The sequence below is a fragment of the Bifidobacterium rousetti genome (assembly GCF_008698235.1).
GTDB lineage: Bacteria > Actinomycetota > Actinomycetes > Actinomycetales > Bifidobacteriaceae > Bifidobacterium > Bifidobacterium rousetti.
Map to the genome: position 1 here is coordinate 111,952 of NZ_PEBH01000003.1, position 47,652 is coordinate 159,603.

Here is a 47,652-nt window from a genome sequence, read left to right on the forward strand (position 1 = left end):
TCAGGCGTACGTTCCATGAGGCGAACCGATTCATGGCCACCGGGAACGTACGCCGGCCAGACCAGTCAGGTCGACCAAACCGGCCAGACCGGTGGTACAGGGCCGAATCACAGGGATTCGTTGTACTTGCGGACCTTGAGGGTGCGCTTGGAGGAGTACACGTTCTCGAGGATGATGCGGCGCAGGGCGGCGTCGGCGTCCTCGTGGCCGGACAGCCAGGACTCGCCGAGGGAAACCAGCTCGGCCGGATCGGCATAGCCCGGGTAGAGGCCCTCGAGCAGCGCCTCGGCCATGTGGAAGGTCTTGTTCGACCAGATCCAGTCGACGGTCTCGAAGTACTTGGCGGCGTACGGCGCGGCCAGATCCGGGCGCGGGGTCGCGGCGAACCCGCGGGCCACGGCCTCGAGTTGGCTGTTGGTGAGGTCGGCGTTGTTGAGCGCCTGATCCCACGCCCATGCCTTCGCCTCGACGGTGCCCTTGACGGCACGCGCGCCGTAGGCGAACTCGCGGTTCTCCGTGGTCTCCTTCTTCTTGAGCTGCGCGTCGATGTCGGCGTCGTCGTACTCGTTGACCGAGGCGAGCGCGTTGACGATCGTCCACGTGAAGTTGTTGTCGATCTCGAGTCCGTCGAGCGCCACGGAGCCGTCGAGCAGGCCGCGCGCGTTGGCGACGAACGCGGCGTCGCCCTCCTCGCCGTAGCCGAGGTAGGCGGTGGCGAGCTGGAACTGGCTGTCGGAGCCGGCCTCGGCCGCCCCCGCGAGCTTCCACAGTTCGGCGGCGACGTGCTTCAGGACCTCGTCGCGCCGATCGGCGGCCACGTAGTGGTGCGCGGTGGTGGACATGCAGGCCAGCGCGTAGCGGAACGTGGTGGACTCGGTCTCGGTAGCGAGCAGGCGCAGGGTCAGGTCGACGAAGCGCTCGGCCGGAAACTCGCCGTCGCGGGTCATGTCCCAGAAGGCGAGCCAGATGACGGCGCGGGCGAGCGCGTCGTCGAAGTCGAGCAGACGCTGCTCGGCGAACGCCAGCGAGTTGGCGTCGAAGCGGATCTTCGTGTAGGTCAGGTCCTCGTCGTTGATGAGCAGGAGGGCCGGGCGCGGCTTGCCGGCGGCCGCCGTGACGGCGGTGCTCTCGCCGTCGACGTCGAGTTCGAGACGGTCGGTGCGCACGATGCGGCCGGTCGCGGCGTCCTCGTTGTAGAAGCCGAGGGCGAGGCGGTGCGGGCGCAGCACCGGGTGCTCGGCCGGCGCGTCCTGGACGAGCGTGAGGGAGGCGATGGTGCCGTCGCCGTTCTCCTCGAGTTCGGGCGTGATCGTGTTGATGCCGGACTCCTCGAGCCACTTGGCGCTCCACGCCTTCAGGTCGCGGCCGGAGGTGAGCTCGAGCTCGGCGAGCAGGTCGCCCAGCGTCGCGTTGGAGTACGCGTGCTTGTTGAGGTAGTTGTGGATGCCCTGGAAGAACTTCGCGCGGCCCACGTAGAACACGAGCTGCTTCAGCACGGAGGCGCCCTTGGCATAGGTGATGCCGTCGAAGTTGACGTACGTGTCGTTGAGGTCGTTGATCGGGGCGACGATCGGGTGCGTGGTGGGCAGCTGGTCCTGCCTCAGCGCCCAGCTCTTCTCGCCGGAGCAGAACGTGGCCCACGCGTCGTGCCATTCGGTGGCCTCGGCGGTGGCGAGCGTGGAGGTGAACTCGGCGAAGGACTCGTTGAGCCACAGGTCGTTCCACCACTTCATCGTCACGTAGTCGCCGAACCACATGTGGGCGAGCTCGTGCAGGACGGTGACGACGCGGCGTTCGGCCAGGGCGTCGGTCACCTTGGACTCGAAGACGTAGGAGTCGCGGATCGTGACCATGCCGATGTTCTCCATCGCGCCCGCGTTGTACTCGGGCACGTAGATCTGGTCGAACTTGGCGTACGGGTAGGGCACGCCCCACGTCTTGGCGTAGAACGCAAAGCCCTTCTTGGTGATGTCGAACAGGTAGTCGACGTCCTTGGCGAAGGCGTCGGCGACGGCCTGACGGCAGTACTGGGCCATCGGGATCGTACGGCCGTCCTCGTTGTGGTATTCGGTGTGCCATTCGGCGTACGGGCCGGCGCAGATGGCGGTCAGGTAGGAGCTCATCACCGGGGTCGCCTCGAAGGACCACAGGCGCGTGGTCTCGGCCGGCTTGGCCTCGAGCGTGCCCTCGGCGGTCAGACGGTCGTCGTCCTCGACGGACGCGGCCGGCATGTTGGAGGTGACGATCCAGCTCTTCGGGGCGAGCACCTTGAAGTCGAAGGTGGCCTTGAGGTCGGGCTGGTCGAACACGGCGTACACGCGGCGGGCGTCCGGCACCTCGAACTGGGAGTAGAGGTACACGTTGCCGTCGGACGGGTCGACGGAGCGGTGCAGGCCCTCGCCGGTGTTGGAGTAGCGGCACAGCGCCTTGACGACGACCTCGTTCTTCGTCTTGAGGCCGGTCAGTTCGATGCGGTCGTCGACGAACACCTCGGACGGGTCGAGGCTCTGGCCGTTGAGGACGACCTCGCTCACCTCGTCGGCGATCAGGTCGAGGAAGGTGGACGATCCCGGCTGCGCGTTGAAGCAGATCAGGGTGTCCGAGCCGAAGGTCCTCGCGCCGACGGTCAGATCAAGGTTCACATGGTAGTGGATGGGCGCCTCGACGACGGCCTTGCGGGCCTCCGCCTCGACTCGGGTCAGGTTCGATCCGGGCATGTACTCTCCTTAGCGATGTACGTGGGTTGACATGATGACATACGTGTGGACATAAGTAAGGCTCCCTCCGGGCGGGAGGGAGCTTGCTGCGTTGTGATCGATGGGGTCAGTCGTGCTCGACGTCGGTGGCGATGTCGGCGACGACCGGCACGATCATCGGCTTGCGCTTGAGCTGGCGGGCGATCCATCCGCCGAGCGTGCGGCGCATGATCTGCTGGAGCTTGTACGTGTCGGTGGTGCCCGTCATCATCGCGTCGTTCAGCTGCTCGACGATCTGGTGGCGGACCTTGTCGAACTCGCTCTCGTCCTCGGCCACGGCGTTCAGGTAGATCTTCGGGCCGGAGACCACGTCGCGGGCCTCGGTGTCGACCACGACGAACGCGGAGACGAAGCCCTCGGTGCCGAGGATGCGGCGCTTCTCGAGCTCCTCGTCGGTCAGCTCGCCGACCGAGTCGCCGTCGACGTACACGTAGCCGCACGGCACGGAGCCGACGACCGCGGCCTTGCCGTGGTAGAGGTCGACGACGTCGCCGTCCTCGGCGAGGACCACGTTCTGCGGGTCGACGCCGGTCTTGACGGCGATCAGGCCGTTGGCCACGAGGTGGCGGTTCTCGCCGTGGATCGGCATCGCGCACTTGGGCTTGACGATGTTGTACATGTACAGCAGCTCGCCCTCGTTGCAGTGGCCGGACACGTGCACGGCCGCGTTGTCGCGGTTGACGACCTTCGCGCCGAGCTGCACGAGCTTGTTGATGACCTTGTACACGCCGTGCTCGTTGCCCGGGATCAGGGAGCTGGCGAGGATGACGGTGTCGAACTCGTTGACGTGGATGTCGCGGTGGTTGCCGTCGGCGATGCGTCCCAAAGCGGCCATCGGCTCGCCCTGCGAACCGGTGCACATGTAGACGAGCTTGTCGTCCTGGATGTCGTTGGCCTGCTTCAGGTCCACGACGGTGCCCTCGGGGATGTGCAGGTAGCCGAGGTCGGCGGCGATGGACATGTTGCGCACCATCGAACGGCCGACGAAGACGACCTTGCGCCCGTACTTGTGGGCGGTGTCGACGACCTGCTGCACGCGGTGGACGTGGCTGGAGAAGCTCGCGACGATGATCTTGCGGGTGGCCTGCGCGAACGCCTGGTCGAGCGCCGGGCCGATGGAGGTCTCCGGCTTGACGAAACCCGGCACCTCGGCGTTCGTGGAGTCCATCATCAGCAGGTCGACGCCCTTCTCGCCGATCTTGCCGAACTCGACCAGATCGGTGATCTTGTGGTCGAGCGGCAGCTGGTCGAGCTTAATGTCGCCGGTGTCGATGAGGGAGCCGGCCGGGGTCTTCACATGCACGGCGAGCGCGTCCGGGATGGAGTGGGTCACGGTGATGAACTCGAGCTCGAAGGGGCCGACCTTGAGCTTGTCGCGGCCCTGGACCTCCACCTTGGTGGGGCTCTGGTGGTGTTCCTTGCACTTCGCGTCGACGAAGGCGAGGGTTAGCTTGGAGCCGATCAGCGGAATGTCCGGACGGAGCTTCAGCAGATACGGCACGCCGCCGATGTGGTCCTCGTGGCCGTGGGTGAGCACCAGCGCCTCGACCTGGTCGAGACGGTCCTTGATGTAGCTGAAGTCGGGCAGGATGAGGTCGACGCCCGGCTGCTCCTCCTCCGGGAAGAGCACGCCGCAGTCGATGAGCAGCAGGTGGCCGTTGTATTCAATGACGTTCATGTTGCGGCCGATTTCGCCGAGGCCGCCGAGCGGCGTGATGCGCATCGAGCCCTTGCGGTACTTCGGTGGGGCGATGAGCACGGCGTCCTGCTGGGGCGCGGTGGCCTGCGTGCCGACGTTCTGGCGGCGGGAGCGGGAGGCGCCCGAGGCGCCGCGCGAACGACCGGCGGAGGAACGGCCCCTGCCACGGGCGTTGGAGGCGGAACGGCCGGAGGCGCGGCCGGTGGAGGTACGGCCCGAGGCCGCGCGGTTGGCGGAGCCGCGACGGCGGCCGCCGGAGGTTTTCTTGGCGCCGTTGGCGGCGCCGGCGTTGGTGTTGCTGGTTTGTTCTTGTGCCATGACTTTCTTGTGTTTCCTGATTATCTTCGGTGCCTCCGCGCTCTCGCGGGGGCGACGTGTGAGAGCGCCCTTGCGGCCTTTCCGCGGCGTCTTACAGCAGTCCGGCGGCCTGCATGCCGGCGCGGGCCTTCTCGACCTGCGCCTCGTCCGGTCCGATGTTCGGCAGGCGCATGGCGGTGGAGTCGAGGATGCCGCGCACCTTGAGCGCGGCCTTGGCCATGACGGCCTGATAGCCGTCGCCGTTCAGGGCGTGGACCAGCGGGGCGAGCTGGTTGGCGAGGCGCTGGGCCTCGTGGATGTCGCCGCGGTCGAACGCCTCGACGAGCTGGCGCATCGGATGCGCGGCCGCGTGCGCGATGACGGAGATGATGCCCACCGCGCCGATGGACAGGAACGGCAGGAACAGGCCGTCGTCGCCCGAATACCAGGCGAGTCCGGTGCGCTGCTGCTTCTCGACGGCCGCGGCGAGGTCGCCGGTGGCGTCCTTGACGGCCACGACGTGGTCGAGCGCGGCGAGACGGTCATAGGTCTCGACCTTGACCTTGAGTCCGGTGCGGCCGGGCACGTCGTAGACGATGATCGGCTTGTCGGTGTTCTCGTCGACGGCCTTGTAGTGGCCGACGACGCCGTCCTGGGACGGGCGGGAGTAGTACGGCATAACGACGAGGACCGCGTCGGCGCCCGCATCCTGGGTCTGCTCGACCATGCGCACGGTGTGCGCGGTGTCGTTGGAGCCTGCGCCGGAGATCACCGGGACGCTCACGACCTCCTTGACCGCGCGGACGAGTTCAACCTTCTCCTCCATGTGGGTGACGGGCGATTCGCCGGTGGTGCCGTTGACGACCAGACCGTCGGCGCCGTCAGCGACCAGCTGTTTGGCGAGCCTCTGCGCCGCCTCGTAGTCGACCTCGCCGTTGGATTTCATGGGGGTGATCATGGCGGGAAGGATGCGCCCGAACGGGGCGGGATTCAGCAGATGCATATCGCTCTCAGTCATATCGCTTACCGTACTTCGCGTTGTGGACGCCTATTGTTAACGGCCATCGACGCCCCGGTGACGGTCCGGGGCCGGACGCCACCCCTTGCAGGTTACAGGTCGAGGAACCGGTCAAGGCCGACGGTCAGGCCGGCGGGCGCGTCGGAGGCGAGCTTGCGCACGGCGAGCAGGACGCCGGGCATGAACGAGCCGCGGTCGAAGCTGTCGGCGCGGATCACGAGCTGTTCGCCGGCGTTGCCGAAGAGCACCTCCTCGTGCGCGTTGAGGCCGCGCAGGCGCACGGCATGGACGTGGACGCCGTCGACGACCTGTCCGCGAGAGCCGCCGTCGGTCTGGGTGTTGTCCGGCACGGGGCCGAGCCCGGCGGCCCTGCGCGCGGCTGCGATGCCCTGCGCGGTGTGGATCGCGGTGCCGGAGGGGGCGTCGACCTTGTTCGGGTGGTGCATCTCGATGATCTCGACCGATTCGAAGTACTTCGCGGCCTGCGTGGCGAAGTGGTCGGCGAGCACGGCGGAGATCGCGAAGTTCGGGGCGATGAACACCTTCTGCTCTTCCGGACGGGGGCCGGCGGCGATGGCCTCGCGCACCTGGGCGAGCTTGTCGTCGGTCCAGCCGGTGGTGCCGACGACCACGTCGACGCCCTGCGCGACGAGGGCGAGCACGTTGTTGAGGCTCACGGCCGGCACGGTGAACTCGACGACCACGTCGGTGTTCTGCGGGGTGATAGCCTTGAGGTCGTCGCCCGCGTCGAGCGTCAGTGCCAGCTGCATGTCCTCGGCGCCGTTCACCGCCTCGACGACGTGCGATCCCATGCGTCCCTTGGCTCCGACCACGGAAACCCTGATCATATGTTCCTCCTCGATGGTTGCCTGTCGGCTGTTTCCGACTGTTCCCGGCCCCAGACTATCATCCGACGCCCGCCGCGCGCCGACCTCATCCGAGCAGCGACAGCAGGTCGTCGCGGGTGAGCGTGGCGATCGACGCCGGTGCCGCGTCGGCGAGCGCTGCGGCGTCGGTGAACCGGCGGGCCAGTTCGCTCTTGCCGTGCTGCAGTTCGAGTATCCGCTCCTCGATGGTGTCCTTGGCGACGATCCGGTACACGTCCACGTCATGGGTCTGTCCGATGCGGTGGGCGCGGTCGGTGGCCTGGTCCTGCGCGGCGGCGTTCCACCACGGGTCGGCGTGGATGACGACGCTCGCGCCCACGAGGTTCAGCCCGGTGTTGCCGGCCTTGAGGGAGATGAGGAAGACCGGGGTGTCATCGGCGTTGAACCGGTCGACCAGTTCGAGGCGTTTGTGTTTCGGCGTGGAGCCGGTGATCGTGTAGTATGCGACGCCGCGCTGGTCGAGTCTGGCGGCGATGAGCTCGAGGAAGCTCGTGAACTGGGAGAAGACGAGCGCCTTCTTGCCTTCGGACATGCAGCTGGAGACGAGTTCCTCGATGGCGGCGAGCTTGGCGGAGCGGTCCTTCGCGTTCGCGTACAGCAGCCTAGGATCGCAGCACAGCTGTCTCAGTTTCATGAGTTCGGCGAGGATCCGGATCTTCGAGGTGTTGAAGTCGTCGTCCCGGCTGTGTTCGAGCTGCTGGCGCAGGCGCTGCTCGTGCGCGGCGTACAGTTTGCGCTGCTCGCCCTCCAGCTGCACGGTGACGGTGGTCTCGATCTTGTCGGGCAGGTCGGTGAGGACCTGCTTCTTGAGGCGGCGTTTGATGAACACGCCGACGAGCGCCTGCAGCCTGCGCGCGACCCGCTCCCCCTCCGGGTTGACCTCGGCGGCGGCCCGGCCCGCGGCGGTGGACCGGTCGGCGGCGCGCGCATTGGAGATCGGCAGCTCGTAGCGTTCGTGGAAGCGCCGGTAGGAGCCGAGGAGCCCGGGCATGAGGAAGTCGAAGATGCTCCACAGTTCGCTCAGCCGGTTCTCGATGGGCGTGCCGGTCAGCGCGAACCGGTGTTCGGCGTCGATCGCCTTGACAGCTTTCGCGATCTTCGTCGTGTGGTTTTTGATGACCTGCGCCTCGTCGAGCGCCATCACGTCGAAGCGGGTGTCGCGGTAATCGTCGGCGTCGCGGCGCAACAGGTCGTACGAGGTGATGAGCACGACGGGTTTGTCGGATGCGGGGCCGGCCGCGGTCTCGGATGCGGCGCCGGCCGCGGCTCCGGCCCCGGCTCCGGTGTAGCGCGCGATGGCGGCGCGGCGTTCGGCCTTCGTGCCGGCGACGGCCACGGCGTCGACGTCGGGCGCGAACTTGGCGAACTCCGCCACCCAGTTGTACACGAGCGACGCCGGGCAGACGATGAGCGAGGGCGAAGGCGCACGACCGCCGAGCGAGAGCAGCAGCGCGATCAGCTGCACCGACTTGCCCAAACCCATCTCGTCGGCGAGGATGCCGCCGAAGCCTTTGTCGCACAGGGTACGCAGCCACCTGAATCCCTCCACCTGATAGGGGCGCAGCACATGGGCCAGCTCGTCCGGCACCGCATAGCGCGTGGGGTCGATGGTCTTGAGTTCGTCCACGTAGCGCATGAACGAGGGCTCCTTGCGAACGCCCTCGCCGGCGAGCTCCCCGTCGAGCAGGAACGCCTGCATGCCGGGCAGCGTCACCGGCCCGCCGTCGAGTTCGGACTCGCTCAGGTCGAGGTCGGAGGCGACCCGGTCGAGCGCGTCCAGCTTCGCGCCCCGCAGGTCGAGGAAGGTCCCGTCCTTCAGCCGGTGGAAGCGCTGCCGGCGGCGGTAGGAGGCGAGGAGGGCCCCCACCTCGTCGGGCGGCACCTCGTCGGCGATCGGCGAGATCTCCACGAGGTTCGACCGGATCGCGAGCCCGACGGTCACGCTCGGCGGCTTCGGCGCGAGCAGCCGGTCGAATGCGGGCGTGGTGAACACCTTGCCCATCGCGCGCAGGGCGGGCAGCCCCTCGTCGAACAGGGCGATGATGCGCGTGGTCTCGTCGCGTCCGATGAACGCCGGGGCCGCGGGCGAGGGGATCGCGAAATACGTGCGCACGAGGTCGAGCATCGCGCGTTCGGCGGCGAAATCATGCCCGGCGCCGACCATCGGGATCGCGCCCGAAGCGAAATCGCTCCCCCGCTGGGGCACGATCGTCGCCTCGCGCTCGCCGTAGCGGGCCTTCGCCACGCAGGTGACGCCCCTCTCGTCGCGGTCGAGGTAGAACTCGGGTTCGCATTCGACCGGACGCATGAGCTCGATCTCGCGCGGCACGTCGCCGGCGGCCATGAGACCGGCGTCGACGAGCCGCGGCAGGAGCGTGCGCGCGAACAGCGGCGCGTCGTCGAACGCGACGATCTCGCCGTCCGGGTTCTCGCCGCACACCACGGGCAGCAGGGCGGCGAACGGCTCGAGCGGTTTCGGGCACCGGACGAAGCGGTATCCGGCGGCACTGACGTGCATGGCGTCGCGCATGGGCATACGGCTTGCGATCACGGTGCCACGTCGCGCGGGGCGGCCATGCGCGTCGGCGGGCGGCATGAGCAGCCACACGCCCCGTTCGCCGGTGATCGTCGTCTCGATCGGCGGGCGGCCGTGCAGCGCGTAGCCGTCGACGCCGCCGTCGCCGTTGACGCGGGTCATCGAGACGACCGGCATCAGACCGGGGTCGTCGCGCAGCACGTCGACGTAGGACGGGGAGCGGTCGTACCAGCTGTCGAGCACCAGTCCGACGCGGCCGTCATCCTTGTTCCCGTTCCCGGCGTTCCGGTCGCCGTTCCCGGAACCGCCGCCGAAATCCCCCGACATGATGTCGAGCAATCGTGCGGTCTCCGATTCGGCGAGCGGCAGATGCCGGTCGATATGCACGGAGCCCAACGCGCCGTAACGCACATCCTGCAGGTCCGCGGCCTGACGGACGTCCTCGATCCGTTTCAGGAAGTCAAGCAGCGCGCGCGAACGCGGATCGAGCATCACGGGCGTGTGCGTGAACGCGAGCTTCTGCCCGTAGGCGCGATAGCTCGCCAGACGCATGTCGTCGATCAGCGTGGAGATCGATTTGAGCACGTACATGGCGCCTTCCGTGCCGATGCGGAACTGCACGCTCCACTGGGTGTCGAGATGGCTCAGGATGGGCACGAGCGCGACCGAACCGGGGGCGGCCTTCGGCTGCGGCGTTCGGCCTCGCCCGTACACGCCGACGCGCCCATCGGATGTTCCGGCGTTGATCATCGATTCACGCCGTCTGGCGCGGCGGGCCTGATCATCCTGTTCGTCGAGGCGGCGCATCGCCGCGAGCAGCCGACTCGAGGAGGACACGGCCGGCGAGGCGGACGAAACGGCGCCGAACACGGAACGACCGGGAACATACAGATCGGCCGGATCGTCAGAATCGCCGGGATCGCCCATGGTGAACCAGTCGCCGTCGAACCCATCGTCGTCGTATCCTCCCGGCACACGGCCGAACACGCTGAAGTTCATCGCGTCTCCCTCCCCGCCGCGACCTGACGCCCCGCCACGGCCCATCGTCGCCATTGTAGTGGCGACTCCCGCCCCGGGCGCGGCTATACTTGGGCATCGGCGTCGACGGAAGGTCCGCGGCGACCGGCCATGCACGGAGGCATCGGCATGCGCGCACCCGGCGGAAACCGGGGCGGGAGGCGGTTATGGCACATATTCTTCTTGGGGTCACCGGCAGCATCGCCGCGTTCAAATCCTGCCATCTGGCGTCCGACTGGACGAAGGCCGGGCACACGGTCCGCGTGGTCGAGACGGCCGCGGCCGAGCGGTTCGTCACCCCGCTGACGTTCACGTCGCTGACCGGCGAACGCACGCGCACGGCGATGTTCCCCTCCCCCGCCGCCTCCGACGCGCTCGGCGACGTGGTCGCCAACCCGGACTCGCGCGAGACGATCAACCATGTGCGCGACGCCGAATGGGCGGACGCGCTGGTCGTGGCGCCGGCGAGCGCCGACGTGATCGCGCGCATCGCCGCCGGGATGGCCGACGACACGCTCACCTCCACGATCCTCGCCTACGAGGGTCCGAAGGCGCTGTGCCCGGCGATGAACGTGCACATGTACGACAATCCGGCCACGCAGCGCAATCTGGATGTCTGCCGTTCACTCGGCTGGCTCGTCGTCGAACCGGGCGAGGGAAGGCTCGCGTGCGGCGACGCGGGACGCGGGCGCATGGCCGAACCGGACGTGATCGAACGCGCGGTCGAGGGGATGCTCGCGGGGAGGAGCGTGGCGGAAGCGGAGACGTCAGCCGGCGGCGAGGCGACGGCCGACACAGCGCACGCGTCCGGCACAACCGACGCGACGCAAGCGGCCGGCTCCCCCGCCGCCACCGCCTCTCAGCCGCTCACGGGACTGACCGTGCTGGTCACGGCCGGCCCCACGCAGGAACCGCTCGACCCGGTGCGCTACCTCACGAACCATTCGACCGGCAAGATGGGCTATGCGCTCGCCGGGGCGGCGGCCGCGCTGGGCGCGCGGGTCACGCTCGTCTCCGGACCGGTCTCGCTCGAACCGCCGCAGGGCGTCGACGTGGTGCGGGTCACGACCGCCGAGGATATGTTCGAGGCGGTGTCCGAGTCGTTCGCCGCGGCGGACATCACGGTGATGGCCGCGGCCGTGGGCGATTTCCGCGTCGAGAGGGTCTCGGAGCAGAAGATCAAGAAGAACGGACGCGACTCGATCACGATCAGGCTCGTGTCGAACCCGGACATCCTCGCCTGGGCGGGCGGCCGCAAGCGGACGGACGGATCGCAGATCCTGTGCGGCTTCGCGATGGAGACCGAGCATCTCATCGCCAACGCCGCGAAGAAGCTCGCCGCCAAGCACTGCGACATGCTCGTGGCGAACAATCTGCGCGAGGAGGGCGCCGGTTTCGCGACGGACACGAACGTGGTGACCGTGCTCACCCCGGGCGCGTCCGATCCGGGCACACCGCAGATCGAGCGTTGGGACAAGATGGACAAGACCGTGCTGGCCAAGCGCCTGCTGCTGCGCCTCGCCGCGATGCGAGGGCAGTCGGCGCGGGCCTGAGGACGCACGATCGCGGGCACAGTAGCAGTCAATTCAACAGTCAAATCAGCAGTCAAGTCAGCAGTCAAAAGGAGACAACCATGCTGATGGCAGTCGATATCGGCAACACGAACATCGTGATCGGCTTCATGGAGGACGGCCGCATCGTCGGCACGTACCGCATCACTACGAAGGCGACGCACACGTCCGACGAATACGGGCTGATGATCACGCAGTTCCTGGAGCTCAGGGGCTACACGGCGCGCGACGTGGACGATGTGATCGTCTGCTCGGTGGTGCCGAAGGTCATGTACTCGTTCCGCTCGTCGATCATCAAGTTCCTCGGCTTCGAGCCGATGGTGGTGGGCCCCGGCATCAAGACCGGCATGAACATCCGCCTCGACGACCCGAAGACGCTGGGATCGGACTGCATCGCCGACTGCGCGGGCGCCTACCACACGTACGGCGGCCCGGTGCTGGTGGCCGACTTCGGCACGGCCACGACGTTCAACTACGTGGACGCGACCGGCACGATCGTCTCCGGGTACATCACCACCGGCATCAGGACGGGCGCCGAGGCGCTGTGGGGGCAGACCGCGCAGCTGCCGGAGGTGGAGATCACCCGCCCGCAGTCGATCCTCGCGACGAACACGCGCACCGCGATGCAGGCGGGCCTGTACTACACGTTCCTCGGCGGCGTGGAGTATACGATCGCGCAGTTCCGCAAGGAGATCGACGAGCCGTTCCAGGTGATCGCGACCGGCGGCCTCGGACGCGTGTTCCAGAACGACACCGACATGATCGACGTGTACGACCCCGACCTGATCTTCAAGGGGATGGCGTACATCTACTCGCGCAATGTGCGCTGACCGCCCGTCAGCGGATCGTGAAGCCCTGATTGGCGCCGTACTCCTTGAGGTCGGCCTGCCATGAGGCGATGCCCTCCTTCAGGCTCACCTTCGGCGTGGGCTTCTCGCGCGGCTGGAGCGGATTGCCGTCCGCGTCGGTCAGTCCGGCCCTGATCTCGCGCTGTCGCTTCAGGTACGACTGCCACGCGCTGCCCCACTTGTAGGCCTTGCCGACGGTGGAGCGGAAGTCGCTGCGCGCATACACCTCGAACGGCAGGTACTGGTAGCCGACCGACACGTTCTCCGAGGCCTCGGCGAGCACGCGGTTGAACTGCTGCCCGCCGAAATACGGGATGTCGATGCCGTTGGAGTTGCGGATCGTGGTCTTGTCGAGGAACGTCTTGCTGGACAGCGTCTCGAGATCGGCCGGGAACGCGCCGCCGTCGACGCGCGTGTCGATGCCGTCGCGGCTGTGCGTCACATAGTCGACGAACCGGTAGGCGGCCCGCGGCTTGCGCGTGGACTGGAGCACGGCCATCGCCGAGCCGCCGTTCTCCGCGTTGGCCGTCCGCCCGTCGATCGTGGGCATCGGGGCGACCCGCCAGAGCCCGGCGGTGCCGAGCGCGTTGGCCATCAGCATCGACGGCATCCACGCGCCGGAGAACACGGAGGCGACGGCTCCGGTGCTCAGCGCCCGCTTCCAGCTGTTCGACCAGGTGGCGCGACGCGTGTCGATGAGCCCCTCGTCGATCATCCTCTGCCAGAACCGCGTGAACTCCTTCGTGCCCTCGTCGGAGTCGAGCGAGACGGTGACGGTCTTGCCGTCGGGGCTGGTATGGAACGGCTCTCCGCCCGCCAGCCAGATCATCGCGGCGTAGAAGCTGGCGTCGCCCGAGTCGGCCGCGATGTACACGCCGATGTCCTTGAGCTTCTTCGCGGCCTCGTAATAGTCGTCCCACGTCCTGATCTGCGAGGCGTCGACACCGACCTGGTCGAAGACGTCCTTGTTGTAGAAGAAGGCCATCGGGCCGGAATCCATCGGCAGTCCGTACACGCGGCCGGCGAGCTGGACGCTCGACCATGTGCCGGGCGAGTAGAAGTTCGCGTAGTCGTCGCCCACGTAGTCGGAGATGTCGAGCAGCTGGCCGGAGACCGCGTACTGCAGGAGCGCGAAATACTCGATCTGCGCCACGTCGGGCATGCCGTAGCCGTCCTGGATGGCGGTGTTGAGGTTCTCGTATCCGGAGATGTCCTTCAGATCGACGACGACATCAGGGTTGTCCCGCTCGAAGTCATCGACGACCTCGCCCATGTTCGGCTCCCAGCTCCACACGGTGATGTGCGTGCGCGTATCGGCCGCCTCACCGCAAGAGGCGAGCGCGGCCGTCGCGGCGAGGGCCGTCACGGCCGCGACGAGGCGCTTGATTCCCGTCATCGCCATCATCGAACGCATGGACCCGTCCCTCCCGCCGCGACTCGCCGCGGCCCAGTGTTTTTCCGAAACGATCACGAGTCTACCAACATGCGAAGGCCTCGCCGCGGTTCAATACGCCGCGACAAGGCCTTCGTGTGATTGGTTATTGGGTTGGGTTATTGGGTTATTGCGGTTTGCGGGACATCGCCTTTACGGGCGAAGCTGATACCGACCGATTCGATCGGGCGATCACTTGACGGTGAAGCCCTGATCCTTGCCGTAGTCCTGCAGGGCCTTCTGCCAAGCCGCCACGCCGTCGGCCAGCTTCTGGTCGCCGGTGTAGGACTTGCCGACGTAGTCGCCGAAGATGGTGCGGGCCTTGACCTCGAAGGGCAGGAACTGGTAGCCGGTGGACACGTTCTCGGCGGCCTGCGCCAGGACCTCGTTGTACTTCTGACCACCGAAGTAGTCGACGTCCTCGCCGTCGGCGTTCTTCACGGTGGTGGCGTTCTTGAAGGAGTCGGCTTCCATGGAGGCCTTGTCGGCCGGGAAGGCGCCGCCGGCCACACGGGTGGCCACGCCGTCGCCGTGGTTCGCGTACTCGATGAACTTGTACGCGGCGTCGGCCTTCTTGGAGCTGGCGAGCACGGCCAGCGAGGAGCCGCCGTTCTCGGCGTTGGTGGCGGAGCCGTCAGCGGTCGGCATCTGGGTGACGCGCCACTTGCCGGCGCCAGCGGCCGCGGAGTTCGCGAGGTTGGCCGGCATCCAGGCGCCGGTCAGCAGGGAGGCGATGGTGCCGTCGACCATGCCCTTGAACCAGTCCTCGGACCAGCCGGCGGTCTTGGTGTCGAGCAGGCCCTCATCGAGCATCTTCTGCCAGTAGGTGTTGAACTTCTGGACGTTCTCGTCGCCGGTGAGGTTGATGGTCACCTCGGAGCCGTCGTCGGAGGTCTTGAACGGCTGTCCGCCGGCGAGCCAGGTCATCGAGTCGTAGAAGCCGGCGTCACCGGTGTCGGAGGTGATGTAGTAGTTGTCGCCGAGGGCGTGGATCTTCTTGGCGGCCTCGTAGTAGTCGTCCCACGTCTTGATCTGCGTGGCGTCGACGCCGGCCTTGTCGAAGACCTCCTTGTTGTAGAAGAAGGCCATCGGGCCGGAATCCATCGGCAGGCCGTAGACCTTGCCGGCGAACTGCACGGAGGCCCACGGGCCGGGGGTGTAGAAGTCCTCGTAGCCGGAGGTCTTGTCGGTGATGTCGAGCAGGTTGTTCTTGATGGCGTACTGCGGGATCGCGTAGTACTCGACCTGGGCGACGTCCGGGGCGCCGGAGCCGGCCTCGATGGCGTTGTCGAGCTGCGTGTACTCCTTGGTGTTGGTGCCGACGTTCTTGAGGTCGACCTTGATGCCGGTCTCCTTCTCGAAATCCTTGGCGACCTGGGTGAGCGTGGGCTCCCAAGCCCACACGGTGATCTCCTGGACGTCCTTCTCCTGAGCAGGCTGGCTGCTGGAGTTGCTGTCGGAACCGCACGCGGCGACGCTGACGAGCATGGCGACCGCGCCGGTGAGCGCGACGGCCTTCTTGGCGTTGGTGAACTTCATCGTCCTGTTACTCCTTCCTTCAGCCGCCGTTGCGGCGACTGTCGATGTTCGCCGCAACCACATGGCATCGCGTTCTTCCTCGTAGCGATGCTATCGAAAACATAACCGCTTGTTTTCGACTCCGCGAACCGGCTTATTCCGCCGCTTCGCGGGTATGGTTGCGATAACATGATTCATTATACACAGATTCGCCCGACACGCCACCCGAACCCGCCGGCGGGTCATCCCCATTCCATTCCCGAACCGTCGCAGCAGCACCCCTTGCCCCACGCACCCATCGACACAGCACAGCAACGCACGACCAATCGATGAACCACAACCTGTTTCCCGCGCACCCACCGACACAGCCGACCCACCGACACGGCCGACCCAACCACCCGATCTCCGCATCCCCGGCACAAGGCGTACGAGAACAAGGAGAATCACCGATGAAACAGCGGTCTGCGCACCTCCTCCATGCTCACCGTACGAGAACAGGGAGAATCCCCGACGAGACCCCAGTCCACGTACGCCATAACGTGCTCACCGTACGGGAACAGGGATCAACACACCACTACCCCCTGTTTTCGTACACTCCCCCGCACTCACCGTACGAAAACAGGTGACAACCACGCCGAGGCCCCGATCAACGTACACTCCCGCAGGCCCACCGCACGAAAACAGGGGGAACCACCGATCAGGCCCCGGTCAACGTACGCCGAGTGCGTCTTGGAGTACGCCGATCGGAGCCTCGGAGACAGACGGACTATTCCCGGCCGGCGTATGCGTCGTCGAAGAAGCCGAGCTCGTAGTGGACCGCGGTGCTGAAACGTTCACGCAGCTCCGGATCGTCCGGATCGGCCACACGGTTGAACTCGGCGATGAGGAAGTCGACCCATTCGGTGAAGAACTCGCCGCGATGCACGTCCACCCATCCGCGATGCTCCGGCTTGACCGGCAGCCTGCGACCGTGATCGGTGGCGCGCTCGGCCCAGTCGAGGTACAGGCTCTCGGCCACCACGAGCACGGCGAGCCCATCCGCGTAGGAGCGGGTCTCGATGGTGTCGGTGTACAGCTTCTTGAAGCCGCGGCTCGCCGGGGCAAGCTCGGGATGGAGGATCTGATCCTCGCTCACCCCGTACTGCGCGAACCGGTCATGGAAATAGGGGTCTTCGTCACCCGCGATGAACCCGAGCTGCGCGGCGAGCCGCACCTTGGCCTTCATCGTGTCGGCCGAGGCGAGCACCTGGCCGAGCAGCGACAGGAAGTCCTGCGCGAACTGGTAGTCCTGGATCAGGTAGTCACGCAGCACCTCCGGCGCGATGGTCTCGTCGACGAGCTCGCGGACGAAACGGTGGTTGACCGCGGCCTCCCACTCGTCATGGGTGTATGCGCGCAGGATCCCGTACGGGGTCTGATCGGATGCCTGAACGGAAGTCTGATCGATGCCGGCCATGTCATTGCCTCGTTTCTCTTGGCTTGGTTCGCCGCGGCGGAATATGACGGCCCGCCGCGCCCCTTCACACGGAAAGTCTATCGGCCGGGACGCGGATGCGGAAGGGGTCGGACCGGGACAGGGTCGAACCGGAGGACCGGGTTCTCACGAACCAAGCGCTTACGGATCGGACTTTCCGGATAGATCCCGGATAGACTGGGGACCATGTCAGTCAGCAGCCGCAGGAACGGCAGGGCGACCGTCACGATGGCCGACGTGGCCCGCGAGGCCGGGGTGTCGGTCGCGTCGGTCTCCAACTACCTCAACAAGCGCCCGTACATGAGCGAGGCGATGCGCGAACGCATCGAGACCGCCATCGCCGACCTTGGCTATCAGATCAACACGTCCGCACGCAACCTCAGATCCGGGCGCACGCACCTGCTCAAGCTCGTCATCCCCGACCTTCGCCAGATGTACTTCGCGGATCTCGCCGAGGACATCCTCGCCGAGGCGCGCGAACGGGGATACGGCGTCATCGTCGAATCGACATCCAACGCGCGCGAGCACGAGCTGGCCAGCATCGCCTCGATGGGCACGCGTCCGGCCGACGGCCTCATCCTCAGCCCCCTGATGATGACCCGCGACGACATGCACCTGCTGGACGGCGACTACCCGCTGGTCATGCTGGGCGAACGACTGTTCGGCATGGACGCGCCGCATGTGCTCATCCGCAACCGCGAGGGCGCATACGAGGCCACGACGCATCTGATCGAGGCAGGATGCCGGCGCATCGCCGTCATCGGCGCCGTGCCGCCCACGGACGACGGACCGACCGACACGACCGACACGCCCAGCATCCCGGCCGACATCCCGACCGACTCCCCAACCGAACCGCCGACGCAGTCCTCGTCCGGCGACCTGCGCACGCGGGGGTACTGCGCAGCGCTCGCCGATCACGGCATGGCCTATGATCCGCGGCTGCTCATCGAGACCGATGGATGGGACAGCGTCGACGGCTTCGAGGCCATCGGGCGGATGCTCGACGGCGGTCTTGACTTCGACGCCGTGTTCGCCCTCAACGACACGCTCGCGTGGGGCGCGCTGCGATGCCTGCGCGAACGCGGCGTCGACGTGCCGGGTGATGTGCGCGTGGTCGGCTTCGACGACATCGACGAATCGCGGTACATGGTCCCGTCGCTGACGACGGTCGACCCGGGGCGCACCGACATCGCGCGCCTCGCCGTCGCCTCGATCATCGCCCAGATCGAGGCGGGCAGGCGCGCGCCGGCGGAGCGGATCGAGGCGCCGTGCCAGCTGGTGTGCCGCGAGTCCTCGCCGCAGTGACATCAACGACCACGACACCAACGACCACGGCCGGCGTCGTTACGCCGTGAATCGGATGGCCGCCCAGGAGACCGGCGGCAGATCGACGCCGATCACCGTGCCGTCGACGGCCGCGTCGAGCGGCTGCGGCGTGACCGCATCCGGCTCGGCGGCGGTGTTGGTGCGGTAGATGTCATCGTCATGCAGGATCTCGGCGTGCGTCACCGTCACCGCCGGCGACGAAGAAGCGTCACCCCCCGCGATCCCCGGCAACGACCCCAGATCGACCGACACGCCGTGCGCGTCCGTGGCGTCGCGGTTGACGACCAGCACCAGTCCCTCGCGGGCCTCCCGATCCCAGGTGACGACCGCGTCGACCGCCGGCACGTCGCCGTAGGTCTCCGTGTGAATGGACGGGGAGGAGATCTCGGGCGCGTAGGCGTCACCCTTCGCGTGATGCGCGGCCTCGGCGAACGGGTAGAACGTGGTCTGCCTCCACGCGGGGCCGCCGGGTTCGGCCATGATCGGCGCGATGACGTTGACCAGCTGGGCGCGGGATGCGGAACGCACGCGATCGCAGTGTTTGAGCAGCGTGATCATCAGCGAGCCTTCGACCACCGCGTCGGCCGCCGTGTACACGTCCTCGAGCAGATGCGGCGCCTTCGGCCACGGCTCGTGGTGCAGGCCCTCGGACGCGGCGGCCTTCCACGCGGCCTCCTGCTCGTTCCACTTGTCCGAATACCACACGCCCCATTCGTCGAAGCTCAGGGCGATGTCGCGCGTCCCGTGGTTCGCCTCGCGGGCCTCGTCGGCGCAGGAGGCGACCGTGGCGATGAACCCGGCCATGTCCTCGGCCGAGGCGAGGAACTCCTGCATGTCCTTGGGGGCGCGCGCCCTGTGGCCGTGGTCGTAGTAGTAGGCATGCGCGGAGACGAAGTCGAGGTGCTCGTAGGCGCGGGTCAGCACCGTGCGCTCCCATGTGCCGAACGTGGGCATGTGCGCGCTGGACGAGCCGCACGCCACCAGTTCGAGGCCCGATTCGGCGAGTTTCATCGCGTGCGCGGTCTTCTCCACCGCGTCCGCGTACTCGTCCGGCGTCATGTGGCCGACCTGCCACGGACCGTCCATCTCGTTGCCGATGCACCACATCCTCACATCCATCGGCTCGGGGATGCCGTTGGCCACGCGGCGGTCCGCGAGCTCGGTGCCGGGCGCGCCGTTGACGTATTCGAGCTCGTCGAGCGCCGCCTTGAGCCCGCGCGTGCCCATGTTGACCGCAAGCATGATCTCGGTGCCGGCCTTCACGCTCCAACGATGGAAGTCGTCGATGCCGATCTCGTTGGTCTCGGTCTGATGCCATGCGAGGTCGCGCCGCACCGGACGCTTGTCGCGCGGACCGGTGCCATCCTCCCAGTTGTAGTTGGAGACAAAGTTGCCGCCCGGGTAGCGCACGCAGGTGACGCCGAGCTCGCGCACGAGATCGAGCACGTCGGAGCGGAAGCCGTCCTCGTCCGCGCTTGGATGGCCCGGTTCGTAGATGCCCCCGTACACACAGCGGCCGAGATGCTCGACGAACGAACCGAAGAGCCGCGCCGGCACGTCGGCGACCGGCCTCAGAGATCCAATGACAGTGTCGCCCATGTCACCCATGATCATTCCTTTCCCACGAGGATTCCACCCGTGTTTGCGCAATCATACATCCTGTGCTATCGTTTGTTAAAACGATACAAGACTTGGAAGGCCAAGTCCAATCGTTCACACAAGGAAGGATATAAGGACGATGAAGTTCACAGCGATGAAGAAGGCGGTCGCCCTCACCGGCGCCGCCGCCATGCTCGTCAGTGTCGCCGCCTGCGGAGGCAGCTCCAGCAACGGTTCGAGCAGCACCGGATCGGGCGATTCCGACAAGAAGATCGAGCTGACGGTCTGGTCGTGGGACTCCACGCTGCCCCGCACGGTCGAGGGCTTCGAGAAGGCCAACCCGAACATCAAGGTCAAGGTCACCAACGCCGGCACCAACAAGGACGAGTACAACGCGCTCTCCAACGCCATCGAAGGCGGCTCCGGCGCCCCGGACATCGCGCAGATCGAGTACTACGCGCTGCCCGAGTACGTGATCCGCGGCTACCTCGAGGACCTCTCCAGCTATGGCGCATCCGACTTCTCCGACTTCTACACCCCGGCACCTGGTCGTCCGTGAACGTCAACGGCGGCGTCTACGCCCTGCCGATGGACTCCGGCCCGATGGCGTGGTTCTACAACAAGGAGGTCTTCGACAAGGCCGGCGTCGACCCGACGCAGGTGAAGACCTGGGATCAGTTCTACGAGGCCGCGAAGAAGATCAAGGCCGCTGGCTCCTACATCACCTCCGACTCCGGCGACGCCGGCTTCTTCGATTCGATGACCTGACTGGCCGGCGCGAAGCCGTTCTCCACCTCCGAGGACGGCAAGACCGTCTCCATCGACCTGACCGGCGACGCCAAGGTCAAGGAGTTCACCGACTTCTGGCAGAAGATGATCGACGAGGGTCTCATCGACACCAAGACCGTCGGCTGGACCGACGACTGGAACAAGGGCCTCGACGACGGCTCCATCGCCTCCCTGCTCACCGGCGCGTGGATGCCGTACAACCTGCTCTCCGGCGCCCCGAACGGCGACGGCAAGTGGCGCATCGCCCAGATGCCGACCCCGGACGGCTCCGAGACCAACTCCGAGAACGGCGGCTCCTCGCTCGCCGTCGTCAAGTCCGACGACAAGGACAAGGTCGCCGCGGCCTACAAGTTCATGGAGTACGCCTGCCACAACGCCGAAGGCATCAAGACCCGCGTCGACGGCGGCGCCTTCCCGGCCGACAACGACACCCTCAAGTCCGACGACTTCCTCAACATGACCTCGCTGACCGACTCCGACGGCAACGCCCACGAGTACTTCGGCGGACAGAAGTTCAACGAGGAGCTGGCCAAGGCCGCCGCGAACGTGTCCACCGGCTACAAGTTCCTGCCGATCGAGGTCTACGCCCGTGGCAAGTTCGGCGACTTCGTCGGCGACGCCTACACCGGCAAGGGCAAGCTGGCCGACGGCATCGCCGCCTGGCAGAAGGATCTGAAGTCCTACGCCGAGGGCCAGGGCTACACGGTCAAGTAAGTACCGCTCCGGGGGATCGCGCCGACACACCTTCCGCGCGATCCCCCTTTTTCACACTTCGCGACCATCTTCCTCCCCGCGTGGCTCCTTCCCGAGGGTCTGGTCGCGATAACACCGGGTGGCGCATCCTCGTGATGCGCCACCCTTTTTCATGCCCTATGGCCTCCGGCCTCCCATTCCCATTCCCATTCCCATTCCCTAATTACCCCGCCCATTCCCTTATTACCTCTTCCATTCCCCTATTACCCCGCCCATCGTGAGCCATAAACGCGCAGCCATCAAGCGGTCATGGCACCCATCACGCGGTGAAATCCACATGGAGCTGTGTTCACCCCATGAAGCGGTGACGCAAAACGGCGGAATTCCGCCAATACGGAAAATCGCCTCACCGCTCCATGTGGATTTCACCACGTCATGAGGGGGCAGATCGCGTCATGGGATTCCCTAAAACCGGCTGTGGCCGAGGGACCTGCGACCGAGGGGCCCATCCCCTCGCAAAGCGACAAACGATAAGTATCAGAAACACACAAATGGGGGTCGTTCCCCGACCGAAGTCGGGGAACGACCCCCATTGCTATGCCGAATGTCGACGCCGGCGACCCGGCATCACGACGCGATCAGCGTCACAGCTTGACGACGAGGACGCCGTTGGGCTGGATGGCGGCGGTGTGCTCGCTGTCGTTGACCTGCGCGAGCGAGGCGACGAGCGGCTCGCCCTCGACGTCGACGACCGCCACATCGTGCGTGCGGTTGAACAGGAACACGAAGTGGTTCTCGTCGGTCTCGTCGGCGCGTTCGACGCGCAGCACCTCGCCGCGGTCGTCGCCCGCAGGGACGGCGACCCCGAGCTCGGCGAGGATCTCCGGCAGGCTCGTGGCGAGTCCCTCACGGCCAAGCTTCGCGCCGACGTACACCGCCTTGCCATCGCCGTACTCGTTGACGGTGATGGCGGGAGCGCCGTCGAAGCCGGTCCACTTGTCGGCCTTGAAGGTCTCGAGCACGCGACCGGTCTCGGCCACGGAGGTAATCACGTCGGCGATGTCGTGCGCAACGGCACCGTTGGACAGATCGAGGTGATTCATCGCACCGGGGAAATCGCTGCCCATCGGCGCATGCTCCTCGACACGCACGCCGACGACGTCGCGGATCGAACCGGGGTAGCCGCCGAGCCAGACGTGGTCGCGCTCGTCGGACAGACCGGTGTAGTAGGTGACGATGAGCTTGCCGCCGTTGGCGACGTACTCGCGCACGCGGCGGGACGTGTCCTCGGACAGGATGTACAGCGCGGGCAGCACGGCCACCTCGTAGGAGTCCCAGTCGCCGCGCACCGGCACGACGTCGGCGGTCACGCCGGTGTCCGCAAGACTGCGGAACCAGTCGAGCGGTTCGGTCCAGTGACGCACGTTCTGGCTGGGGGTGGCGGTGTGCTCGGTGGCCCACTGCGACTCGTAGTCGAAGACCACGGCGACCTTGCTCTTGAGCAGCTTGGTGCCGAGCAGTCCTTCGTCGGCGAGCTTGCCCAGATCCGCGCCGAGTTCGCACACGTCACGGAACACCTGGGAGTCGGCTCCCGCGTGGGGCACCATCGAGGAATGCCACTTCTCGGCACCCGCCTTGGACTGACGCCACTGGAAGTAGCAGATCGCGTCGGCGCCCATCGCGAGGTGGGCGAGGGAGTCGCGCACCAGCTCGCCCGGCTCGTTGCGGTAGTTGATCGGACGCCAGTTGACGGACGACGTGGAGTGCTCCATGAGGAACCACGGGTTCTTGCGGGCGACGCCGTCGGTGAGCGAGGCGGCGTACGCTAGCTCGTCGAGGTGGGCCTCGCCGGGGGTGAAGTAATGGTCGTTGGACACGAAGTCGACGTCGTAGCCCCACTTGTCGTAGTCGATTCCGGTGCCGCCGGCGGAGATCATGAAGTTCGTGGTCTGCGGCTTCGGCGCGATCTCGAGCAGCGCGTCGCGCTCGGCGCGGTAGAAGTCGAGCAGCGCGTCGGAGCTGAACCGCTTCCAGTCGAGCAGCTTGCCCGGGTTCATGAAGTTGCCGTCGCCGATGAAGCGCGGCGGGATGATCTCGGAGAAGTTGTTCATGTGCTGCGCCCAGAAGGCGGTGCCCCAAGCCTCGTTGACGGCCTCGATGGTGCCGTAGCGCTTTTCGCACCACTTCTGGAAGGCGCGCTCGGCGTCCTCGGAGTAGTCGAAACGGTTGTGGCAGCCGTACTCGTTGCTCACATGCCAGGCGACGACGTACGGGTTGTCCTTGTAGTGCTCGGCCATCTTGCGGCACAGCCTCAGCGCGTAGTCGAGGAAGACGGGGCTGGTGGCGCGCCAGTGCTGGCGTGCGCCGGGCTGGCACACATCGCCGCGGTAGTCGACCCAGAGGATCTCCGGGTGGGCCTGCGTCATCCACATCGGCGGCGAGGCGGTGCCGGAGGCGAGGTCGACGGCGATGCCGGCCTTGCCGAGCTTGTCGATGACACGGTCGAGCCAGTCGAAGTCGTAGACGCCCTCCTCGGGTTCCAGCTTCGCCCACGAGAAGATGGCGACGGAGACGAGATTGACTCCGGCCTTCTTCATGAGCTCGATGTCCTCGTCCCAGACCTCCTCGGGCCACTGGTCGGGGTTGTAGTCGCCGCCGTACCAGATGCGGGGCTGCTCCCCCGCAAGCGGCTGCGGCCAGTTGAAGATGCGATGTTCGGTCATTGTGTTCCTTTGTTCGCTATGACACGACGTTGTTGCGTAAGGCGCGGAATCTCATTCCTTGACGGCGCCGGCGGCGAGGCCGGACTGCCAGTACTTCTGCAGGGCGAGGAACGCGATCACCAGCGGGATGATCGTGATCAGCGAGCCCGTGATCACCAGGTTCTGGATCGCCTGACCACCCGCGGTCGACGCCTGGTCCTTCCACTGGTTCAGACCGATCGTCAACGGATACCAGTCCGCGTCCTTGAGCATGATCAACGGCAGGAAGTAGTTGTTCCACGTCGCCACGATCGTGAACAACGCCGTCGTCACGATACCCGGCGCCAACAAGGGCAGGCTGATCGTCCAGAACGTACGGAACTCACTCGCCCCATCAACCCTGGCCGCCTCCAAGAGCTCCGTCGGCACCGCCTGCTCGCTGAAGATCCACATCAGGTACAGTCCGAACGGCGAGATCAGGCTCGGGATGATCATGGCCCACGGCGTGTTCGTCAAACCCAGCTTGGCGAACAGGAGGAACTGCGGGACCGCCAACGCGATACCCGGCACACTGATCGAGCCGATGATGACGGCGAACACGGCCTTGCGGCCCGGGAACCGGAACTTCGCCAACGCGTACCCGCCCATGATCGCCAACAACGTGGCGCCGCCCGCGCCCACCACCACATACAGGAGCGTGTTCACCAGCCAGCGGCCGAAGATCCCGTCCTGGTACGTGAACACCGTCACGATGTTGTCCCACAACGCAAAGCTCTTGCCGAAACCGAGGCCGAACGTCGACGTGAAGTCCGCCTGGGTCTTCGTCGCGTTGATCAGCAGGTACACGAACGGGAACAGGCAGTACACCGCGAAGACCGCGCACACCACCGTCATCCACACGCTCCGGCGCGGGTTGTTCACGTTCGCGAACCCGCTCCTCTGCGCCCTCTTGCGCTCGGCGGCCTCGTCACGCGCGACGCGCTTCTGGCGCTCCCTCTCCGCCTTCCTGGCGGCCCTCTCCTGGGCCCTGAGATCGGCCGCGCTCATACGACCGGGGGCAGTCTCAACCACGCTCATCACGCACGCTCCTTCACCAACACACGGGACATCATCATCGAAACCGGAACCGTCTGACGCGCCATCACTTCATCTGCTCCTTGAGGCTGTTCAACTGCACCGCGTACGCGATCGCCATCGTGATCACCGCCATCGTGATCGCCAAAGCCGCCGCGTAGTTCGACTGGTTGCCGCTGAAGCTCAGGTTGTACGCGTACATGTTCGGCGTGTAGTACGTCGTGATCGCGTTGCCCGGCACCATGTTCTGCAAGATCGAAGGCTCGTTGAACAGCTGGAACGAGCCGATGATCGAGAAGATCACCGTGATCGCCAGACTGCCCTTCAGCTCCGGCAGCTTGATGCTCTTGACGATCTTCCACTCCGACGCGCCGTCGATCGACGCCGCCTCATACAGGCTGTGGGGGATCGTGGACAGCGAGCTGTAGAAGATCAGCATGTTGTAGCCCGTGAACTCCCACGTCACGATGTTGCCGATCGACGCCAACAACACCGACGGCGCGAACATGTCCAGATCCGTGCCCAGCACACCGTTCAGCGAACCCACCAGACCGTACTTCGCGCCATACACGAAACCCCAGATCAACGTGGACACCACCGCGGGCACCGCGTACGGCAGGAACGTCGAGATACGGAAGAACTTCGTGCCATGCAGCTTCATCGAATCCAACGCCAACGCCATCAACGCCGACAGGAACAACATGATCGGCACCTGCACACACGTGAACAACGCCACACGACCCACACTGCTCCAGAACTGGCCGTCCTGCAACAGACGCGCGTAGTTCTCCACCCCCACGAACCTCGTACCGCCGATCATCTGCTTCTTGAAGAAACTGATGTAGATCGCGTACACGATCGGGATGATGAACACGAACACGAACACCACCGCGAACGGCCACATGAACTTCCAACCACGCCAATCAGGCTTATGCCCATTCTCCCGCACCGCAGACGACCCAGTGGACGTCACGGCAACCGAGGACTGCGCTGAAACCATTACCAGCCCCTCTCCTTCGAAGGCTCCGATGGGCGCTCCCCGTTCCGGACGATCATCCGTCCGGAACGTCTCACGTATCCAATCTCCTAAAATGTTTGCGTTATCATCATAACATCATTCTTCGGTCTGTCCAATCGAAGTTTTTCGTGTCGCGACAAGGCGATACCGACAATGACATATAATGTTGACGAAAACATCGTTGTGCATCATCCGGTACGTCAGCGACGACGATACATACCCGAAACCGACACCCGCCTGCCGGGACGGCCGCACGCCCTCACCGCCGCGGCGCAGACGAGGGCGCAGGTGAGTGGGGAACGGTCCCTTCGTCGCCGGACGGCAGGATGATTGTCGGCGGACAGCCGATCACGCCAACGAATCGAAGAGCCGAAGAACCAACGAACCGAGGAGCGTCAGGATCATGTCACGCAGCATTCAGGTATCGATGCAGGACGTCGCCAAGGAGGCGGGCGTCTCCCCGCAGACGGTATCCCGCGTGGCCAACGGCAGCGACGCGGTACGCCCCGACACCCGTCAGCGCGTCGAAGCCGCGATGGAACGGCTCGGCTACCGTCCGAACTACGCGGCGCGGGCGCTGAAGCACGGCAGCTTCCGCAACATCGGCGTCGTGCTGTTCAACATGACGACGTTCGGCAACTCGCGTATCCTCAACGGCATCCTCAACGCGGCGATCGCCGACAGCTACTCGATCACGCTCCAGCTCATCCCCACCAACGGCGAGCGCACGCTGAACGCGGCGGTCGACCGCATGAAGCAGCAGCCGGTCGACGGCGTCATCGTCCTGCTCGAGGAGCGCATCGCCGGTTTCGCCGGGTATCGCCCGCCGAAGGACCTGCCGGTCGTGCTCATCACCGAGGGCGCGGCCGACCACTGCCCCACCGTCGACGCCGACCAGTACGGCTGCTCGACCGCCATCGTCGACTATCTGATGAGCAAGGGGCATCGCACGGTGCATCACATCGCGGGCCCCGCGTCGTCGCGAGCCGCCGAAAGCCGTGCGCGCGGATGGCGTGAGGCGCTCGAACAGCTCGGCGCGCCCGTGCCGGACATGTACATGGGCGACTGGCTGGCCGACTCCGGCTATCAGGCCGGCATGGCGCTGGCGCACGACCCGACCTGCACCGCGATCTACGCGGCGAACGATCAGATGGCGTACGGCGCGATCCAGGGGCTCAAGGCCGCCGGCAAACGCGTCCCCGAGGATGTCAGCGTCGTCGGCGTCGACGACTCCCTCGTCTACATGGTGCCCCGCCTCGACCTGACGACGATGCGCATGAAGTTCGACGAGATCGGCGCCACTGCCTTCTCGATGATCCGCCGCCAGTGCGAGGGCGAGAAGGTGCCGACCGGCATCAAGACCGTCATCCCCGCGGAATTCGTCGAACGTGGATCGGTCCGCGATCTGAACGAATAGCGCCGAGCGGCACGCGGGAGACGAACTCGCGCGGCTCGCCGCTGACCGGGTCGACAAACGAAAGACGCCGTGCGACCAGTTCGAGCGGCCTTGAGAAGTCATCGTACGCACGCTGTTCGATACGCGGGTAGAAGTCGTCGCCGGCAATCGGCAGGCCGATCGAATTCATATGCACACGCAGCTGGTGCGTCTTGCCGGTGCGCGGGTGCAGCGTGTAGGCACGCATGCCGCTCCCCCACGCGGCGGGTGCGGCATCGTCAGCACCGCACGTCCGCGTTCCAAGCTCGATCACCGTCTCGGCGTTGACCTCGCCCGGCTCCTCATACGCCTGCAGACGCCCGCGCTCCTTGACAATGCGCGACCGCCGGCGCAGCGGGAACACGCGCGGCGGCTCCAGCCGTTCGATCGTCCCGTACTCCGGCCGCGTGATCGGCGCGCACGGCGCCAGACACTCGTACGTCTTGGACGTGCGACGCTCCTGGAACAGCATCTGATACGCCCCGCGCAGCGCAGGATCGCGCACGAACACGACGATGCCGGCCGTGAGCCGGTCGAGCCGATGCGCCGGCGTGATCGAGTCATCCCCGTACATCTCGCGCAATCGCATCAGCGCGGTCTGCCGGTACCACATGCCACGCGGGGTCGTCGCCAGAAAATGTGGCTTGTCGACGACGATGATCCCCGCGTCCTCATACACCACCGGCAACTCGAACGGGATATCCGGCTCCTCGGTCACGAATCGGTGGCGCATGATGTCGTGTATCTCATTCGACGGTGACGGACTTGGCGAGGTTGCGCGGCTTGTCGACGTCGTAGCCCTTGAGCTTGGCCATGTCCATCGCGAACAGCTGCAGCGGGACCACGTCGACGAGCGGGCTCATCAGCGTCGGGCAGGCCGGACGCCAGAAGACGACGTCCGCGTAACGTTCGACGTCCTTGTCTCCCTCCTCGGCGACAGCGATGATGAACGCGCCGCGCGCCTTGACCTCCTCGATGCCGGACAGCACCTTGGCGTGCAGCACGTCGCGTCCGCGCTCCGGAGGCACGATGAACACGACCGGCTCGCCCTCATCGACCAGCGCGATCGGACCGTGCTTGAGCTCGCCGGCGGCGAAGCCCTCGGTGAACGTGTAGGCGATCTCCTTGAGCTTCAAGGCTCCCTCGAGCGCGACCGGATAGCCGACGTGGCGGCCGAGGAAGAGGAACGATTGCGCGTTCAGCATGCGCTCGGCGGCCTTGTGGATCGCGCCGGTCTGTGTGTCGAGCACCCACTGGATCTTGCGCGGCATGGCCTTGAGCGAGTCAAGGATGTGGCGGATCTCGTCGCGGAACATCGCGCCCTTGACCTGCGCCAGATACAGACCGAGCAGGTAGGCGGCGGTGATCTGCGCGACGAACGCCTTGGTCGAGGCGACCGCGACCTCCGGGCCGGCGTGCGTGTACAGCACCGCGTCGGATTCACGCGGGATGGACGCGCCCTGCGTGTTGCAGATCGCGAGCACCTTCGAGCCCTGTTCGCGCGCGTGGCGCAACGCCATCAGCGTGTCCATCGTCTCGCCGGACTGCGAGATCGCGACGACGAGCGTGCGCGGGGTGAGGATCGGGTCACGGTAGCGGAACTCGTGCGCCAGCTCGATCTCGACGGGGATGCGCACCCAGTGCTCGATCGCGTACTTGGCGACCATGCCCGCGTAGGCGGCGGTGCCGCAGGCGATGACGATGATCTTGTCGATCGCCTTGAAGTCGTGTTCGTCGATGCGCACCTCGTCGAGGGCGACATCGCCGTTTTTGTCGAAGCGTCCGAGCAGCGTGCGCTGCACGGCAGCCGGGTCCTCGTGGATCTCCTTGTCCATGAACGAGTCCCAACCGCCCTTCTCGGCCGCCGAGGCGTCCCAGTCGACGGTGTAGGTCTTCGGGTTCGCGACGACGTTGCCGTCGAAGTCGGTGACGACGACCTTGTCGGCGGACACGCACACGGCCTGATCCTGATCGACCTCCATCGCGCGCTTCGTGTACGCGACGAACGCGGCGACGTCGGAGCCGAGGAAGTTCTCGCCGTCGCCGAGACCGACGACGAGCGGCGAATCGTGACGCGCGCCGACGACGATGTCCGGCTGGCGGCAGTCGGTGGCGAGGATCGTGAACGCGCCCTTGAGCATGCGGGCGAGGCGGCGGATCGCCTTGAACAGGTCGGGCGCGCCCTCCTCGCGGATGATGGTGTCGACGATCTTGCCGAGCAGCTTGGCCGCGACCTCGGTGTCGGTGGCGGAGGAGAAGTGGTATCCCTCCGCCTGCAGGTCGAGGCGCAGCTGGGAGGCGTTCTCGATGATGCCGTTGTGGATGATCGCGACCTTGCCGTCCTGACTGGTGTGCGGGTGGGCGTTCACGTCGCTCGGCACGCCGTTGGTGGCCCAGCGCGTGTGGCCGATGCCGACCGTGGCGAGCGGCATCGGGTCGCGTTCGATGTCCTCGACGAGGTTCGAGAGGCGTCCGGCCTTCTTGCGCACCTCGACATGATCCATGCCGGGCGCGGTCAACGCCACGCCGGCCGAATCGTAGCCGCGGTATTCGAGGCGCTTCAGACCCTGGAGGCAGACCTCCAGAGGCTTGCCGCACGCGGTATCAATCTGTCCTGCATATCCAACGATTCCACACATGGCTTACCAGCCTACTACAGCGAGATCACAGCACGTGCTGCAGGAAGTCCCTGAACCTCGGCTCGGTGGGGTGGTCGATGATGTCGGAGGTGCCGTGCTCGACGACCACGCCGCCGTCCATGAAGACGACCTGATCGGCGACCTCGCGGGCGAATCCGATCTCGTGCGTGACGACGATCATCGTCATACCCTCCTTGGCGAGCGAGAGCATGACGTTCAAAACCTCGCCGACCAGCTCGGGGTCGAGCGCGGAGGTCGGTTCGTCGAAGAGCATGATCTCCGGCTTCATCGCGAGGGCGCGGGCGATGGCGACGCGCTGCTGCTGGCCGCCGGACAGTTCGGCCGGATAGTAGTCGAGACGCTCGCCGAGGCCGACGCGGTTGAGCTCGGCGACGGCCAGCTCGCGCGCCTCGGCCTTCTTCATGCCCTTGACGTGGACCGGCGCCTCCATGACGTTCTCGAGCGCGGTCATGTGCGGGAACAGGTTGAAACGCTGGAAGACCATGCCGAGCTTGGAGCGCTGCGCGGCGATCTCCTTCTCGTTCAGCGTCTGGAGCATGTCCTGGCCGTTCTTGGTGACGTGCTTGTAGCCGATGAGCTCGCCGTCGACCTCGATCGAGCCGCCCGTGAGCGTCTCGAGCTGGTTGATGAGCCTCAGGAACGTGGACTTGCCGGAGCCTGAGGGGCCGAGGATCACGGTCACGGTACCGGGTTCGACGGTCAGGTCGACGCCCTTGAGCACATGCAGCGATCCGAACGCCTTGTGGACGCCGACGGCCTTGACGGCCGGCACATGGGCGGCGCTTGCCGGAGCGGTAGTCGCCGGAGCGGCGGTGGTTGCGGTTTCAGTCATGATGTTCGTCTCCCCTCGCTTCAGGCCGTCAGTCCGCTGAACGTGGCGTCGTTGAGCTTGTCGACCTTGTCCTTCGGCTCACCCTCGGTCTTGCCGGGCAACGGCGGCTGCTTGCCGCGCGAGCCGATCGGACGCGCGTCGAAGCCCTTGCCGAAATGCTTCTCGAGACGCGACTGGATGACCATCATGATGGAGGTGATGAGCAGGTACCAGATGCAGGCCACGATGAGCAGCGGGATCGGCTTGTAGATGCGGTTCGCGATCGCGTTGGTCGCGAACTGGAGTTCCAAAGTGAACGGCACAGCCTGGACCAGCGACGTGGTCTTGAGCATGCCGATCGTCTCGTTGCCGGTCGGCGGGATGATGATGCGCATGGCCTGCGGCAGGATGATGCGGCGCATGATGAGCGAACGCTTCATGCCGAGCGCCTTGGCGGCCTCGGTCTGGCCCGGGTCGACGGCCTCAAGGCCGGCGCGCACGATCTCGGACAGGTACGCGGCCTCGTTGAGGGCCAGACCGATCCACGCGGCGTTGAACGCGGTGATGACGGTCTCCGAGTCGATGCTCCAGAACTCGACCGAGGTGAACGGGATGCCGAGGCTCAGCTTCGGGATGAGCACGGCGAACAGACCCCAGAACACGAGCTGCGTGTACACAGGGGTGCCGCGGAAGAACCAGATGAAGAACCAGCTCACGCCCCTGAGCACCGGGTTGATCGACTTGCGCATGATCGCGAGGATCACCGACAGGATGATCGCCACGATCATCGAGAGGGCCGTGAGGATCAGCGTGTAGGCGATGCCCTCGCGCACGTTCTCGTTGAACAGGTACTTCCACACGGTGGGCCAGTCGAGGCGCGGATTGGTGATCATCCCCTGGATGAGCATCGCGGCCAGCAGCGCCACGATGACGCCCGCCACGACCGGGCCGGTGCGCTTGACCGGCAGCGCCTTGATGCGGTTCGGGATGTCCAGCCTCTCGCCGTCGGTTTCCTTCTTCGCCATGGATCGGCTTCCTCTCGGTTGTTCTCGGTTCCTGTGTTACACGGCGCGTGTTACACGATGTGTGTTACGCGGTTACGCGCCGTGCGTTACGCGACGCCCGCGCCTGTCAGCCCTCGACGTTCGGGTTGACCTCGGCCTTGTCGAGACCGCCGGACTCGACGCCCCAGTGCTTGAGGATCTTGCCGTACGTGCCGTCGTCCATCAGCTTCTGCATCGCCTTCTGCACGGCCTCGACGGTCTGGGAATCGCCCTTCTTGATGGCCACGGCGTTCGGCACGGAGTCGAAGTCCTTGCCGAGCTGCTCGAGCTCGCCGCCGGTCTGGGCGATCGCGTAGCCGACCACCGGGGAGTCGGCGAAGAACACGTCGGCCTTGCCGGTCACGACCGCGGTGGTGGCGTCGGTCTGCTGCTTCGAGGACTGCACCTCGATGTCCTTCTTGCCGTCGGCCTTGCACTGCTTGGCGGTCTCGGCGATGGCCTCCTCCTCGACGGTGCCGGTCTCGACCGCGATCTTCAAGCCGCACAGGTTGTTCTCGTCGATCTTCTCCGGGTTGCCCTTCTTGACCGCGTAGGCCATGCCGGACGTGAAGTAGGAGACGAAGTCGACCGAGTCCATGCGCTCCGGTGTGATCGTGAACGCGGCGATGCCGAGGTCGTACTTGGAGCCGACGGCCGGGATGATCGTGTCGAAGTTGGAGGAGACGACCTCGGTCTCGAGGCCGAAGATGTTGCCCATCGCGCGGGCGAGGTCCATGTCGTAGCCGATCTGCGTCTTGCCGTCGGCGTCGAGGAACTCGGCCGGGGCGTACGACGGGTTCGTGCCGATCGTCAGCTTGCCGTCCTTGGTCACCGATTCCGGCAGCAGGGAGGCGATGGCGTCGTCCTTCTTGACGCCGCTGACGTCATAGCTGGTGATGGTGGCCGCGTCGGCGCCGTCCGACGACGAGTCCGTCGCCTCGTCGCTCGTGCCGCACGCGGCGGCGGTCAGCAGCATCGCGACGCCCAGCGTGGCGGCGGTGGCGGTCTTGAATCCCTTGAACAATCCCTTGAACGACATGGGGTGATTCCTCGCTTCTTCTCTTCTCGTGAACGACGGTTGCGCGCCGTGCTGTCACGACGCGCAACCGGACGACCGCGCGATCACGCGGCCATGTGCCGGCGCATGTGTCTCCACATGCGCCCACGCAATGTATGCAACGAATATACACGCCGCTGCATACACATGCGCGTTACCTCCCGGACAGTCTCCGTTCGCCCGTCATTCGACGGTCGGGTTGATCTCCGGCTTGTCGATCGCACCGGAGGAGACGCCCCACGTATCGAGGATCTTCTTGTACGTGCCGTCGTCCATCAGCTTCTGGATGGCCTTCTGCACGGCCTCGGCGGTCTTCGAATCACCCTTCTTGATGGCCACGGCCTCCGGGGTCACGCCCACGTCCTCGCCCAGCGCCTCAAGCGTGTCGCCGGTCTGCGTGATCGCGTAGCCCGCGACCGGGGAGTCGGCGTAGAACACGTCGGCCTTGCCGGACGCGACGGCGGTGGTCACATCGGTCTGCAGCTTCGAGGACTGGATCTCGATCTCGCTCTTGCCGTCGGCCTTGCACTGCTCGTTGTCCTTGTTGACTTCCTCCTCCTGCGTGGTGCCGGTCTGCACGGCGACCTTCTTGCCGCACAGGTCGGAGGAGTCGACCTTGTTCGGGTTGCCCTTCTGGACGACGAACGTCGAGCCCGCCTTGAAGTAGGTGACGAAGTCGACCGCCTCGAGACGGTCCTTGGTCACGGTGAACGAGGAGATGCCGATGTCGTACTTGGAGCCGACGGACGGGATGATCGAATCGAACGTCGAGGTGACCGTCTCCTCCTTGAGGCCGAAGATCGCAGCGAGCGCCTTGGACAGGTCGACGTCGAAGCCGACCGGGGTCTTGCCGTCCTCGGCGAGGAACTCGGCCGGGGCGTACGAGGTGTCGGTGCCGACGACCAGCGTGCCGTCCTTGGTGACGGAGTCGGGCAGGAGCGCCGCGATCTCGTCGTCCTTCTTGATCGAGCTCGTGTCGAAGCCCTTGGTGGTGCTGCCGGAGCTGGAGGACGAGCCGGAGTCGCCGGACGACGCTGCGGTGTCGGACGAATCGGTGGTGCCGCATGCGGCGGCCGCGAAGAGCATCGCGGCGGACAGGATGGCGGCGGTTGCGGTCTTGAGTCCCTTGGTGATTCCCATGCTTACGGACATTGGATTTCCTCTCTCAGAAATGTCGATCGGGCGGGTATGTTTCCCGACTGATTCGCGAGAGTAGGTTTCCTATGCTACGAAAGCGTAAATCTCACGGATACGGTTCATTACGTGAGACGCTTGACTCCGGGAGGCGGGGCGATTGACGGTGCGCGACACACTCAAGGCCGTTCGGCCATCGGTCGCTCCGCTCCCTGCCTACGGTCGCGCACCGTCAATCGCCCCACCTTCCTCCGGACCGGACCCACACGGTATCCCCGTATCAGCGGACCGAGCGCTTGTTGGCGTAGCGCATGGCGCGCAGGGCCTCGCGCTTGTCCTGCTCCTCGCGCAGGGCCTGACGCTTGTCGAATTCGCGCTTGCCTCGGGCCAGGGCGATCTCAGCCTTGACTCGGCCGTCCTTGAAATAGAGGCTCAGCGGGACGATCGTGTAGCCCTTGGCCTCGGACTGGCGGGCGAGCTTCAGGATCTCGCGCTCGTGGAGCAGCAGCTTGCGCTTGCGCTTGGGCGCGTGGTTGTTCCATGTGCCGTTCAGGTATTCGGGGATGTTGGCGTTCTCGAGCCAGATCTCGTTGCGGCGGTCGATCGAGATGAACGCCTCGGCGAGCGACGCCCGGCCCTCGCGCAGCGACTTGACCTCGGTGCCAGTCAGTACGAGGCCGGCCTCGTACTTGTCCTCGATGGCGTAGTCGTGACGCGCCTTCTTGTTCTGGACGATCAGCTTCGTCCCCTGTTCCTTCGCCATCGCGGCGATGTCCTTTCGATCAGTAGTGCACGTATTCGTTGCCGTTCGGCCAGACGGTCTCCCATGCCGGGAAGGTCGCGAAGCCGGTGCCGCCCTCGGAGATCAGCAGGCTGCCGTCGGAGTTGATGCGTTCGACGATCGCGACGTGGCCGTACAGGCGGTTCGCGTACCAGGTGGTGACCTTCTGTCCGGTGCGGAACACCATCGCGGCGCCCACGTGCGGGGTGTTGTTCACGTAATAGCCGAGCGCGCGGCCCTTGGTGCCCCATTCGGCGCCGTTGCCCATGTAGGAGCCGACGGGCAGGCTCAGCTGGGAGCGGCGGATGTACGCCCACAGCGTGCACTGGCGTGCCGGGTAGGCGGAGCCGCCGACGGTGTTGCCGGTGTTGTGGCCGTAGCAGAACGTGGAGCCTTCGGGGCAGTTGCCCGGCACGGAGTAGTTCATGCCGTTGGCGCCGGACGAGGAACCTCCGGAGGACGAACCACCCGAAGACGAGCCACCGGACGACGAGCCACCCGACGAGGAGCCGCCGGACGACGAGCCGGAACCGCTGTTGCCGGAGCTGCCGTCGTTGCCGGAGGACGAGCCACCCGACGGCTTGCTCTGCTGGGCGGTGTTGCCCGGCGTGTAGTTGTCGGTGCCGCTCGACGGCTTGTAGGTGGCCAGCTCGGCCTCGATCAGGACGATGTCGGCAGCCTCCTTGGCCTCCTGGGTCTTCAGGCTGCTCTTCTGCGATTCAAGCTCGGCGCGCTGGGCGCTGCCCTCGGCCTGCAGTTTCTCGAGCGACGCCTCCTTGGCGCTGGCGTCCTGGGCCGCCTTCTGCGCGGCCGCGGCCTGCTGGTCGGCCTGCTTCTTGAGCTGCGCGATCTGTTCCTCGATCGCGGCAAGGCGCTGCTTGCGGTTCATCGACGTGTTGAGCGTCGTGGCGGCCGAGTTCGCGGCGTTCGCGGCGGAACGGGTGGCCGCGGCGTCGGACTGCATCTGCGCGACGAAGTCGTCGGTGGACTTGGCGTCGGTGACGACCTCCATCATCGTGGATACGTCGGAGCCGTGGAAGCTGTTACGCGCCATCTCGGCGACGGAGTCCTTGGCGTCGTCGTACTCGATGCCGGTCTCCTTGATCTTCTCCTCGAGATCGGCCTTGTCCTTCTGGGCGGCCTCGAGACGCTCGGTGGTGGCGTCGGCCAGGCTCTTGGCCTGTTCGGCCTTCTGCTGGGCCGCCTCGGTGGCCTTCTGCGCGGCCGGGATCTGCACGTTGGTCAGATCGTCCAGTTCGATGATCTTGTCGGCGAGGGCCTTGTCCACGCCGGCGAGCTTCGCCTTGATGTCGTTGTGCTTGGCGAGCTTCTGCTGGTATTCGGACACCGACACGGCCTCGGCCTTCGGCGGTGCGGGGACGATCGCCGCCAGCCCGCAGATGGCCATCATCGCCATCGACACCGCAAATCCCAATCCGGCGTTCCAGCTACGTTTCGAGCGATTCACCACTTGATCGTCCTTCCTTCACTAACGCTGGTGGTCATTGTAACGAAGATTGCTGGGGGCGCGAGTCGCGCCCTTCGGCTCGCAGCGGAAAACGGCCTTGAGCCTTGAACCTACGCCTTGAGGTAGCGGCGCAGCGAGATCGCCGAGGCGACGATCGACAGGAGCACGGCCCCCGCCACCAGCGCCGGGGCGATCATCCACACGGTCGACTGCGTGACGAACGGCATCCAGCTGACGGAACCGGCGATGCCGTCGGTGATGAACACCTGCACGATGCCGGCGAGCGTGCCGCACGCGAGCAGCGAGCCGATGAGCGAGGCGACCACGCCCTCGAGGATGAACGGCAGTCGGATCGTCCAGTTCGAGGCGCCGACGAGTCGCATGATCTCGGTCTCGTTCTTGCGCGAGGCGGCGGACATGCGGATCGTCGTGCCGGTCAGCAGGATCGCGACGACCACCATCACGCCGGCGAGCGCGACGGTGACGGCCGTGGCCCGGTTGAGCACGGCGAAGACGGGGTCGAAGATCTGCTTCTGGTCGACGACGTCCTCGACGCCGGTCTTGCCGGACAGCACTTCGGAGACCATCTTGTACTTGGTCGGGTCCTTGAGCTTCAACTGCAGGGAGTCCTGCATGTCGGCGGCGGTCAGGGTGCGCCCCTGGTAGTCGCCGTTCGGGTACTGCTTGAGGAACGTGTTCTTGTAGAAGTCCTCGCGGCTGACGTATGTGATCTTGGAGACGTTGTCGGTCAGCTCGTCCTGGATGAACTCCTCAAGCTGGACGATCTCCTGCTTGGTGGGGGCCTTGCCGGACGCGCAGGTGGCGGCCTGGCTGGTGCCGTCGGGGCACAGCCAGACGACGACCTCGATCTTGTTGTACCATTCGCCCTTCGCGCGGGTGACCTGCGCCTGCATCAGGGCGGACGCGCCGATGAACACGAAGGAGATGAACGTGACGAGCATCACCGAGACGATCATCGGCACGTTGCGTTTGAGGCTCGTCCATGTCTCGGACAGGATGAATCGCGCCCTCACTGCTGTTCCTCCTCGCTGTGATCGTTGTCGCGGTCGTTGTCGTGACCGTTCACGCCGTCATTGTCGCCGGTTTCGCCGGTGTCCTCATGGACGTTTGCCGTGTCCGCCTGCGCATCGACGTCGCCCGCTTGGCGGGTACCCCGTGAAGAACCCGCCGCGCTCGGTGGAGCGGGTGGCGCCAGCAAGCCGTTTTCGGCGTCTTCGTTCCCGGCCTTCTCACCTTTGGCGATGCGTTCCATCTCGTCGAGCTTGAGGCCCTTGCCCCACGTAAGCGTGGTCTCGAGCGGCGCGAACGCCTCGCCGTAGCGACCGGTGCGCCCGGAGTGCACGGACTGCGCCAGACGCGCGATGCCCTCATCGCCGTTCATCGCGCCGGAGGCAATCGCCCCGGCCTCGATGGCGATGGCCTGCGTGACCTCGGCCTCGATCGATCCCTGCGGACGGAACCTCAGATCAGGGTCGCCGGAGGCGCCGGACGCCCCGCCCAGCGCCTGATGCGCCTTGGACGTGACCTCGGCGTCGGGGAAGAACGCGGCGGAATCGTAGGAGCCGTGCTCCTCGTCACGCACGATGCGGCCGGTGTGCAGTTCGACGACGCGCTTGCGCATCGAATTGACGATCTCCTCGTTGTGCGTGGCCATGACGATCGTCGTGCCGGTGCGGTTGATCGCGTCAAGCACCTCCATGATGCCCAGCGACGTGGTCGGGTCGAGGTTGCCGGTCGGCTCGTCCGCGAGCAGGATCTGCGGATGGTTCACGTAGGCGCGGGCGATGGCCACGCGCTGCTGCTCGCCGCCGGACAGCTCGTGCGGGTAGCTGTCCTCCTTGCCGGTCAGGCCGACGGTCTCGAGGACCTTCGGCACCAGCGACTTGATGGCCGAACGGCGCGTGCCGATCACCTCGAGCGCGAACGCGACGTTCTGCCAGACGGTCTTGTTGTTGAGCAGCTTGTAATCCTGGAACACGAAGCCGATCGTGCGCCGGTACTGGGGCACCTGACGGTTCGAGATGCGACGCAGGTCGTTGCCCGCGACGCGGATCTCGCCGTCCGTGGCCTCCTCCTCGCGCAACAGCAGACTCAGCAGCGTGGTCTTGCCGGAGCCCGACGCGCCCACGAGGAACACGAAGTCGCCGCGATCGATATCGAGATTGATGCCGTCCAGCGCCGGCCGGGTGCCCTTCGGGTAGACCTTGCTGACGTTCCTGAGCGAGATGAGTGCCATCGTTCCTTCCTTATTGCCGGCTTATTGCCAGTACCGGCGGCTGCCGGCGAGTGATTGCCAGAGAGCGGCTGCCGGCGGGGCAACCCCGCGACCGGCGTCCGCCACCGGAGGCCGCGACCAACGGTCGGGCCTGCTTACGCATCGGCCTCCTCCTAGGCGGCGCGACGCTCCTCGTGACGCCAGCGGATGCCGGCCTGGATGAAGCCATCGAGGTCGCCGTCGAACACGGCCTGGGTCTGGGAGGTCTCGTAGCCGGTGCGCAGGTCCTTGACCATCTGGTACGGGTGCAGCACGTAGGAGCGCATCTGATCGCCCCAGCTGGCCTTGATGTCGCCGGCGAGCTCCTTCTTCTTCTTGGCCTCCTCCTCGTGGCGCAGCACGAGCAGTCGGGACTGGAGCACGGCCATGGCGGCGGCGCGGTTCTGGATCTGCGAGCGCTCGTCCTGCATCGTGACGACCAAGCCGGTGGGAAGGTGGGTGATGCGCACGGCCGAGTAGGTCGTGTTCACGCCCTGGCCGCCGGGGCCGGAGGAGCAGTACGTGTCGACGCGGATGTCGGTGTCCGGGATGTCGATGTGATCGGTGGCCTCGACGAGCGGCACCACCTCGACAGCCGCGAAGCTGGTCTGGCGACGACCCTGGTTGTCGAACGGGGAGATGCGCACGAGGCGATGCGTACCGCCCTCGACCGACAGACGGCCGTAGGCGTAGGGGGCGTCCACCTGGAAGGTGGCGGACTTGATGCCCGCCTCCTCCGCATAGGAGGTGTCCATGACCTTGGCCTTGAAGCCCATGCGCTCGCAGTAGCGCAGGTACATGCGCAGCAGCATCTGCGCGAAGTCGGCCGCGTCGACGCCGCCGGCGCCGGAACGGATCGTGACGACCGCGGAACGCTCGTCGTACTCGCCATCAAGCAGGGTCTGGATCTCCATCGCGTCCAGATCCTCGGCGATGGCCTTGAGCTCGCCTTGGGCGTCGTCGAGGGAGTCCTGATCCTCCTCCTCGCGGCCAAGCTCGACGAGCGTCTCCACGTCGTCGATGCGGGTGGACGCGGATTGAAGCTTCTTCAACTGGGATTCCGCGGCCGACAGGCGGCTGGTCACCTTCTGCGCGTTCTCCGGGTCGTCCCACAGGCCGGGCGCGGCCGCCTGCTGCTCGAGCTCCTTGATGTCCGCCTTGATGCGGTCGACGTCCAACGCCTTGGCGATGGAATCGTATTTGGATCGCACATCGGCGATCGCCTGCGAATAATCGAATTCTGCCATCGTTTCTTACCTTACGTGTCTTGCCTATGAATTGCCTTGATGATCGTCACGGGGGTATGGGCCGCGCGCATCGTCGCCTGTCGGTCCGTCGTCGTCCGCTGTTCGCCGCCGACGGGACGGCGCGGACGGAACGTCACGCGGGGATGCGCGTGACCATACGTCAAAGACCCGCGTAGATCGCGGGAATCACCACGGACAGCAGCATGCACGCGGCGATGACGATGCACACCGCGCGCACCATCGTGCGGCGGCGGCGCTCACGTCCATCGCGTTCATCCTGCTGAAAGTCACTCACGAGGTCGGATTGTATCGCACCGCTTGGTCAATGGGATGCAAGGCCCTGCGCCGATGGCGAACGCGGTAAGGTGGGGCGTGGAACCATGCATGCGAACCATGCATGCCAAGCACTCAAGCATCGAAGGAGTACAAGAAGATGGCTGAAGAACGCACCGCCTACGGATGGGGTCTGGCCAGCATCGACGCTGCCGGGAACACCCTTGACGTGTGGTACCCGTCACTGACGCTGGGGGACGCGCCGGCCGAGGCCGACCGCCCGAACCACGATTTCGGCGTGCTCGCGCACGACGAGGCCGACGCCCGTGGCGTGCGCCGCGTGCCGGTCTTCACCGTGACCGACCTCGACGCGCCGATCGCCACCGCCGGCGACGCCTATCTCAAGCTGCACCTGATGAGCATGCGCCTCGCCAAGCCGAACACCCTCAATCTGGACGGCATCTTCGCCCACCTCGCCAACGTCGTGTGGACCAACTACGGCCCGTTCGCCGTCGAGGACTTCAATCTGAGGAAGGCCGACGTCGAGGCCGCAGCGACCGCCGCCGCCCAGTCGTTCGCCGCGAACGCCGGCCTGCCCGCCGCCGCGCCGGCGACGACGGTGAATGTGTTCGGCGTCGACAAGTTCCCGCGCATGATCGACTACGTCACGCCCACCGGCGTGCGCATCGGCGACGCCGACCGCGTGCGCCTCGGCGCGTACCTGTCCGAGGGCACGACCGTCATGCACGCCGGCTTCGTGAACTTCAACGCCGGCACGCTCGGCGTCTCGATGGTCGAGGGCCGCGTCTCGCAGGGCGTGGTCGTCGGCAACGGCTCCGACATCGGCGGCGGCGCCTCGATCATGGGCACCCTCTCCGGCGGCGGCAAGCTGCGGAACTCCATCGGCGAGCACTCACTGCTCGGCGCGAACGCCGGCATCGGCATCTCGCTGGGCGACAACTGCGTCGTCGAGGCGGGCCTGTACGTCACGGCCGGCACGAAGGTCACCATCTGGGACAAGGCCAAGGCCGCCGCGGGCGAGCCGCTCGAGATCGTCAAGGGCGCGGACCTGTCCGGCAAGGACAACATCCTGTTCATCCGCAACTCGGTGACGGGCCGCATCGAGGCCCGCTACCGCAAGACCGGCATCGAGCTGAACGAGAAGCTGCACAAGAACTAGTCTCCGCCCCGGTCTTCTCCTGCCGCGGCTCCTCTTGTCAGGGGAGCTGGACCGCGAAGCGGGACTGGGGGGTAGTCATGAGGGATAGTCTGACTGCGAATTCATGATGGCATGATGAAGGGCGATTCCGCGGGGAATCGCCCTTCATCATGCATCGACCCGACTCAGCGCTCGTCCATCGGCACGTAGTCGCGTTCGGTCGCGCCGGTGTAGACCTGACGCGGACGGCCGATCTTGGTGTTGGGGTCGGCCAGCATCTCACGGTACTGGGCGATCCAGCCGGGGATGCGCCCGAGCGCGAACAGCGTGGTGAACATCGCCGGGTCGAAGCCGATCGCACGGTAGATGAGGCCGGTGTAGAAGTCGACGTTCGGGTAGAGGTGGCGCGAGACGAAGTAGTCGTCGCTCAGCGCGATCGACTCCAACTCGGTGGCCACGTCGAACAGCGCGCGCTCGTCGGCCGGCAGCTTCGACGTGTCCTCGCGCTCCATGATCTTCTCCAGATACTGCTTGGCGATGGCCGCGCGCGGATCGTACGACTTGTACACGCGGTGGCCGAGGCCGGAGATGCGCTGGCCGTTGGCCTTGGCGTCCTCGACGAACTCGCGCACCGACTTGCCGGAGTCGCGGATCGCCTTGAGCTGGCGCAGCACGGCCTCGTTCGCGCCGCCGTGCAGCGGGCCGGACAGGGCGTTGACGCCGGCTGCGACTGCGGAATAGAGGTTCGCGTGGGCCGACCCGGCGATGCGCACCACGGAGGTGGAGCAGTTCTGCTCGTGATCGGCGTGGATGATGAGCAGTCGGCCGAGTGCGTGCACGTACAGCGGATCGGACTCGAACGGCTCGTAGGGCACGGCGAAGCACATGCGCAGGAAGTCGTCGACGTAGCCACGCGCGTAGTCGGGGTAGAGCATCGGCTCGTCACGGCGACGGCGGAAGATGTACGACACGATCGTGCGGACCTTCGCCATGATGATGATCGCGGACTCGTCGAGCTGGTCGGAGTCGTTGATGTCGGTGGTGTCCGGGTAGAAGGTGGCGAGCGCATTGATCGCGGAGGCGAGCACGCTCATCGGGTGCGCGGTGCGCGGGAACGAACCCATGAACGTGCGGAAGTCCTCCCCCACCATCGTACGGTGGTTGATGTCGGAGACGAATTTGTCGTACTGCTCATGGTTGGGCAGCTCGCCGTGGCGCAGGAGCCACGCGACCTCGAGGAAGTCGGACTGGTCGCACAGCTGCTCGATCGGGTAGCCGCGGTATCGCAGGATCGAATGCTGGCCGTCGATGTACGTGATCTTCGACTCGCACTGGGCAGTGGTGAGGAAGCCTGGGTCGAGCGTGACCCATCCGTCGTTGCGCAGCTTGGAGACCACGATGCCGTTCGGTCCGGCCGTGGCCTCCACCAACGGCAAGGTGTATTTGCTGTCGTCCACGTTCAGCTGTGCTGTGGCCATGGGATACCTCGTTCCTGTTCCAAAGTGTTGCCGGTCACATTAGACCGCTTGTGTTACCGCCACAGGTTTCGTGGTCGATACGCGGGACGATACGGAAGACGTCGAAAACGTCGGGAAACATCGAAGCCGGCGTGCGCCCCATCGTAACAAGATGGGATGCGCGCCGGCTTCGGGCGTCTCAAAACGAAGTGAGCGGCGTCACAGTGACTGCCACAGCGACTGACACAGCGACTGACACAGCGACGACGCGTTCGGCGGTTACTCGCGCGTCGTGAGGATGATCGGGCCGTCCTCGGTGATCGCGATCGTGTGCTCGGAGTGGGCGCCGCGCGAACCGTCCTCGGAGCGCAGGGTCCAGCCGTCCTTCGGGTCCTGGTAGATCTCGTCGGTGGTCTTGAGGAACCACGGTTCGATGGCGATGACCAGACCCGGACGCAGCTTGTAGCCGTGGTGGGCCTTGCCGTCGTTCGGCACATGCGGGTCGCCGTGCATGATGTGGCCGACGCCGTGGCCGCCGAACTCGAGGTTGATCGGGTAGCCGTACTCGCGGGCGATGTCGCCGATCGTGCTGGACACGTCGCCCAGACGGTTGCCGGGCTGAGCGGCCTCGATGCCGGCGGCGAGCGCCTCCTCGGTGCACTTGATCAGACGCAGGTCCTCGGGATCCTGGTCCTTGCCGACCACGAAGCTGATGGCGGAGTCGCCCACCCAGCCGTCGACGCTGATCGCGAGGTCGAGGGAGACGAGGTCGCCGTCCTTGAGGTTGTAGTCGTACGGCACGCCGTGCAGCACCGCGTCGTTGACGGAGGTGCAGATGTAGTGCGCGAACGGGCCGGTGCCGAAGTCGGGCGCGTAGTCGACGTAGCAGGATTCGGCGCCCTTGCGGTCGACGATCTTCTTGTGCACGAACTCGTCGATGTCGAGCAGGTTGGTGCCGACCTTCGTGTATTCCTTCAGCTCGCGCAGGATGGAGCCGACGAAACGGCCGGCGGGCTTCATCTCCTCGATCTCGCGAGGGGTCTTCAGTTCGATCATGGGACTCTTTCTACCTTGTGACGGGCCTATCAAGACTCGTTCTCAATACGCTCCCACGATAGTGCGTCACCTCGTCATTCACCGTCATCCACTGTCATGCGCTCCGGCGATTCAGCGGTTCTTCGGCAGGCGGCCGAACTTGAAGCCACGCACGATGGCGGAGACGCCCATCACCACCAGCGCGCAACCGCCGAAGATGACGAGCCACACTGTCGAGGTGACCGGGGAGAGCAGCACCACGAAGCCGGCGACGATCGAGATGACCGCGTAGAGCACGGCCCAGCCGGAGCTCGGCAGCCTCCACGATTCGACGAGCGCCATGAAGCCCTCGAGCATCCATCCGAGGCCGACCGTCATCGTGACGAGAACGGCCAGGGTCTGCCCTGACAGGGCCGAGTTCTTGAGGACGACGACGCCGCCGACCGCGAGCAGCACGCCGACGAGGATGTCGAGGATGCGCCAGCCGGCGGGCAATCCAAGTTCGACGATGGCGGTGACGACGCGGGTGACGCCGGAGACGATGAAGTAGACGCCGAGCAGCACCGCCGCGACCTGCAGGGTGATGCCGGGCCAGATCAGCAGAGCCAGACCGAGGACGATGGCGGCCACGCCGATGATGGCGTAGGTGGCGCGCACCCAGTTCTTGGTGCGCTGCGGCAGCATGCTCTCGATGAGCTTGAACGGATCGAGCGGCTGGCGGGCGGACTGGCCGAACGGACTTTGCTGGCCGGGGTTCTGGCCGGGGTTCTGGGTCCACTGGCCGTGCTGGTTCTGGCCCGCGAACGGGTTGGCGTACGGGTCGCCGTTCTGCCCGGCCTGCGGCTGGCCATAGCCGTACGGCCCCTGACCGGGATTCGCTCCGGCATACTGGCCGTACTGCGGAGCCCGCTGCTGACCCTGCGGACCGGCGCCCGGCGCGTACTGGCCGTATTCGGGCTGGTTCTGGTTCGGATTCGGATTCGGGTTATTCGGATTGAAGTCCGTCATGATGACCTCCTTGCTTGGGCACATCCCGCTGGGCGTATCCGCCGCATTCACGGTGTCTCGCCCCACAACCTAAGTCTAGGCACCTTGTCTAATTCACACCATCAACAAAACAAGACACCTTGCCCAAATACATGGATACATCGCCGTCCCGAGGCAACGACACAGATCTGGTCCGACGGGGTCGGGCAACCCGCATGCGCACGATGGGTGTGCCATGCCCGCCGTTCCACTCCATCCGGGGGACTCAGCGCAGAAATCGCGAGAAACCACATCGAGTCCCCCGAATCCGCGGGACTCAACGCGATTACAGCAGAAACCGACACCGAGTCCCACATCACGGACACACCCCAAGCACCAGCCACGCAACCATCCGCCGAACACGAACCGGAAATCATTGAAATTCCGCCATTCTTGAACAACACCAACGGAACGCACCCGGTCCGATACCGGCATGAACAGGCGTCATCAAGGGACTCAGCACGAAAATCGCAAGAAACCACGCTGGAACCCCCGAATCTGCGGGACTCAGCAACGAAAACAGCTACAACCGCGCTGAATCCCACACAAGCGACGAGATGACACGGCTCTGCCGACAATTCCCCACCCATCACCCACCGTCACGCCTACGCCGGCTGCTTCGTTCGGCATCGAATGGCAGGGCCATTCCCTGACACGGCGGACCTAGGTCTGTAGGTCTCCAAGTCTCTGCCTTCGCACCCTCCACAGTCAGCTTCGCTGACAGCCCCTCATCAAAGAGGCTTCGAAGGCTACAACCAGCAGGATCATCCCCGTGCGCGCGGGGCGAACGTACTCGTCACGAGGCTTGCCGTAGAAGAGGCACCAGCCAAGCCACTGTCGGAGTTCGTCGTCGGCGATGAATGGCCCCTGCTCTTCCACGGAGAAAAAAGGTGCGTTGAACGCACTGGCGTAGGTGTCGAGAAGCTCCCCGACGGATATGCCCTCGTCGTTCTCGCAGAACTTCTTGAAAAGCGGGTCAACCATTTAACGCATCCTCTAATGCTGCTGATTAGTCTAGACGATTGGGGGAACCATTTCTGGATGTGTCTCCACTCCTGTGGGTTGGTGATCTGTGCGGCCGTCATTTCGGCCCAAGCTTCGGCGGCGGATCATCCCCGCGTGTGCGGGGCAAACGATACCGGTGGGGTGGTGGCATGGACCAAGCCCGGATCATCCCCGCGTGTGCGGGGCAAACGGATTCCGAGCGATCGTAGCGCCCAGAATCCCCGGATCATCCCCGCGCGTGCGGGGCGAACTTGTGTCATGCAACTAGGTTAGCGCCACGCCAAGGATCATCCCCGCGTGTGCGGGGCGAACCACCGCCGGCGAGCCGCTTGACACGTCCACGGCGGATCATCCCCGCGTGTGCGGGGCGAACGCGCTCACCGCGGCCGCCGGGGTAGTCGCGATCGGATCATCCCCGCGTGTGCGGGGCGAACGCGGCCCGCGCTGTCGGAGGCGTCGCCGAACGCGGATCATCCCCGCGTGTGCGGGGCGAACTACGGCGAGCTGAGCCACATCGAATCCGACGCCGGATCATCCCCGCGTGTGCGGGGCGAACTTCACGTCCACCGGCCAGAGCATCGCCTCGTTCGGATCATCCCCGCGTGTGCAGGGCGAACGGTGACGCCGTCGATGGTGACGGTGCGTGGGCCGGATCATCCCCGCGTGTGCGGGGCGAACACTCAGATCGACCCGAAGACCGGCACCCTGACCGGATCATCCCCGCGTGTGCGGGGCGAACTTGGAGGGTGGGCATGCCGATTCGGTCGAGCCAGGATCATCCCCGCGTGTGCGGGGCGAACGTCTGGTTCGGGGTGGAGGGGTGGGGCTTGGCCGGATCATCCCCGCGTGTGCGGGGCGAACTCCGCCTCCGCCGAGTCCGCCATACGCCGTGCCGGATCATCCCCGCGTGTGCGGGGCGAACACGGTGGATGGCGAGTGGATGCCGAGCGCGCTCGGATCATCCCCGCGTGTGCGGGGCGAACGTGTTGCCGTCCTTGGTGATGGTGGCGGTGGCCGGATCATCCCCGCGTGTGCGGGGCGAACGACAAGCCGACCGATTGGGCCGTGTTCGACGGCGGATCATCCCCGCGTGTGCGGGGCGAACGTCGGCGAGGCCGGCGCCAAACCGCAGCTGCACGGATCATCCCCGCGTGTGCGGGGCGAACCGGCTGCAGGATGGGTGGCACGGATGTGAGGCCGGATCATCCCCGCGTGTGCGGGGCGAACGACAACTACCTCGAATTCGACGTGCGCAGCATCGGATCATCCCCGCGTGTGCGGGGCGAACGAACATGGAGGAATCATGGCTATCGGCCCCATCGGATCATCCCCGCGTGTGCGGGGCGAACCTCCACGTCATCGACTGCAACCGCGCCGGCCTGGGATCATCCCCGCGTGTGCGGGGCGAACCGGGTGACGGTCCCTGGCGGGCACTCCGGTGACGGATCATCCCCGCGTGTGCGGGGCGAACGACGGCAACGGCCAGTACTACGGCGGCGGCTACGGATCATCCCCGCGTGTGCGGGGCGAAC

Annotated in this window: 33 protein-coding genes, 1 pseudogene and 1 CRISPR repeat array (1 of these 35 only partly in view); of the genes and pseudogenes, 6 read left to right on the forward strand and 28 right to left on the reverse strand. The window is 65.9% G+C overall.

What is annotated here, in order from left to right; genetic code table 11:
- Positions 1-107 precede the first annotated feature (107 nt).
- The 5 genes from pepN to CSQ85_RS05010 form a co-directional block, all read right to left on the reverse strand.
- Positions 108-2,717 (reverse strand): aminopeptidase N, encoded by a 2,610-nt coding sequence (gene pepN / locus CSQ85_RS04990; protein WP_150383136.1) that lies wholly within the window; start codon positions 2,715-2,717, stop codon positions 108-110.
- A 106-nt stretch (positions 2,718-2,823) separates the two neighbouring features.
- Positions 2,824-4,773 carry a ribonuclease J gene (locus CSQ85_RS04995; protein ID WP_107041462.1) on the reverse strand — a complete coding sequence of 650 codons (1,950 nt, stop codon included), beginning with the start codon at positions 4,771-4,773 and terminating at the stop codon, positions 2,824-2,826.
- A 91-nt stretch (positions 4,774-4,864) separates the two neighbouring features.
- The gene (gene dapA, locus CSQ85_RS05000) at positions 4,865-5,770 is read right to left on the reverse strand and encodes a 4-hydroxy-tetrahydrodipicolinate synthase (protein ID WP_150383137.1); all 906 of its coding nucleotides are present in this window, start codon (positions 5,768-5,770) and stop codon (positions 4,865-4,867) included.
- Positions 5,771-5,862: 92 nt separating this feature from the next.
- Positions 5,863-6,618, reverse strand: coding sequence for a 4-hydroxy-tetrahydrodipicolinate reductase (gene dapB, locus CSQ85_RS05005; RefSeq protein WP_150383138.1), 756 nt, complete (start codon positions 6,616-6,618; stop codon positions 5,863-5,865).
- 85 nt (positions 6,619-6,703) lie between these two features.
- Positions 6,704-10,192 (reverse strand): DEAD/DEAH box helicase, encoded by a 3,489-nt coding sequence (locus CSQ85_RS05010; RefSeq protein WP_223846849.1) that lies wholly within the window; start codon positions 10,190-10,192, stop codon positions 6,704-6,706.
- A gap of 185 nt (positions 10,193-10,377) precedes the next feature.
- Between CSQ85_RS05010 and CSQ85_RS05015 the strand changes: the two genes are divergently transcribed.
- Positions 10,378-11,763 (forward strand): bifunctional phosphopantothenoylcysteine decarboxylase/phosphopantothenate synthase, encoded by a 1,386-nt coding sequence (locus tag CSQ85_RS05015; RefSeq protein WP_150383140.1) that lies wholly within the window; start codon positions 10,378-10,380, stop codon positions 11,761-11,763.
- Between the two features lie 80 nt (positions 11,764-11,843).
- Positions 11,844-12,611 (forward strand): type III pantothenate kinase, encoded by a 768-nt coding sequence (locus tag CSQ85_RS05020; protein ID WP_150383141.1) that lies wholly within the window; start codon positions 11,844-11,846, stop codon positions 12,609-12,611.
- 7 nt (positions 12,612-12,618) lie between these two features.
- On the opposite strand, the gene CSQ85_RS05025 is transcribed toward CSQ85_RS05020, so the two are convergent.
- From CSQ85_RS05025 to CSQ85_RS05035, 3 genes are all read right to left on the reverse strand, one after another.
- A complete protein-coding gene (locus CSQ85_RS05025) occupies positions 12,619-14,043 on the reverse strand; it encodes an ABC transporter substrate-binding protein (RefSeq protein WP_395956343.1) in 1,425 nt (474 codons plus the stop codon).
- A 210-nt stretch (positions 14,044-14,253) separates the two neighbouring features.
- The gene (locus CSQ85_RS05030; protein ID WP_150383142.1) at positions 14,254-15,600 is read right to left on the reverse strand and encodes an ABC transporter substrate-binding protein; all 1,347 of its coding nucleotides are present in this window, start codon (positions 15,598-15,600) and stop codon (positions 14,254-14,256) included.
- Between the two features lie 745 nt (positions 15,601-16,345).
- Positions 16,346-17,035 carry a TenA family protein gene (locus tag CSQ85_RS05035; protein ID WP_150383143.1) on the reverse strand — a complete coding sequence of 230 codons (690 nt, stop codon included), beginning with the start codon at positions 17,033-17,035 and terminating at the stop codon, positions 16,346-16,348.
- Positions 17,036-17,239: 204 nt separating this feature from the next.
- On the opposite strand from CSQ85_RS05035, the gene CSQ85_RS05040 reads away from it, so the two are divergent.
- Entirely contained in the window at positions 17,240-18,358 is a 1,119-nt protein-coding gene (locus CSQ85_RS05040) for a LacI family DNA-binding transcriptional regulator (protein WP_223846850.1), read from the forward strand.
- Positions 18,359-18,397: 39 nt separating this feature from the next.
- On the opposite strand, the gene CSQ85_RS05045 is transcribed toward CSQ85_RS05040, so the two are convergent.
- Positions 18,398-19,987 (reverse strand): alpha-N-arabinofuranosidase, encoded by a 1,590-nt coding sequence (locus CSQ85_RS05045; RefSeq protein WP_223846851.1) that lies wholly within the window; start codon positions 19,985-19,987, stop codon positions 18,398-18,400.
- A 130-nt stretch (positions 19,988-20,117) separates the two neighbouring features.
- Here CSQ85_RS05045 and CSQ85_RS05050 point away from each other — a divergent pair.
- Positions 20,118-21,481 (forward strand): annotated as a pseudogene (locus CSQ85_RS05050) (ABC transporter substrate-binding protein).
- A gap of 623 nt (positions 21,482-22,104) precedes the next feature.
- Here CSQ85_RS05050 and CSQ85_RS05055 read toward each other — a convergent pair.
- The 3 genes from CSQ85_RS05055 to CSQ85_RS05065 all read right to left on the reverse strand — a co-directional run bounded on the left by CSQ85_RS05055 (position 22,105) and on the right by CSQ85_RS05065 (position 26,236).
- Complete coding sequence (locus tag CSQ85_RS05055; protein WP_150383145.1) at positions 22,105-24,183, reverse strand: beta-galactosidase; 2,079 nt, start codon at positions 24,181-24,183, stop codon at positions 22,105-22,107.
- Positions 24,184-24,234: 51 nt separating this feature from the next.
- Positions 24,235-25,239 carry a carbohydrate ABC transporter permease gene (locus tag CSQ85_RS05060; protein WP_190972896.1) on the reverse strand — a complete coding sequence of 335 codons (1,005 nt, stop codon included), beginning with the start codon at positions 25,237-25,239 and terminating at the stop codon, positions 24,235-24,237.
- Positions 25,240-25,303: 64 nt separating this feature from the next.
- The gene (locus CSQ85_RS05065) at positions 25,304-26,236 is read right to left on the reverse strand and encodes a carbohydrate ABC transporter permease (protein ID WP_107041348.1); all 933 of its coding nucleotides are present in this window, start codon (positions 26,234-26,236) and stop codon (positions 25,304-25,306) included.
- Between the two features lie 445 nt (positions 26,237-26,681).
- Between CSQ85_RS05065 and CSQ85_RS05070 the strand changes: the two genes are divergently transcribed.
- On the forward strand, positions 26,682-27,671 hold the full coding sequence (locus CSQ85_RS05070; RefSeq protein WP_190972915.1) for a LacI family DNA-binding transcriptional regulator: 990 nt from the start codon (positions 26,682-26,684) through the stop codon (positions 27,669-27,671).
- On the opposite strand, the gene CSQ85_RS05075 is transcribed toward CSQ85_RS05070, so the two are convergent.
- The 12 genes from CSQ85_RS05075 to CSQ85_RS13520 all read right to left on the reverse strand — a co-directional run bounded on the left by CSQ85_RS05075 (position 27,619) and on the right by CSQ85_RS13520 (position 40,460).
- The gene (locus tag CSQ85_RS05075) at positions 27,619-28,407 is read right to left on the reverse strand and encodes a pseudouridine synthase (protein ID WP_223846852.1); all 789 of its coding nucleotides are present in this window, start codon (positions 28,405-28,407) and stop codon (positions 27,619-27,621) included. The genes CSQ85_RS05070 and CSQ85_RS05075 overlap by 53 nt on opposite strands.
- Positions 28,408-28,435: 28 nt before the next feature.
- Positions 28,436-30,328, reverse strand: coding sequence for a glutamine--fructose-6-phosphate transaminase (isomerizing) (gene glmS, locus CSQ85_RS05080; RefSeq protein ID WP_150383149.1), 1,893 nt, complete (start codon positions 30,326-30,328; stop codon positions 28,436-28,438).
- A 25-nt stretch (positions 30,329-30,353) separates the two neighbouring features.
- Positions 30,354-31,181, reverse strand: coding sequence for an amino acid ABC transporter ATP-binding protein (locus tag CSQ85_RS05085; protein ID WP_150383150.1), 828 nt, complete (start codon positions 31,179-31,181; stop codon positions 30,354-30,356).
- Between the two features lie 20 nt (positions 31,182-31,201).
- Positions 31,202-32,185 (reverse strand): amino acid ABC transporter permease, encoded by a 984-nt coding sequence (locus CSQ85_RS05090; protein ID WP_150383151.1) that lies wholly within the window; start codon positions 32,183-32,185, stop codon positions 31,202-31,204.
- A gap of 106 nt (positions 32,186-32,291) precedes the next feature.
- Positions 32,292-33,242 carry an ABC transporter substrate-binding protein gene (locus CSQ85_RS05095; protein ID WP_150383152.1) on the reverse strand — a complete coding sequence of 317 codons (951 nt, stop codon included), beginning with the start codon at positions 33,240-33,242 and terminating at the stop codon, positions 32,292-32,294.
- 201 nt (positions 33,243-33,443) lie between these two features.
- A complete protein-coding gene (locus CSQ85_RS05100) occupies positions 33,444-34,400 on the reverse strand; it encodes an ABC transporter substrate-binding protein (protein WP_107041366.1) in 957 nt (318 codons plus the stop codon).
- 274 nt (positions 34,401-34,674) lie between these two features.
- On the reverse strand, positions 34,675-35,157 hold the full coding sequence (smpB, locus tag CSQ85_RS05105; RefSeq protein WP_107041342.1) for an SsrA-binding protein SmpB: 483 nt from the start codon (positions 35,155-35,157) through the stop codon (positions 34,675-34,677).
- A 19-nt stretch (positions 35,158-35,176) separates the two neighbouring features.
- Entirely contained in the window at positions 35,177-36,646 is a 1,470-nt protein-coding gene (locus CSQ85_RS05110; protein ID WP_395956351.1) for a CHAP domain-containing protein, read from the reverse strand.
- A gap of 107 nt (positions 36,647-36,753) precedes the next feature.
- Positions 36,754-37,677 (reverse strand): permease-like cell division protein FtsX, encoded by a 924-nt coding sequence (gene ftsX / locus CSQ85_RS05115; protein ID WP_107041341.1) that lies wholly within the window; start codon positions 37,675-37,677, stop codon positions 36,754-36,756.
- Positions 37,674-38,900, reverse strand: a complete 1,227-nt coding sequence (gene ftsE / locus CSQ85_RS05120) for a cell division ATP-binding protein FtsE (RefSeq protein ID WP_150383153.1) — start codon at positions 38,898-38,900, stop codon at positions 37,674-37,676. Before ftsE ends, ftsX begins: the two co-directional genes overlap by 4 nt.
- A 152-nt stretch (positions 38,901-39,052) precedes the next feature.
- Entirely contained in the window at positions 39,053-40,165 is a 1,113-nt protein-coding gene (prfB, locus tag CSQ85_RS05125) for a peptide chain release factor 2 (protein WP_150383154.1), read from the reverse strand.
- 160 nt (positions 40,166-40,325) lie between these two features.
- Positions 40,326-40,460: a hypothetical protein gene (locus CSQ85_RS13520; protein ID WP_258175845.1), complete on the reverse strand. Its 135-nt coding sequence runs from the start codon at positions 40,458-40,460 to the stop codon at positions 40,326-40,328.
- A gap of 138 nt (positions 40,461-40,598) precedes the next feature.
- On the opposite strand from CSQ85_RS13520, the gene dapD reads away from it, so the two are divergent.
- Positions 40,599-41,618 carry a 2,3,4,5-tetrahydropyridine-2,6-dicarboxylate N-succinyltransferase gene (gene dapD / locus CSQ85_RS05130; RefSeq protein ID WP_150383155.1) on the forward strand — a complete coding sequence of 340 codons (1,020 nt, stop codon included), beginning with the start codon at positions 40,599-40,601 and terminating at the stop codon, positions 41,616-41,618.
- A 164-nt stretch (positions 41,619-41,782) separates the two neighbouring features.
- On the opposite strand, the gene CSQ85_RS05135 is transcribed toward dapD, so the two are convergent.
- The 4 genes from CSQ85_RS05135 to CSQ85_RS05150 all read right to left on the reverse strand — a co-directional run bounded on the left by CSQ85_RS05135 (position 41,783) and on the right by CSQ85_RS05150 (position 46,099).
- Positions 41,783-43,075, reverse strand: coding sequence for a citrate synthase (locus CSQ85_RS05135; protein WP_107041337.1), 1,293 nt, complete (start codon positions 43,073-43,075; stop codon positions 41,783-41,785).
- A gap of 258 nt (positions 43,076-43,333) precedes the next feature.
- Positions 43,334-44,110: a type I methionyl aminopeptidase gene (gene map, locus CSQ85_RS05140; RefSeq protein WP_107041336.1), complete on the reverse strand. Its 777-nt coding sequence runs from the start codon at positions 44,108-44,110 to the stop codon at positions 43,334-43,336.
- Positions 44,111-44,221: 111 nt separating this feature from the next.
- Positions 44,222-45,097, reverse strand: a complete 876-nt coding sequence (locus CSQ85_RS05145) for an HdeD family acid-resistance protein (protein ID WP_150383156.1) — start codon at positions 45,095-45,097, stop codon at positions 44,222-44,224.
- Between the two features lie 726 nt (positions 45,098-45,823).
- Entirely contained in the window at positions 45,824-46,099 is a 276-nt protein-coding gene (locus CSQ85_RS05150) for a hypothetical protein (RefSeq protein ID WP_107041334.1), read from the reverse strand.
- Positions 46,100-46,220: 121 nt separating this feature from the next.
- A CRISPR array of direct repeats spans positions 46,221-47,652; the repeat unit is 29 nt; unit sequence CGGATCATCCCCGCGTGTGCGGGGCGAAC (it continues 331 nt past the right edge of the window).

What these genes read in the sequence shown, in the direction of transcription:
- pepN (WP_150383136.1), bottom strand. Translation starts at nt 2,717, where the DNA reads ATGCCCGGATCGAACCTGACCCGAGTCGAGGCGGAGGCCCGCAAGGCC.
- CSQ85_RS04995 (WP_107041462.1), bottom strand. Translation starts at nt 4,773, where the DNA reads ATGGCACAAGAACAAACCAGCAACACCAACGCCGGCGCCGCCAACGGC.
- dapA (WP_150383137.1), bottom strand. Translation starts at nt 5,770, where the DNA reads ATGACTGAGAGCGATATGCATCTGCTGAATCCCGCCCCGTTCGGGCGC.
- dapB (WP_150383138.1), bottom strand. Translation starts at nt 6,618, where the DNA reads ATGATCAGGGTTTCCGTGGTCGGAGCCAAGGGACGCATGGGATCGCAC.
- CSQ85_RS05010 (WP_223846849.1), bottom strand. Translation starts at nt 10,192, where the DNA reads ATGAACTTCAGCGTGTTCGGCCGTGTGCCGGGAGGATACGACGACGAT.
- CSQ85_RS05015 (WP_150383140.1), top strand. Translation starts at nt 10,378, where the DNA reads ATGGCACATATTCTTCTTGGGGTCACCGGCAGCATCGCCGCGTTCAAA.
- CSQ85_RS05020 (WP_150383141.1), top strand. Translation starts at nt 11,844, where the DNA reads ATGCTGATGGCAGTCGATATCGGCAACACGAACATCGTGATCGGCTTC.
- CSQ85_RS05025 (WP_395956343.1), bottom strand. Translation starts at nt 14,043, where the DNA reads ATGCGTTCGATGATGGCGATGACGGGAATCAAGCGCCTCGTCGCGGCC.
- CSQ85_RS05030 (WP_150383142.1), bottom strand. Translation starts at nt 15,600, where the DNA reads ATGAAGTTCACCAACGCCAAGAAGGCCGTCGCGCTCACCGGCGCGGTC.
- CSQ85_RS05035 (WP_150383143.1), bottom strand. Translation starts at nt 17,035, where the DNA reads ATGGCCGGCATCGATCAGACTTCCGTTCAGGCATCCGATCAGACCCCG.
- CSQ85_RS05040 (WP_223846850.1), top strand. Translation starts at nt 17,240, where the DNA reads ATGTCAGTCAGCAGCCGCAGGAACGGCAGGGCGACCGTCACGATGGCC.
- CSQ85_RS05045 (WP_223846851.1), bottom strand. Translation starts at nt 19,987, where the DNA reads ATGGGTGACATGGGCGACACTGTCATTGGATCTCTGAGGCCGGTCGCC.
- CSQ85_RS05055 (WP_150383145.1), bottom strand. Translation starts at nt 24,183, where the DNA reads ATGACCGAACATCGCATCTTCAACTGGCCGCAGCCGCTTGCGGGGGAG.
- CSQ85_RS05060 (WP_190972896.1), bottom strand. Translation starts at nt 25,239, where the DNA reads ATGAGCGTGGTTGAGACTGCCCCCGGTCGTATGAGCGCGGCCGATCTC.
- CSQ85_RS05065 (WP_107041348.1), bottom strand. Translation starts at nt 26,236, where the DNA reads ATGGTTTCAGCGCAGTCCTCGGTTGCCGTGACGTCCACTGGGTCGTCT.
- CSQ85_RS05070 (WP_190972915.1), top strand. Translation starts at nt 26,682, where the DNA reads ATGCAGGACGTCGCCAAGGAGGCGGGCGTCTCCCCGCAGACGGTATCC.
- glmS (WP_150383149.1), bottom strand. Translation starts at nt 30,328, where the DNA reads ATGTGTGGAATCGTTGGATATGCAGGACAGATTGATACCGCGTGCGGC.
- CSQ85_RS05085 (WP_150383150.1), bottom strand. Translation starts at nt 31,181, where the DNA reads ATGACTGAAACCGCAACCACCGCCGCTCCGGCGACTACCGCTCCGGCA.
- CSQ85_RS05090 (WP_150383151.1), bottom strand. Translation starts at nt 32,185, where the DNA reads ATGGCGAAGAAGGAAACCGACGGCGAGAGGCTGGACATCCCGAACCGC.
- CSQ85_RS05095 (WP_150383152.1), bottom strand. Translation starts at nt 33,242, where the DNA reads ATGTCGTTCAAGGGATTGTTCAAGGGATTCAAGACCGCCACCGCCGCC.
- CSQ85_RS05100 (WP_107041366.1), bottom strand. Translation starts at nt 34,400, where the DNA reads ATGGGAATCACCAAGGGACTCAAGACCGCAACCGCCGCCATCCTGTCC.
- smpB (WP_107041342.1), bottom strand. Translation starts at nt 35,157, where the DNA reads ATGGCGAAGGAACAGGGGACGAAGCTGATCGTCCAGAACAAGAAGGCG.
- ftsE (WP_150383153.1), bottom strand. Translation starts at nt 38,900, where the DNA reads ATGGCACTCATCTCGCTCAGGAACGTCAGCAAGGTCTACCCGAAGGGC.
- prfB (WP_150383154.1), bottom strand. Translation starts at nt 40,165, where the DNA reads ATGGCAGAATTCGATTATTCGCAGGCGATCGCCGATGTGCGATCCAAA.
- dapD (WP_150383155.1), top strand. Translation starts at nt 40,599, where the DNA reads ATGGCTGAAGAACGCACCGCCTACGGATGGGGTCTGGCCAGCATCGAC.
- CSQ85_RS05135 (WP_107041337.1), bottom strand. Translation starts at nt 43,075, where the DNA reads ATGGCCACAGCACAGCTGAACGTGGACGACAGCAAATACACCTTGCCG.
- map (WP_107041336.1), bottom strand. Translation starts at nt 44,110, where the DNA reads ATGATCGAACTGAAGACCCCTCGCGAGATCGAGGAGATGAAGCCCGCC.
- CSQ85_RS05145 (WP_150383156.1), bottom strand. Translation starts at nt 45,097, where the DNA reads ATGACGGACTTCAATCCGAATAACCCGAATCCGAATCCGAACCAGAAC.
- CSQ85_RS05150 (WP_107041334.1), bottom strand. Translation starts at nt 46,099, where the DNA reads ATGGTTGACCCGCTTTTCAAGAAGTTCTGCGAGAACGACGAGGGCATA.